Origin of the sequence: Micromonospora foliorum (assembly GCF_022229015.1) — a bacterium.
In the GTDB taxonomy this organism is placed as follows: Bacteria; Actinomycetota; Actinomycetes; order Mycobacteriales; family Micromonosporaceae; genus Micromonospora; species Micromonospora foliorum.
Genome location: NZ_JAKKFF010000015.1, coordinates 1 through 41,226, shown reverse-complemented (window position 1 = coordinate 41,226; position 41,226 = coordinate 1). Strand labels below are relative to the sequence as shown.

General features: G+C 69.4%; 43 protein-coding genes and 1 pseudogene. 32 read left to right on the top strand and 12 right to left on the bottom strand.

Translation table 11 applies throughout. From position 1 onward, the window contains the following. A pseudogene (locus tag PSH25_RS01590) lies at nt 1–666 on the top strand (peptidase); the annotation flags it as partial. A 63-nt stretch (nt 667–729) separates the two neighbouring features. Here the strand turns inward: PSH25_RS01590 and PSH25_RS01585 are convergent. Continuing rightward, on the bottom strand, nt 730–1,218 hold the full coding sequence (locus PSH25_RS01585) for a hypothetical protein (RefSeq protein WP_238657238.1): 489 nt from the start codon (nt 1,216–1,218) through the stop codon (nt 730–732). 282 nt (nt 1,219–1,500) lie between these two features. Here PSH25_RS01585 and PSH25_RS33850 point away from each other — a divergent pair, with 282 nt between their 5' ends. Beyond that, nucleotides 1,501–3,651 (top strand): tetratricopeptide repeat protein, encoded by a 2,151-nt coding sequence (locus PSH25_RS33850; protein ID WP_238657237.1) that lies wholly within the window; start codon nt 1,501–1,503, stop codon nt 3,649–3,651. A 58-nt stretch (nt 3,652–3,709) separates the two neighbouring features. Here the strand turns inward: PSH25_RS33850 and PSH25_RS01575 are convergent, their stop codons facing one another. Both PSH25_RS01575 and PSH25_RS01570 read right to left on the bottom strand, forming a co-directional pair. Further along, entirely contained in the window at nt 3,710–4,651 is a 942-nt protein-coding gene (locus PSH25_RS01575; protein ID WP_238657236.1) for a threonine/serine dehydratase, read from the bottom strand. A 16-nt stretch (nt 4,652–4,667) separates the two neighbouring features. Continuing rightward, nucleotides 4,668–5,441 carry a 2OG-Fe(II)-dependent halogenase WelO5 family protein gene (locus PSH25_RS01570; RefSeq protein WP_238657235.1) on the bottom strand — a complete coding sequence of 258 codons (774 nt, stop codon included), beginning with the start codon at nt 5,439–5,441 and terminating at the stop codon, nt 4,668–4,670. Nucleotides 5,442–5,663: 222 nt separating this feature from the next. Here PSH25_RS01570 and PSH25_RS01565 point away from each other — a divergent pair, with 222 nt between their 5' ends. Continuing rightward, a complete protein-coding gene (locus PSH25_RS01565; RefSeq protein WP_238657234.1) occupies nt 5,664–5,900 on the top strand; it encodes a hypothetical protein in 237 nt (78 codons plus the stop codon). 214 nt (nt 5,901–6,114) lie between these two features. Here the strand turns inward: PSH25_RS01565 and PSH25_RS01560 are convergent, their stop codons facing one another. Both PSH25_RS01560 and PSH25_RS01555 read right to left on the bottom strand, forming a co-directional pair. After that, nucleotides 6,115–7,053, bottom strand: coding sequence for a fructosamine kinase family protein (locus PSH25_RS01560; protein ID WP_238657233.1), 939 nt, complete (start codon nt 7,051–7,053; stop codon nt 6,115–6,117). A 34-nt stretch (nt 7,054–7,087) separates the two neighbouring features. After that, nucleotides 7,088–7,585: an NUDIX hydrolase gene (locus PSH25_RS01555; RefSeq protein ID WP_238657232.1), complete on the bottom strand. Its 498-nt coding sequence runs from the start codon at nt 7,583–7,585 to the stop codon at nt 7,088–7,090. A 111-nt stretch (nt 7,586–7,696) separates the two neighbouring features. Here PSH25_RS01555 and PSH25_RS01550 point away from each other — a divergent pair, with 111 nt between their 5' ends. From PSH25_RS01550 to PSH25_RS01460, 19 genes are all read left to right on the top strand, one after another. Further along, a complete protein-coding gene (locus PSH25_RS01550; protein ID WP_238657231.1) occupies nt 7,697–8,266 on the top strand; it encodes a DinB family protein in 570 nt (189 codons plus the stop codon). Nucleotides 8,267–9,187: 921 nt separating this feature from the next. After that, a complete protein-coding gene (locus PSH25_RS01545) occupies nt 9,188–9,775 on the top strand; it encodes an Ea47 family protein (RefSeq protein WP_238657230.1) in 588 nt (195 codons plus the stop codon). A gap of 610 nt (nt 9,776–10,385) precedes the next feature. Beyond that, on the top strand, nt 10,386–10,703 hold the full coding sequence (locus PSH25_RS01540; protein ID WP_238657229.1) for a putative quinol monooxygenase: 318 nt from the start codon (nt 10,386–10,388) through the stop codon (nt 10,701–10,703). Next, nucleotides 10,696–11,892: a helix-turn-helix domain-containing protein gene (locus PSH25_RS01535; protein WP_238657228.1), complete on the top strand. Its 1,197-nt coding sequence runs from the start codon at nt 10,696–10,698 to the stop codon at nt 11,890–11,892. Before PSH25_RS01540 ends, PSH25_RS01535 begins: the two co-directional genes overlap by 8 nt. Before the next feature lie 186 nt (nt 11,893–12,078). Then, nucleotides 12,079–12,411 carry a hypothetical protein gene (locus tag PSH25_RS01530; protein WP_130406273.1) on the top strand — a complete coding sequence of 111 codons (333 nt, stop codon included), beginning with the start codon at nt 12,079–12,081 and terminating at the stop codon, nt 12,409–12,411. 122 nt (nt 12,412–12,533) lie between these two features. Further along, complete coding sequence (locus tag PSH25_RS01525; protein WP_238657227.1) at nt 12,534–13,466, top strand: hypothetical protein; 933 nt, start codon at nt 12,534–12,536, stop codon at nt 13,464–13,466. Between the two features lie 14 nt (nt 13,467–13,480). Then, nucleotides 13,481–13,651: a hypothetical protein gene (locus PSH25_RS01520; protein ID WP_238657226.1), complete on the top strand. Its 171-nt coding sequence runs from the start codon at nt 13,481–13,483 to the stop codon at nt 13,649–13,651. 168 nt (nt 13,652–13,819) lie between these two features. Then, nucleotides 13,820–14,698 (top strand): FtsK/SpoIIIE domain-containing protein, encoded by an 879-nt coding sequence (locus PSH25_RS01515; RefSeq protein ID WP_238657225.1) that lies wholly within the window; start codon nt 13,820–13,822, stop codon nt 14,696–14,698. Then, entirely contained in the window at nt 14,695–14,880 is a 186-nt protein-coding gene (locus tag PSH25_RS01510; protein ID WP_238657224.1) for a hypothetical protein, read from the top strand. Before PSH25_RS01515 ends, PSH25_RS01510 begins: the two co-directional genes overlap by 4 nt. An 84-nt stretch (nt 14,881–14,964) precedes the next feature. After that, nucleotides 14,965–15,501 (top strand): DUF6197 family protein, encoded by a 537-nt coding sequence (locus PSH25_RS01505; protein ID WP_238657223.1) that lies wholly within the window; start codon nt 14,965–14,967, stop codon nt 15,499–15,501. Next, the gene (locus PSH25_RS01500; protein ID WP_238657222.1) at nt 15,498–15,920 is read left to right on the top strand and encodes a DUF6197 family protein; all 423 of its coding nucleotides are present in this window, start codon (nt 15,498–15,500) and stop codon (nt 15,918–15,920) included. Before PSH25_RS01505 ends, PSH25_RS01500 begins: the two co-directional genes overlap by 4 nt. A 776-nt stretch (nt 15,921–16,696) precedes the next feature. Then, nucleotides 16,697–17,044, top strand: coding sequence for an RRQRL motif-containing zinc-binding protein (locus PSH25_RS01495; protein WP_238657239.1), 348 nt, complete (start codon nt 16,697–16,699; stop codon nt 17,042–17,044). After that, complete coding sequence (locus tag PSH25_RS01490) at nt 17,041–17,463, top strand: DUF3307 domain-containing protein (RefSeq protein WP_238657221.1); 423 nt, start codon at nt 17,041–17,043, stop codon at nt 17,461–17,463. Before PSH25_RS01495 ends, PSH25_RS01490 begins: the two co-directional genes overlap by 4 nt. A 16-nt stretch (nt 17,464–17,479) precedes the next feature. Then, nucleotides 17,480–17,689 carry a hypothetical protein gene (locus PSH25_RS01485; RefSeq protein ID WP_238657220.1) on the top strand — a complete coding sequence of 70 codons (210 nt, stop codon included), beginning with the start codon at nt 17,480–17,482 and terminating at the stop codon, nt 17,687–17,689. Next, nucleotides 17,686–18,549: a hypothetical protein gene (locus PSH25_RS01480; protein WP_238657219.1), complete on the top strand. Its 864-nt coding sequence runs from the start codon at nt 17,686–17,688 to the stop codon at nt 18,547–18,549. The genes PSH25_RS01485 and PSH25_RS01480 overlap by 4 nt, the downstream gene beginning before the upstream one ends. Further along, a complete protein-coding gene (locus PSH25_RS01475; RefSeq protein ID WP_238657218.1) occupies nt 18,546–20,135 on the top strand; it encodes a replication initiator in 1,590 nt (529 codons plus the stop codon). Before PSH25_RS01480 ends, PSH25_RS01475 begins: the two co-directional genes overlap by 4 nt. 90 nt (nt 20,136–20,225) lie before the next feature. Continuing rightward, nucleotides 20,226–20,429 (top strand): hypothetical protein, encoded by a 204-nt coding sequence (locus PSH25_RS01470; RefSeq protein WP_238657217.1) that lies wholly within the window; start codon nt 20,226–20,228, stop codon nt 20,427–20,429. Then, nucleotides 20,426–20,620: a helix-turn-helix domain-containing protein gene (locus PSH25_RS01465; RefSeq protein WP_238657216.1), complete on the top strand. Its 195-nt coding sequence runs from the start codon at nt 20,426–20,428 to the stop codon at nt 20,618–20,620. The genes PSH25_RS01470 and PSH25_RS01465 overlap by 4 nt, the downstream gene beginning before the upstream one ends. A gap of 1 nt (nt 20,621) precedes the next feature. Continuing rightward, complete coding sequence (locus PSH25_RS01460) at nt 20,622–21,863, top strand: tyrosine-type recombinase/integrase (protein ID WP_238657215.1); 1,242 nt, start codon at nt 20,622–20,624, stop codon at nt 21,861–21,863. 57 nt (nt 21,864–21,920) lie between these two features. Here the strand turns inward: PSH25_RS01460 and PSH25_RS01455 are convergent, their stop codons facing one another. The 3 genes from PSH25_RS01455 to PSH25_RS01445 form a co-directional block, all read right to left on the bottom strand. After that, on the bottom strand, nt 21,921–22,175 hold the full coding sequence (locus PSH25_RS01455; RefSeq protein WP_007465523.1) for a Smr/MutS family protein: 255 nt from the start codon (nt 22,173–22,175) through the stop codon (nt 21,921–21,923). A gap of 121 nt (nt 22,176–22,296) precedes the next feature. Next, a complete protein-coding gene (locus tag PSH25_RS01450) occupies nt 22,297–22,665 on the bottom strand; it encodes a tetratricopeptide repeat protein (RefSeq protein WP_238657214.1) in 369 nt (122 codons plus the stop codon). A 119-nt stretch (nt 22,666–22,784) separates the two neighbouring features. Further along, nucleotides 22,785–23,555, bottom strand: coding sequence for an ROK family protein (locus PSH25_RS01445; protein WP_238657213.1), 771 nt, complete (start codon nt 23,553–23,555; stop codon nt 22,785–22,787). Nucleotides 23,556–23,617: 62 nt separating this feature from the next. Here PSH25_RS01445 and PSH25_RS01440 point away from each other — a divergent pair, with 62 nt between their 5' ends. From PSH25_RS01440 to PSH25_RS01430, 3 genes are all read left to right on the top strand, one after another. Continuing rightward, nucleotides 23,618–25,255 (top strand): ABC-F family ATP-binding cassette domain-containing protein, encoded by a 1,638-nt coding sequence (locus PSH25_RS01440; RefSeq protein WP_238657212.1) that lies wholly within the window; start codon nt 23,618–23,620, stop codon nt 25,253–25,255. 38 nt (nt 25,256–25,293) lie between these two features. After that, nucleotides 25,294–25,602, top strand: coding sequence for a hypothetical protein (locus tag PSH25_RS01435; RefSeq protein WP_112699090.1), 309 nt, complete (start codon nt 25,294–25,296; stop codon nt 25,600–25,602). A 262-nt stretch (nt 25,603–25,864) separates the two neighbouring features. Next, entirely contained in the window at nt 25,865–26,590 is a 726-nt protein-coding gene (locus PSH25_RS01430) for a methyltransferase domain-containing protein (RefSeq protein WP_238657211.1), read from the top strand. A gap of 15 nt (nt 26,591–26,605) precedes the next feature. Here PSH25_RS01430 and PSH25_RS01425 read toward each other — a convergent pair whose 3' ends face one another. Continuing rightward, entirely contained in the window at nt 26,606–27,613 is a 1,008-nt protein-coding gene (locus PSH25_RS01425; RefSeq protein ID WP_238657210.1) for a LacI family DNA-binding transcriptional regulator, read from the bottom strand. A 146-nt stretch (nt 27,614–27,759) separates the two neighbouring features. Here PSH25_RS01425 and arfA point away from each other — a divergent pair, with 146 nt between their 5' ends. From arfA to PSH25_RS01400, 5 genes are read left to right on the top strand one after another with little or no spacing between them, the layout of a single operon-like run. Beyond that, the gene (gene arfA, locus PSH25_RS01420; RefSeq protein WP_238657209.1) at nt 27,760–29,274 is read left to right on the top strand and encodes an arabinosylfuranosidase ArfA; all 1,515 of its coding nucleotides are present in this window, start codon (nt 27,760–27,762) and stop codon (nt 29,272–29,274) included. A gap of 60 nt (nt 29,275–29,334) precedes the next feature. After that, a complete protein-coding gene (locus PSH25_RS01415) occupies nt 29,335–30,663 on the top strand; it encodes an ABC transporter substrate-binding protein (RefSeq protein ID WP_238657208.1) in 1,329 nt (442 codons plus the stop codon). A gap of 6 nt (nt 30,664–30,669) precedes the next feature. Beyond that, nucleotides 30,670–31,635 (top strand): carbohydrate ABC transporter permease, encoded by a 966-nt coding sequence (locus PSH25_RS33845; protein ID WP_238657207.1) that lies wholly within the window; start codon nt 30,670–30,672, stop codon nt 31,633–31,635. A gap of 10 nt (nt 31,636–31,645) precedes the next feature. Continuing rightward, nucleotides 31,646–32,503 (top strand): carbohydrate ABC transporter permease, encoded by an 858-nt coding sequence (locus PSH25_RS01405; RefSeq protein ID WP_238657206.1) that lies wholly within the window; start codon nt 31,646–31,648, stop codon nt 32,501–32,503. Next, nucleotides 32,500–33,528, top strand: coding sequence for a glycoside hydrolase family 43 protein (locus PSH25_RS01400; protein ID WP_238657205.1), 1,029 nt, complete (start codon nt 32,500–32,502; stop codon nt 33,526–33,528). Before PSH25_RS01405 ends, PSH25_RS01400 begins: the two co-directional genes overlap by 4 nt. Before the next feature lie 50 nt (nt 33,529–33,578). Here PSH25_RS01400 and PSH25_RS01395 read toward each other — a convergent pair whose 3' ends face one another. Then, nucleotides 33,579–35,075: an amino acid permease gene (locus PSH25_RS01395; RefSeq protein ID WP_238657204.1), complete on the bottom strand. Its 1,497-nt coding sequence runs from the start codon at nt 35,073–35,075 to the stop codon at nt 33,579–33,581. Nucleotides 35,076–35,277: 202 nt separating this feature from the next. Between PSH25_RS01395 and PSH25_RS01390 the strand changes: the two genes are divergently transcribed. Continuing rightward, entirely contained in the window at nt 35,278–36,939 is a 1,662-nt protein-coding gene (locus PSH25_RS01390; protein ID WP_238657203.1) for a glycoside hydrolase family 10-like protein, read from the top strand. A 180-nt stretch (nt 36,940–37,119) separates the two neighbouring features. Next, on the top strand, nt 37,120–37,656 hold the full coding sequence (locus PSH25_RS01385; RefSeq protein ID WP_238657202.1) for a phospholipase: 537 nt from the start codon (nt 37,120–37,122) through the stop codon (nt 37,654–37,656). Nucleotides 37,657–37,804: 148 nt separating this feature from the next. Here the strand turns inward: PSH25_RS01385 and PSH25_RS01380 are convergent, their stop codons facing one another. Both PSH25_RS01380 and PSH25_RS01375 read right to left on the bottom strand, forming a co-directional pair. Next, on the bottom strand, nt 37,805–40,645 hold the full coding sequence (locus tag PSH25_RS01380) for an ATP-binding protein (RefSeq protein ID WP_238657201.1): 2,841 nt from the start codon (nt 40,643–40,645) through the stop codon (nt 37,805–37,807). A 152-nt stretch (nt 40,646–40,797) separates the two neighbouring features. Then, on the bottom strand, nt 40,798–41,013 hold the full coding sequence (locus tag PSH25_RS01375; protein WP_238657200.1) for an FmdB family zinc ribbon protein: 216 nt from the start codon (nt 41,011–41,013) through the stop codon (nt 40,798–40,800). Nucleotides 41,014–41,226 lie beyond the last annotated feature (213 nt).

Sequence of the window (41,226 nt, the reverse complement as noted above, 5' to 3'; positions counted from 1 at the left end):
CTGCCGGCCGGCGCCGCCGCCGTGGCGGCGGTGGTGCTCGCCGGGGTCGGGCTGGGTGTGGACCGCTTCGACGCCGCCCACCCCGCGCCCACCCACCTGATGTACGCCATGGACGCCGACACCGGCCAGGCCCGCTGGCTCAGCCACGAGACCGACCCCCAGTCGTGGACGGACGGCTACGTGGACGGGGTGACCGACGTCGGCGACGACTTCCCCGGGCTCGGCGACGGTGAGCTACGGGCCGGCCCGGCGCAGTCGGCGAACCTGCCGGCGCCGAAGCTGGAGGTGGTGGCCGACGCCACCTCCGGTGGCGAACGGACGCTGCGGCTGCGGCTCACCTCGCAGCGGGCGGCCCGGCTCGCCACCCTGCACGTCGACACGTCGACCGCCACCGTGTTGCGCGCCGAGGTGGCGGGGCGGTCGGTGCCGGTGGAGCCCCGCGCGGGCAGGTGGGGCTTCGGGCTGGTGCTCCACGCCCCGCCGACGGAGGGTGTCGAGGTCACGTTGACGCTGCGGCCGATCGCCGGTCAGGTGGCGCTGCGGGTGATGGACGCCAGCGACGGGTTGGACGCGCTGCCCGGCTTCCGCCCCCGGCCGCCGGCCGTCGGCGTCGTCGGGTCGCACAGCTCGGAGATGCTGGCGGTCGCCCGCACCTATCCCATCTGACCGACCGAAACGGTGGTCCGGCGGAGCGTCCTTCCCGCCGGACCACCGTTTCGGTGCTTCCGGTCAGCCCACCGGTTCGGGTTGGCCGGCACCGACCCGGTGCCAGCGATTGCCGTCGTGATCGGTGAAGGTGAGGTCCACCAGAACGGTGTCGGCCGGGCGTAGCCGGTGCTCCGCCGCGACGGTGACGAAGAGGTCGTGCACGTCGTGGCCGGGTATCCGACGGACCTGTTTCGCCGCGGCCAGCCCGACCGGCGGGGCGTCCGGATCGTCGGGCGGGACGAGCCGAGCCAGCACCACCACGTCCAGCACCGGGGCGTCACTCTCGTTGGCCACGGCGACCCGCAGCACCGAGGTGCCGCGGATCTCGGCCACCGCCGAGACCAACCGGGCCTGGGTGGCCCGGATTCGCAGATCGTCGTTGCGACGGGCGCGAATTTCCCGCCGCAATCCGAGATAGACGAAGAGCACGCTGGCGATGGAGCCGACCGCGCCGAACCAGTCCGGCACGGTTCCCCAGTCGACGACGTCCTGGATTGGCGACCAGTTCATAAGTCCATCGTGGATGTACCTGTCGAGTGCCACGCACACCGGATCGGCCGGAATCAGCCGCGAATTGGGAATTCCGGCACCGATTCCGGTCGCGCGGGCGGCCTAAACGGAGAGTGTGCAACCCAGTACGGGGGTGGATACGCTTGCGGTCGACATGGTGCGGGTGGCAATCCCTCCGACTGTCCACCAGATGGACAGGATCTTTCGTCGCCGGCCCATTGCGAAATTCGCCACCGAAGGGGGACCGCATTGACTGCGGACGTTCCACCCGAGGATGCCGGCGTGCCTCGGCCTGCCTACGACCGGCCGAGTCGGGTCTCCGTCGATCCACCGCTCGGGCGACTCGACAGCCCCCTGCACGGGCGCGACGACCTGATCGACAAGATCGTGCAGCCGGCGGAAAGTGCCGAGGGCCGACCCTCGGTGCACATCCTCTGTGGCATGGGCGGCTCCGGCAAGAGCCACGTCGCGCTGGAGATCGCCCGCCGGGCCCGGGCTGACGGCCGGACGGTCTGGTGGGTGCAGGCGGGGCGGCTCAACTCCGGGATGCGGGAGGTGGTCAGCCAACTCGGCGCGTCGGAGACCCAGGTCGACCAGGCCTGGACCGGGATGATCAGCGCCACCGACCTGGTCTGGCGCTACCTCAACCAGGCCGCGCAGCCCTGGCTGTTGATCTTCGACAGCGCGGACGAGCCCGCCAGCCTCGGCCCCACCGACGGAGTGCTCGCCGACGGCACCGGCTGGCTACGCAGCCCGGAGGCCGACGACGGCATGGTCATCGTGACCAGCAGGGATGGCAACCGGGCTACCTGGGGCACCTGGTCGATGCTGCACCAGGTGCGCCCGCTCGACGCCGACGCCGGCGCGCAGGTGCTGATCGACCGGGCCGGCGCCCAGGCCGGCGGCCTCGCCGACGCCCGGGAACTCGCCCGGGAGCTGGGCGGGCTGCCCCTCGCTTTGCGCGCCGCCGGCAACTACCTGCGGTCGGTCAACGCCAGCCCGGTCTGGCGCGGCTCGTCCACCATCACCACCTTCGCCGACTACCGGACGGCGGTGCAGCGTCGGTTCCGCTCGCCGCGCGACGCCGCCGACGTCGACCTCGACGAGTCCCTCGGCCTGGAGATCGTCCGCGAGGTCGACGACATCTCACTGGACCTGCTGGCCCGCCGCCAGCTCCAACAGAGCCGACCACTGCTCAACGTGCTGGCCTGCCTGAGCACCTCCCCGGTGCCCTACGAGGTGGTGCTCAAGCCGGCCATCCTGGCCGAGTCGCCACTCTTCAAGGGGCTCACCAGCCGGCAGCGGGTGAAGGTGCTGGAGGGCATCGGCAACCTGGCCCTTGTCGACTTCGACGTCCAGGAGGAGGTCACCGACCCGGCGTTCGCGCACGTGCTCTCGCTGCACCCACTGGTGCACGCGATGTTCCGCGACCGCGACGAGGTCCGTGAGCAGATCGCCGACTACCACGGGCTGGTCATGAAGCTGCTGCTCGCCGCCACCGAGGGGCAGAGCCCGGACGACTCGGCGGCCTGGACCAACTGGGACGTGCTGGTGCCGCACCTGGTCGAGGCCGTACGGGAATACCTCGTGCCGCAGAAACACAAGCACGACCCCGAGACGGTACGCCGCGCGCTGGAGCTGACCCGACTCACCGCCCGCTACCTCATCGCGGTCGGCCTACCGGGCTCGGCCTTCGACATCCTCGACCCGATCGTGCGCGGTTGTGCCGCGTACGACCACGACCTGGACCGACCGCAGGTGTTGGCGCTGCGCCACGAGCTGGGCCGCACCTGGTTGGAGCGCAACCAGCCGGAGATGGCCGACCGGGTGCTCCGCGAGGTGATCGCGGACCGCACCCGGGTGCTCGGCAGCGACGACGCCGACACCCTCGCCAGCCGGCACAAGCTCACCAAGGCGATCATGGCGCAGCGCCAGTGGCCGGAGGCCGAGTTGGAACTGCGGCAGATCGTCGCCGCCGAGGACCAGGTACGCGGCCCGGAACACTGGGACACCATGATCGTGCGGCACAGCCTGGCGCTGGCGGTGCTCGCCCAGCAACGGGCGCCCGAGGCCGAGGAGATGCTGCACGCCATCCTGGAGGTCCGCTACCGGTTGTGGCCGCTCAACCAACCGGAGACCTGGCAGGCGCGGCACACGCTGGCCCGCTGCATGCAGGCGCAGGGCCGGCACGCCGAGGCGGAGGCCGAGCTGCGGGCCACCCTGGCCACCGTGGAACCCCGGCACGCCGACCGCAGCGAGGTGCTCGCCATCCGGTTCACCCTGGGCCTGGTCCTACTGCTGGAGGAGCAGGTCGACGCGGCGATCGAGGTGTACGAGCAGTTGCTGGCCGACCGTCGGCGGCTCCTCGGCGACACCCACCTGGACACCCTCCAGGTGGAGCACGCGTTGCGCCGGCTGCGCGACGGCGACTGAACGCTCAGTGCGGCGCAGCCGGTGCGGCTGCTCAGTGCGGCGCAGCCGGTGCGGCTGCTCAGTGCGGCGCGACCGGGCCCAGGTCACTCGGGTCGGTGTTGCCGCCACAGATGATCACGGCCACCCGCTCCCCCGGCTGCGGCACGTACGCGCCGCCGACCAGCGCGGCCAGCGCGGCGGCACCACCCAACTCGGCCGCGACCCGCAGCTCCGACCAGAGCAAGCGGCGCGCCCGCACCAGGTCCTCGTCGCGGACCAGCACGGACATCACCTCGGTCCGGCGGGCGGTGTCGAAGGCGATCTCGCCGATCCGCCGGGCACCCAGCGAATCGGTGGCGATGCCACCCACCTCGATGTCGACCGGCCGACCCGCCTTGAGGGCCGAGTGCAGGGTGGGGATCTGCTCGGGCTCGACCGCGACGACGCGTACCGACCCACCGAACCAACTGGCGATACCGGACACCAGCCCGCCGCCACCGACCGCCACCAGCACGGTGTCGATCCCGTCCACCTGCCGTTCCAACTCCCGGCCAACGGTGCCCTGACCAGCCACCACCTCCGGTTGGTCGTACGCGTGCACGACCAGCGCGCCGGTCTCACCGGCCCGCTGGGTGCTCGCCGCCAACGCCTCGGCGTAGTGCTGGCCCACCTGGCGCACCTGAGCGCCCAACCCGGCCAGCCGCTGCACCTTCACCGGCGAGGCGGTGACCGGCACGAAGACCTCCGCCGGCACGCCCAGCGACCGGGCCGCGTACGCGACGGCGAGGCCGTGGTTGCCACCCGACGCGGCGATCACCCCGGCCGAGGGCAACGCCCCCTGGAGCATCCGGTTGAACGCGCCACGCGGCTTGAACGAGCCGGTGTGCTGGTGCAGCTCCAGCTTGAGGCTGAGCTGCCCGGGCACACCCAGATCGGCGCCGTCGACGGCGATGACCGGGGTTTCCCGGACCCGCCCCTCGACAAGGGCCGCGGCCGCCTCGACGTCGCTTCTGTCCACCATGGGGAAACGCCCTTCACTACGACCAGAGGGCCAGTCGACCATCGTCGGTGAGCCCGACGAAACATCCTATGGAGATACGTCGGCCATCCGACGCGGGACGCACCGTGTGGTACTGCCGCGGATCAAACAGAAAACCCTCCCCGAGCGTGGGGCGCAGCGTCAACGACTGCGAGTGGGCGGCCACCGCCTCCTGGAAGCCGTACCCGCCGGGAACCCGCAGCGGCTCGTCGTCCGGCTGCCAGCGCCGCCGCCACAGCACGGTCTCACCACCGGCCGGTGGCACCCGGATGTAGATGTTGAACGCCAACTGCGCCACCACCTCGCTGTCGAGCAGCCGACCCGCGTACTCCCGGACCGCGTCGTCGAAGTGCACCTGGAGCCCCGCGTTGATCTCACGGACGATGCCGACGTGCATCTCCCGGCCGTGCCGTCGCCCGGGCGCGACGTCCGGCCAGGCGCCTCGGAACGCGGCCAGGCAGAGGTCCCGGGGCGAGTCCGCCAGCCCCAGCGTCGACCAACTCTTCTCGGCCGCGCGGGCCGCGTCCCAGTAGTCCTCGCGGAGTGCACCGCCGGACCGGTGGTCGTTGATGGCCGGGCCGAACTTGGCGACGACGGGAAAGACCCGGCTCTCGTCGTAGCGGTCCATCGGCGCGTCGGCGAGGGCGGCCGTGATCGCCTGACACCGGGCCGCGGAGAGCAACCCCGGCACCCGGACGGCGGCCAACCGACCCGCGATGAGCCCGGCGACATCCGCACGGGTGATCGACTGTGATTCGACGGCGACGAACAAGGGATCGGTCCTGCTCGAATGCTGCACGGCGGTCCTCCCGTAACGAAGATCCCTCACCGGACTTGTCGCGCCCCCCCGACCCGCGCACCGTGCAATGTACAAACCGCAGGCAAGGCGAGGTATCCACAGTTCCGGGCGAGATGGCACGGCCACCGCTACCATCGGCGCAACCGGGGTACGCGACACCGAACCGTACGGCGGAAGCTTTCCACCGATCGGGGAATGGTGACGATTCTCGGCGTGACGCATGATGCGACTAGTTCGAACGCTGACAAGGAGTTCGAGATGGCAGGCGCCGGCCCGACGGATCTTGACTTGCACGCCGACCGCCTGGAAATGGCGCGTCGAATAGCCCGGGAAATGATCGAGTCCGACCATCAGGCTCTGGAGCTCGCCGTCCGGCAGCGCCCCCAGTGCTGGTCCCGACGCCCAGCCCGCGCCGACGCCCTCGCGGGCTGACGCTTCCCCGCGCAACAGCGGATACTCCGGCGATGACCCTTGCGCCGCCCCGCACCGACAAGGTCGACCCACGCCTCCTTGATCACTTGATGACGAGTAGTTGAAAACAGGCCCTGGAAGCTACTCACCATCAACTGATCACGGCGCCGCCGCTATTTCGGCGCGGTCCACCTAGATCCATCAGTCACCAGGGTCGTGCCGTCGCTGGGTTTGGCTACCGGTAGGTGGCGACGGCCTGCGCGATGCGGTCGAGGAACGGGCGTCCGAAGGCCGACGCGCCGTCGACGGTGATCACCGCGAGATAGCCGAAGAGGCGCCAGAGCTCCCGCCGATGCCGGAACCCCGGGTCGATCGGCGTGACCTCGGCGTAGGCGTCGAAGACCACCCTGGGGACCGGCGCGAAGTAGTCGATCAGGGCAAGGTCGATCTCGGGGTGCCCGAAGTACGGGGCCGCGTCGAGCAGGATCGCCTGGGTGGCGGTGGTCAGGAAGTTGTTCTGCTGAGCGTCGCCGTGCAGCAGCGTAGGCCGGGTTTCCGGCCCGCCGAGGGCGGGCAGTCGGGTGACGAGCCGTTCGACGCCGGCGGCCAGTTCCAGGGGAAGGTGACCGCTGTCGACCGCCGACTTCAGCCGTGGCAGCAGGCGACGCTCAGCGTAGAAGTCGACCCACCGGTTCGACGCCACCGGGCGGTTGTCCTGACGCAGCGGGCCGAAGAAGCCGTCGAACTGCTCGAGACCGAACCGCTCCTCGTGGACCTGGTGCAGGCTGGCCAGGGCATGTCCGATGGACCGCCACTGGTTCACCGAGCGCGCCTCGGCGGGGATCTCGGGGACCGCCTCCAACAGCAGCAGGGAACCAGCGCTCGAGTCGATCACCCCTGCCGCGACGGGCGCGGGCGTCACGACGGCGGCTCGCTGGCGGAGCAGGTTGAGGCCGTGCAGTTCGGCTCCGAACTGCACGTGTCCCTCAGCCGAGGCGTCAAGCTTCGCGAAGACCGAGAACGCGTCGCCGTGCAGGAGCCCGCACTGATGGGACGCGCGGTCGTTCAGGTCGGTGAAACCGGACGCCACCCACGCTCGGCCGAGATGAACCGACGCCGTCCGCTCGATCTCACGAACAACTGGTGCCTGCGCGAGCGGGTGAGTCGTCAGCACCACCGAGATCCTAGGGCGGTCGCCCCTCAGACGTTCACAGCCCAAGCGCGACGGGTTGGGTTGGTACTCCGTCGGCGATCAATGCGGCCAACGGCGTCGCGAGATCCCGTGGCGAGAACAGTTCCGGACCGCGGTGTTCACTGATCTCCGACAGCGACCACCAACGCCAGCCGATGACGTGCTCGGCGGCGAGTTCCTCATCGCTCATCGCACCGCGCGGCGTGAACGACGCGGTCCGAACGAGAAAGTAGTCGTTCAGGACGCCATCGTGGCCGGGTGCGAACCCGGCGGCGACTATCTCCTGGCGCCAGACCTGAGGCGGGTCGGCATCGAGAGCAAGACCGACCTCTTCGCGCAGCTCTCGCCGCAGGGCGGCCAGTGGTGTCTCGCCGTCTTCGACGCCACCCCCGGGAGTGATCCAGACGGCGATCGTGCCAGCCGGATCGGGAATGGCGAGTCGGAGCAGCAGAACCCGGTCGTCCTCATCGACGACGACCGCACGCGCCGAACGCCGCAGGTTGACCGTCGACATCAGGACACCCTACGGGTCAGACCGTGCGGGCCGACGGGACCGTGGTGCACCTCCGCACGCTAACCGCTCCCGCCGATCAATGCGGTCCTCCGCTGTAGGTAACGTGCGGAAATGACAAGGAGCGAGCGAATCGCGGACCAACTGGAGCGGCACTGGCACAAGAACCTGCGGCCGCGGCTGCACGGCCTTGTCGACGAGGAGTACTTCTGGGAGCCGGTGCGCGGCTGCTGGAGCATCCGCCCACGTGGCACGTCGGCCGCACCGATGTCGGCAGGTTCGGGGAAATGGACGATGGACTCCGCGTCCCCTGACCCGATGCCGGCGCCGGTGACCACGATCGCCTGGCGGCTGGCGCACATCATCGTCTCCTGCCTGGGCTATCGGGTCGGATGGCACTTCGGCGGCCAGGACGTCGACTCCCAGACGTTCGCCTACGCGGGGACCGCTGACGAGGCGCTGAACCAGCTCGATGAGATGTACGGGAGATGGAACGCGGGGGTCCGCGAGCTCTCGGACGCCGACCTGGAGAATCCGCCCACGGCGGGTCCCGAGCGGTTTCCCATGGAGGGCATCGTCCTGCACGTCAACAGGGAGCTGATCCATCACGGCGCCGAGATCTCCCTGCTGCGCGACCTCTACCGCTGGCAGTACGCAGGTCAATCGCGTGCGGGAACAGTTTAGGCACAGTCCGGCTCGTCACCGGGCCACCGGCGGTCGGGCGCTAGCCCTGGGACACTTCGGGCACCGGTTCCGGGAGCGGGCCATTCTGGACCTCACCGAGGCACCGGCTGGCGAAGGCGATCCAACCGCGCGTCGGGGGTGGTTGCGTCCTAGCCGGCTCTTCGATGGTAGTGCTCCTGCGCTGCCTTGGCGCACTTGTCTGCTGCCGGACGACCCAAAGCATGCGCGCCGGTATCTGAGTCAGGTGCAGATAGATCCCGCGTACCGGCAAGTGGGTGAGGGCGGTCAGGGCAACTGCAACTGCAACCTGGAGTACATCTACATCGGCCCCAGCCACACGGACCCAGCACGGGTCTTTTCAGGCCCTGCGCTCACCCTTCAACCCGCGGATGGATCCATCGCAGTCTGGGACCGACTCCTTGAGGGTGAGGGAGCCAGCAAGGCGAGCGGTAACTGCCGGGTGGTGGTGTACCGGTACCAGCGTGACCGCGAACCGTTTGACAACTGGAAGCTGTCCACCGACGAGCGAGCTCTCGTGGCATCCGGCCGTCTAGCGGTTCTCTCTCTGTACGCATCGTGCGAACGAGACGCCGGAGACCGACGGTAGGGCTTCCGCAGGTCAGGGGCAGCGCGGGAGGTCGGGAAGCCGGGGCTCTTATTTCCAGCGGTATTGATCTCGGTGGCTGGCAGAGGCGATCAAAGCGGGCTTCACGCCTTCCGACCTGGGACGCAGACAGTCAACGTTGGTCAACCTCTGTCGCTACCGGTTCACCTTCGACGGCCTGGCAACGGCATGATCTTGGTGCCGGAGTCTGTGCCACCTGGCGGCCTGGTCCCCGGGCGCTGCTGCCGGCCAAGCAGCCAGCGTGGCTTCACTCCCCCGTGTCTGTCGATGTGCTCGAAAATAGGTAAGCTCCCTCCGTGCCCAAGAGTGATCGAACAGTTACGGAGATCCTGGCGGCAGCCCGCCAGACAATGGAGTTCGCCCGCCTGGGCCAAGAAGACTTTCTTGCTGGTGGTCAGAGGCGACTTGCTGGACTGCATACTGCAATCACCAATGCCCGGTCGGTAACATTTGTACTGCAGGGCCTTTTGAACAAGTTGCCTGATGCCGCGAGCTGGTACGCGGAGAGCCAAGCGACCCTCAAAGATGACCCGATCTGCAAGTGGTTCGTTGAGCTTCGCAACAAGATAGAGAAGCAAGGAAGCTTAGGTCAACCTTCCCGTACAGTTGATTTTCTCCATGTAGGTCCAGCCTTCTACGCTGCTCAGCCGCCAGGGACTGTAAGCACTTTCATCGGCGACGAACTCGGCCGATCCGGTCACGTAGTGCGCTTGGCGGACGGGTCGGAAACCAGAATTTATGTTCAGCTACCGCCAGAGATGGCACAGGTCAGCATTTATCTTGATGGAGCACCGAATGATCTGCCGATTGAAGATTTGCTCGGTTACTACCTGACGCGCATTGAAGGGGTATTGGTGGACGCAGAGCGCCGCTTTGGCGCTTAGTCGGGACATCACTACGACACACCCGACTTTTGCTCCCGCTCGCGCCCCAGCCATCCCGTCGGCCTTCGTCCGCACATTGTGGAGTGGGTGGTGCCTGCCTGGCCAAGGTGGAGCACCCCACCGTCTGAACGACCTTGGCCAGGCAGGCACCACCTGCTCGGCTCGCCCGGACGAAGGGTGTCGGGATGGCGTCAACCATCCCAGAGCGCCGGAGGACCCCGCCGGAGGCACGCCCTGGTCGCCGTCCTCAACATCGAAGCCCCGGACTGCCACTCACCATGGCGGCCCGGGGCTTCTTCGTATGTCGCGCCGCCGGCGGGGCTGCAACCGTTCGGGGTGCGCCCGTGCGCTTGCGCTAAGGGCGCGGGGTCCCCGATCGGCGACCCCGTTGGGTCGGCCCCTGGTCGGCGGCGCGAGCGGCCTGCGAAGCGGGCCGCCTTGATCCCGTACAGAAAGTTCTCACACAGGTGCTACTCGCCTCAGAGCGCTCAACTGACCACCGGCTACCCCGCCGGACAGATCCGTAATAGAATACGGGTGGCCGAACAAGAGTACGGCTAGAGTTGCGTACGCAAGCCGTAACTCTCGGTTGAGCAGGAAAGGTGGCTGCATGTTCGCATTGGTAGTGCGCTTCAATCTGAAAGACGAAGAGAGCGCGAAGGCGTTTGACGCGCTTGTCGCAGAGACAGGGACTGAAATCCGTGCCCGCGAACCAGGAACGCTGATTTACGCGACGCACTCCGTCGAGGGGGAACCTCTTGCCCGAGTCTTCTACGAGTGCTACGCAGACCGAGAAGCATTCGAGGCGCACGAAGTGCAACCTCACGTGATCCGCTTCCACAAGGAGCGCGAACCGTACACGCAGGACGCGCGGGTTGAGTTTCTAACGGTCGGACCTAGCAAGGGTCTCGGTTCACTGAATGCCTGACAGCAACGAGCAAGGTCGACTTATAGCTACCCGGCGGCAAAAGCGTGGACTCTCTCAGCGTGAGTTTGCCGAGATTATCGGCCGGTCTGAGGCTTGGCTTTCCCAGGTCGAGCGCGGGGTGCGTTCGATTGACCGGGTTTCCATCTTGGAGCGGATTGCGGGTGCCCTCGGGATCCCGATGGCTGAACTGGCCCCGGGCACTGCGGATCCGGAGAGCGCTGAGGTTCCCTCGGCGGCTGCCGCCCTACGCTCGGTGCTAAGTACCAGCTACCTCATGGCCGCGATCCTAGGCAAGGACCGAGAGCTTCCCTTGCCGCAGACAGCCGAGCGAGCCGATCTGTGCTGGACATACGCGCATGCCGCCCGTTACGAGGACCTGGCCGAGTTGCTGCGGGGCCTACTGCCGGATCTGGAGAGAGCAACACGATCCGCCAAAGGCGAGGTGCGGAAGACGTACCTCACCGAGCTAGCGTCGGTATATCACGCCCTTTCAGCTGCACTGTCGAAGCTTGGTCAGCATGAGGCGGCCTGGGTCGCAATCGATCGGGCGTTGCTCGTTGCGGAGCAGGTCGGAGACCCGCTGTTGGTCGCCGCTGGAACGTTCCGCCTTGCGCTGGTGTTTCAGGGCGGGCGGCAATTTGAGCAGGTCATAAGCGCTGCATCGTCGTCTGCGGCAGCGCTTGAGTCCGAGGTATCGGCGGACAAGCCGGCGGCTGTGTCGCTGTTCGGCGCGCTGAATCTGCAACTGGCTGTGGCCTCTGCGCGAATGGGAGATGACCAGAGGGCTCACGAGTATCTTGGAGTAGCGCGAGAGGCAGCTCAGCTCCTGGGGGTCGACCGCAACGATTACGAGACCGAGTTTGGCCCCACGAATGTCCAGCTACACGAGGTCGCGGTGGCAGTCGAACTCGGCGACGCCGGTTCTGCGCTCCGGACGGCGGAGCGGATCGACTCGTCCGGCCTGTCGTCGGAGCGGCAGGCTCGGCTCCTCATGTACGTGGCACGCGCCTGGACTCAGCGTCGCAGGGTCTCTGAGGCGGTCGATGCACTTGAGCAAGCCGAGGCACTGACCCCGGAGCAGGTTAAGGGACACCCGGTGGTCGAAACGATGGTTTCCGACCTTGTACGGATGGAACCCACCCCCTCCGACCGACTGGCAGCCTTGGCTCGCCGCGTAGGAGTGGCCTAGCTACCGTCACACGTTCCGAGCTGGACCGAAGGGCGTCCCACAGCGGGGCGCCCTTCTTCGTACCAAGATTCTAATCGATGACCCATACTGAAATACTAGACACGTACTTTTGTACGGGCTACGCTGATCCCATCGAACACGGGCGATCGCTCAAGGTGAGCGAGCCCTAGTTGAAGGGAGTCAGTCATGGGACGTCTGCTGCTGGACACCTCGCGGGTGTCGTACGAGGTCGCGGTGAACCCGGTTCCGAAGCTGGACCAGACGGGTCAGCAGAAGTTCGACCGGGAGACGAAGCAGCCGATGTGGGCGGTGCAGCTCTACGCCTTGTCGGAGGGAAGCGCGGAGGTCATCAACGTGACGGTGGTCAGCCCGGTGATGCCGGCGGTGGCTGTTCGTCAGCCGGTGGTGCCGATGGACCTGGAGGCGCTGCCCTGGGTCAACGACCGGGACGGGAAGGTCCGCTCGGGTGTCGCGTTTCGGGCGTCGGCGCTGACCGCGATGGAGACCGCAGCCGTCTAGCGGCCGGTGTTCCTGTTCGGCTCCACAAGAGGTGAAGAGGTGGACACGGGGTCGCCGTTGATTGGCGTCGTCTGCGACCCCGCGTCCTGTCCAACAAGGTCCCTAGGTAGGGAGGACTTGTCGTGTCCAAGTCTAGCCAGAGGTCCCCGTTCGGCTGGTCGAACCGTGGGGGCAACAACGTCACTGTCATCGAAGCGCCGGTTGCCCGCTCGTACCGTCGTCGGGCCACCATCGCGTTCTGGGTCACCCTCGGTGTGGTCGGCCTCCTGGCCGCCACGGTGGCCTCTGAGTACATGCACCCGATCCTGGGTGGGCTGCTCGGCGTCGTCCTCGGCGCTGTCCTCGGCGCGGTGCTGTTCGCGCTGATCGTGGCGTGGCCGGTCCTGCGCGTCTTCTGGCACTGGCTGCCAGAGATCCTGCTCGGCCTGGCCTGCGTCTATGGCTGGACCACGCTGATGCAGTCGACCCCGCTGTGGGGCTCGCTGCTCATCGTCGCCCTGGTCGTCGGCGTCCCCGCCGCGATCGCACCTGTGCGCCGTCGGGTCATGGCCTGGGCCTGGTGCCTGATCGTGCGGCACCGGCTGCGGTTGTGCTTCGCGGCGTTCATCGCCACCAACCGGCACGGCTCACTCCCGCTGATCCTGCTCGCCAAGCCGACCCCGGCCGGTGAACGGGTCTGGGTGTGGCTGCGCCCGGGGCTGTCTCTGCGGGATCTGGAGCAGGACGGGCAGGTGCAGAAGCTCGCTGTGGCGTGCTGGGCCAACGAGGTCCGCGTCATGCGAGCGGGCCGTAAGTACGCCGCGTTCATCCGGCTGGACATCACCCGTCGCGAACCCTTGGCGCACACCGTTGTGTCGCCGCTGCCGGACTACGTCCCCACGGACATCCCGGCCAACGCTCCCACTTCACCGGGCATGCCGCCTGTCGGCCTGGACCTGCCCGACGTGCCCGATCAGCCGGCCACCGCATCGGCTGATGCGCCCCGCCAGCGCAAGCCGCGCAACCCCACCACCACTGCGAGCCCGAACGGGTTCGATCCCTCCGACTACGCGTGAAAGGACCGACCGTCATGGGTCTGGTTATCGGCCGCTCCGGCGGCGTCACCTCCGGAAACTCCCGCCTCTGGTGCCCTGCCTGCGGCAACGAGCAGAACTGGCGCGACATCACCGACGACGGCCGCCGACTCACCGCGACCTGCGGAGACTGCGGCAACACCGTCTGCATCACTCACCGACGCTGACCAACCTGCCGATCGGGCCACCCGCACCCGGGTGACGCCATAAGCCCCCGAACGGACGACATCTAGGGACGGCGCGGGGAACGGCCCCTCACGGGCCACACCACCCGCGCCCTTCCCTCCCCCACCCGCTTTGACACGTAGGTGTCAACCGACCCCGGGAGCCCTGCCATGGACCTCACGGACACCATCGAACTGCCCCCGCAGCCAGACGCGCCGCAGACGGTGCCGGTCGGCGCGGGCCTGTCCATCTTCGACCCGGTCTTTCTCGGCATCGACGAGTTCGGCCACCCGGCCTACCTGCCGATGATCTACCGCAACATCCTCATCGGTGGCGAGCCCGGCGCGGGCAAGTCCAGCCTGTTGAACACCATCGTCGGGCACGCGGCCCTGTGCCCGGACGTCAGGCTGTGCCTGCTCGACGGCAAGCAGGTCGAACTCGGGTTGTGGAAGGACGCCGCCGACGTGTTCGTCGGCCCCGACATCGAACACGCCATCCGCACCCTGCGCCGCGTCCAGGTGGTGATGGACAACCGGTATGCGTTCCTGCTGTCGCACCGTCGCCGGAAGATCGGCCCGAACGACCTGTTCGGTCAGATCCTCGTGGCCTGCGACGAGATCGCCTACTTCTCCGCCACCGCCGGGGACAAGAAGGACCAGGACCTGTTCGCCGCGCTGCTGCGCGACATCGTCGCCCGGGGCCGCGCTGTCGGCATCATCGTCGCCGCCGCGACTCAGCGCCCGTCGTCGGACATCATCCCGCCGTCGCTGCGGGACCTGTTCGCGTGGCGGTTCGCTGGCCGGTGCACCAACGACGTTTCCTCGGACATCGTGCTCGGGCACGGCTGGTACGCCCGCGGCTTCTCCTCCAACAGCATCGACCCGAACAACCAGGGCGAGGGCTACCTCATCGCCGAAGGCGGCATCCCCAACCGCGTGAAGGCCGCCTACATGACCGACGCCGACATCATCCGCGTCGCCGACTACGCCACCTGGACCCGCCGCCGCAGCGGCCTCGCCGCCCCCGCCGACCTGCCAGCAGCGGCATGAGCACCACGACCGCTACCCCAACCCGCGTCCTGGACCTCGTGCTCGTCGGGACCGGCGAGGACATCGCCGCCCTGACCGCCATCGCCCAACACGCGGGCGCCCTGGTCTTCCGCTCCGCACCCGCTCTTGTCAGCGACGGCAGGCAACGGGTGACTCTCCGGCTCCACCTGCACCACCGATAGAAGCGGCCGACAGACCGGCCAAGGCCCTGGAAAAGCTGCCCGGTCTGCCGACCCAACCACCGCCCACGAAAGGACGTGGCCGCCATGAACCCTACCCAAAAGCAGCCCACCATCCCTGGCGCGCTGGCCGACCTGACCCCGGCCGACACCCTGCGCTGCGCCGCCCGCTACCTCGAACTCCGAGGCTGGACCCAGGGCGACCCCTACGAGCTGGCCGAGAACACGGCGTTCCCGCCGGCCTGCACCCTCGGTGCCATCGCCATGGCCGTCCACGGCCGTTCCGCCGCGATCGAGGACCGGTACTTCGGTGACAGTGCCGCCGTCAACCTCTGGGACACCACCGCCACCTGCCTGGCCGACTTCCTCCGCCAGGGCGGGCACTCGACCGAGCCCCACTTCGACAGCCCGGTGTCGGACTCCTACACCGTGATCGTCGCGGACTGGAACGACGACGCCTCCCAAACCCTGCTCGATGTCCTGGACATCCTGCGCGCCTGCGCCGATGACTACGACTGGACCCACGCCACCGAGGACCAGCTCGAAACCTACGCCGAACACGAGTACAGCCAGGAGCGGCTGCCGACCCGCGCCGGGTTCCTCATCTGGCGGGCCGCCCGATGAGCACCGTCTCCGCTCTGCCGACCGGCAACGTTCACGCCGTCCTCGACCGCGCCGCCCTCTACCTGGGCCGCTACGGCTGGACCCCCACCGGCCTCTACGACGCCCACGACGCCTGCCCCGCTAAGTGCGCCTGTCACCGCACCGGCACCTACCCGGCGTCGATCCTCGGCGCGATCCGGGCCGCCGTGTTCGGCCGCCCCCGCTGGTACCTGACCGGCATCACCGACGCCGACCAGCGCACCTACAGCGCCGCCGTCGAGTGGCTCAACACCTACCTCATCGCCGTCGGTCACGCCGGCCTTCACGCCCCGGTCTTCGACTGGGAAACCCTGCCCGGCCGCAAACCGGCCGACGTCATCGAGGCGCTGTGCGCCGCCGCTATCGCCTACCGCCGACACACCATCCGGAGGGCCGCATGAGCACCGCCGCCCACACCCCCGACCTGACACGTACGTGTCAAGACTCCGTCTCCACCGCCGCACTCGTCGGCGCGCTGGAAGCCGCCTGGTCGGCCATCCGCGCCCAGCACTCCGAAGTTCCGGCCGCTGTTCTCGTGGTCGGCTCCGGCTCTCCCACCAAAGCGAACCAGGGCATGAAGTGGGGCCACTTCGCCGCCCTGCGCTGGCAAGCCGGCGACACCCAGCTCCCCGAAATCCTCATCTCCGGTGAAGGACTCTCCCGCGAACCGGAAGCCGTGTTCACCACGCTCCTGCACGAAGCAACCCACGCCCTCGCCGACGTACGAGGCATCCAAGACACCTCCCGACAGGGCCGCTGGCACAACAAGAAGTTCGCCACCCTCGCCGCCGAACTCGGCCTGTCCACCACCAAGGACGACAAGCTCGGCTACTCGCCCTGCACCCTGACCGACCTCACCCGCGCCCGCTACAAGGCCACCATCGCCGGCCTGACTGAGGCGCTGCGGTTCTACCGCCACCCGGAACCGACCGGGGAAGGCAAGACCCGCACGAACAACAACAACGGCGTCTCGTGCGAGTGCGAGTGCCCCCGCAAGCTGCGCATCTCCAAGGCCGCCTTCGAGGAAGGCCCGATCGTCTGCGCCCTGTGCTCGGCGGCGTTCCTGCCCGAGGACATCGACCGCGACACCTACGAACACCCCACCTTCGCCACCGGCAGCGCTCCTGCCGGCGACGACCACGACCAGGACCAGGCCGACGACGACTCGGAGGACCCGATGGTGTTCTACGACCCGACCGGCGAGCGCTACGGCCTGCCGACCTACCCCTTCAAATTCGCCCCCGACGGGCTGCTGACCCGTCGACAACTGCGTACCCGCAACCTGCGCCCCGGCGGCCAAGACCCCGCCGCGCAAATCATGTGGCGTCGCGGAAAGCGCGTCGCCTACCTGTTCCGCCTCGACCTGGCGATGCCCAAGCGCACCGCCACCCCCGCCCAACTGGCGGCCATCGACAAGGCGCTCACCGCGCGGCGTACCTGCCCCGAATGCCAGCAGGTCAAGCCCTACTACATCCCCCGCCGTACCGGCTCCTGCCTCGACTGCACCCCGGAGGTAACCCGATGAACCCCGCACTCGTCTTCGCGGTCATCACCGCCGTCCTGATCCCGGCGCACCAACTCGCCGACCACATCGTGCAAACCGACGCCGACGCGTCCCACAAAGCCGAGCCCGGCTGGACCGGCTGGCGTCACCTCCTGATCCACGTGAGCACCTACCACCTCACGATCGCGGCCATGCTCGCCGTCACCGTCGCCCTGCTCGACCTGCCGGTGTCCGCCCTCGGACTCACCGCCGGCCTGGCCTTCTCGGCCATCACCCACGCGCTCCTGGACCGCCGCTGGACGGTCCGCCTGATCCTGCACGCCACCGGCTCCGCCGCCTTCGCTGACCGACAGACCCCGGTCTGCGGCATGTACCTCGCCGACCAATCCCTTCACTACGCCTGCCTCTGGGTCTCCGCCCTCCTCATTGCCTGCCTCTGACCGGAAGGACACCGTCATGCACCGCTACATGATCTCGTTCACCTACACGGCCCCTCAGGGCATCGGCTTCATGTCCGTCGAATGGCCCTGCAAGCGGCACATCCGCTCCATGGCCGACATCATCAAAATCACGAACGACCTGCGTAGCAACGGCTACATCGAGGCAGTCGTCCTCAGCTTCTCCCTCTTCGCTGACCCAGCCCCCGCCAGCAAGGCGGCGTCATGACGACGCCTACGCCCAAGTCCCCGTTCATCGCACGTCTCCAGGACGGCGTCCTGGTCCTCATCGTGCTGCTCGTCGGTGCCATGGCTGGTGCCGCCTCGTTCAACCACGTCCACGACTGGACCATCAGCAACAGCCCGACCGGAACCGCCGACTGGTTCGGCTGGGCCAACGCGGTCATCACCGAACTCATCCCGATCGCCGCAATGATCGTCATCATCCGCCGCCGCAAGACCAGCGGCCCGATCGGCTATCCGATGTTCCTGCTCATCGCCGCCGTCGGACTGTCCCTGACCGCACAGTTGGCCGTCGCCAAGCCGACCGTCTTCGGCTGGATGGTCTCCGCGCTGCCCGCGCTGGCCTTCTTCGCCCTGTCCAAGCTCGTCTTCACCGCAACCCGGCCCACCAACCATGTCTCGGCACCCGTGCCGGCCACCTCCGCCCCGGCGTCGTCACCCGACATCACCGCCGACGCGAAGGTCAGCCCGGCAGCCGCGACCACCCCGGCCACCGCACCCATCGAAGAGATCACAACCGACGAGCCCGCGATTCCGGCGAAGAAGAACACCCCCGCGATCGCAGCACCGCAGACCACTCCGACCGAGGACATCCCGGCCCCGGCGACCGCGCCGGCTGCACTCGCCAATCCAGCGGTCAAGCCCGCCCCGGCAATGCTGTCCAACGCCCGCATCGTCGCCACGGCCCACGAGAAGGCTCACGGTGAACCCATCACGCCGGGCCAACTCGCTGTGCGACTGCGCGTCCCCACCCAAACGGCCGCCGACATCCTGACGGCCCTCACCACCCAACCGACCATCAACGACAAGCACCACAACGGCACCGCTGTTGGAGCCACTGCGTGACCTCCTCGACGCTGCCTCTCGCGCCCGAAACCACCACGGTTTCGGGCACGGGAGCCTCCGCTGTAGCAGGAAACGACTACTGGCCCTGGGCCACACCCACCCGCACCACCGGCAACCTGACCGCTGACGGGTGGGTACGCGGGCACGACCCCCGCACCGTCGTCTCCGGTCGCGCTCGCGCCCAGGACCCGGACTACCCGGAATGGCTCGGCCACGTCCGCGCGGCCTCGGCGTGCAAGCACCCGATCCGGCTGGCCGGGCAGATCCACGTCAACGACGCCGACGGCAACCGGATGGCGACCGTCGACACCGAGGACATGCCCGACGGGGCGATCTACACGCCCTGCGGCAACCGCCGCGCCAACGTCTGCCCGTCCTGCGCCGAGTTGTACCGCCGCGACACCTACCACCTGATCAAAGCCGGGCTCCAGGGCGACCGGTGGGGACTACCCCCGCTCAACGAGCACATCGCCATCTTCCTGACCGCCACCGCCCCATCGTTCGGACCGGTGCACCACCGGGTCGTGAAGGTCCACGCGGCGGACTGCCGCAAGAAGGACGGCTGCACCTGCCGGCCCTCGGCGTGCCACCCCTTCGGCCGGACCTGCCCCCACGGGGCCGAGCTGCGCTGCGGGCAACGCCACAAGGCCGCAGACACCCACCTCGGGCAGCCGTTGTGCCTGGACTGCTACGACCATGCCGGCCAGGTCGTGTGGAACCACGAAGCACCCGAATTGTGGCGCCGCACCATCCAACAAGCCGACCGGGAGCTACGCCGCCTCGGCCGCACCCACGGCGTCGACCTGCGTCGCCGCTACATCAAGGTCTACGAATTCCAGGTACGCGGCGTCATCCACTACCACGCCCTGATCCGCCTCGACGGCTACAACCCCGACTGCCCTGAGGCGATCGTCCCCCCGCCGGCCGCCATCACCCGGGACATGTTCGAGCAAGCCGTCCGGGCCGCATTCGTCAAGACGGCCTACACCTCCGTGCCGCATCCGGCCAACGGCGGGCAGGGCTGGCACATCGCGTGGGGTGGCAAAGGGCTGGACCTCAAGCATGTCAACGCCCCCGGCACTGACGTCAGCCTCGCCCAGATCACCGGGTACATCGCCAAGTACGTCACCAAAAGCACCGAGGTAACCGGCCTGAGCCTGCGCCGCGTCGACGACCTCTCCGTCGAAATCCACGGCGACCCGGGCACCCACCTCGGGCGGCTCATCCGCGCCTGCTGGGACCTCGGGGAGCACCCCGACTACGCCCGACTGCGGCGCTGGGCGCACCAGTTCGGGTACGGCGGACACATTGCCACCAAGAGCCGCGCCTTCTCCGTCACCCTCGGCTTCCTGCGCCTCCAGCGCACCATCTGGCGGCGCACCGAGGGCCACCCGCACACCTGGGACGACGAGCAAACCGAGCGGGTCATCTACGAACTCGGCTATCAGGCAACCGGCTGGATCACCACCGGAGACGCCCTGCTCGCCAACACCGCCGCCATGGCCCGCGCACAACACCTGGCCGGCATCGACGCCCTGGCCGACGAACTCGCCGCCGCTCGCGCGGTCCAACCCCTGGCCGCTTGACACGTACGTGTCAACGCCCGTGAAGCCGTTCCTTGACAACTCCACAGCGCAAGCAACACCCCACCCACTCGACACCGGAAGGAGCACGCCGTGCCCACACGTCCCCGCCCCCTGGTCGCTGTCCGACTCATCGGCCCGACCGCCACCGTCACCGCCCACGCAGCCACCATCGCGGCCCAACTCACCGCCCACTACGGCCGCGAGCGGGTCACCTGCCGCACCAGCACCCGACCCGCCGGCTACAGCGGCGAAAGCCGCACCTACATCACCATCACCCGGAAGGAGCCACGATGACCGCACCGCCTACACCCGAACCGCTCTGGGAGATCGAAGATGTCTCCGCTTACCTGCGGGTGCCAGTGCAGACGCTCTATCAGTGGCGCAAACGCAAGTACGGCCCACCCGCCGCCCGGGTTGGCCGCCATCTGCGCTACGACCCGGCGTCGGTGCGCGCCTGGTTCACCGACCAGTCCAAGGTGGCCTGACATGGCTCACATCGTTGACCGCTGGTATAAGACGGTTGTCGGACCGGATGGGAAGTCCCGGCAGGAACCAAAGCCAGAGTGCGGGCAGGGAATGCGCTACCGCGTTCGGTACCTCGCCCCTGACGGCAAAGAGAAATCGCAGTCATTCCCCGACAAGAAGAAGCGCGACGCGCAGGCTTTCCTCGCCAACGTCCAGGCCGACATCCTCAAGGGCACCTACGTCGACCCCGACGCCGGCCGAACGACCTTCAAGCAGTACGCCGACGAATGGCTCGCTGCCGCGACCACCGACGTGCTCACCCGCGACCGCATCGAATACGAACTCCGCCTGCACGTGTACCCAGTCATCGGGCACAAGCCGATCGCGTCCATCCAGCCGACGACGATCCGGGAGTGGGCACGGAAGATCCAAGAGAAAGGGCTGTCGGTCGGTTACCGCCGGGTCCTCTTCACCGACGTGTCGATGATTCTCAACGCGGCGGTGGACGACAAGAAGATCGTCAGCAACCCGTTCGCGGTCAAGAGCATTCGCAGGCCGAAACCCGCTCCGACCAAGGTGGTGCCATGGCCGGTCACCCGGTTGACTGCGTTTCGAAAGAACGTGCGTCCCCGGTACCGGATCGCGGTGGACCTGGGCGCGGGATGCGGTCTACGGCAAGGGGAGATATTCGCGGTCAGCCCCGGGGACCTCGACCCGACCCGTCCGGTCCTGCAAATCACTCGGCAGATCAAGTTGGTTCGGGGTTCGCTGATCTTCGCCCCGCCGAAGGGTGGCAAGTCCCGCGAGGTCCCGTTGCCCGACTCGGTGGCCGCCAGGCTCAAGCAACATGCGCAAGATTGCCCGCCGGTCCCGGTGACCCTGCCGTGGGAGACGCTGACCGGCGAGCCGCGAACCGTCGAGCTGTACCTGACGACACCCGCCGGTCTGGCGCTGTCCCGCTCGATGTTCAACTCAGGTGTCTGGAAGCCCGCGATCCGTGCGACCGGGATTCCCGACGACCGACACAACGGGATGCACGTCCTGCGCCACACCTACGCCTCGGTCCTCCTGGATGCTGGGGAGAGCATCAAGGCTCTGTCGGCCTACCTGGGCCACGCGGACCCGGGCTTCACCCTCCGGACCTACACCCACCTACTGCCGGCCAGCGAGGATCGCACCCGCCGGGCCATCGACAAGGCACTCAGTGAGGACCAGGCCGGCAGCGATGCTCCGCAAGCCCTTGACGGCCTGGACACGGCATGATCATGGCTAATCGGCCCTGCCAGCAGCCGGATACGCAGGTCAGAGGCTGTGTCGTTCTTACTTCCAGCGGAAGTGGACGAAGAGGCGGCCGAAGTTTTTCGAGTCCTTCTCCACCCGATGGTAGAGCTGCTTGACGTCCTTCTGGTCGAGGAACCGCAGCACCCGCTTCTTGAGCTGGCCGGACCCCTTGCCGGGGATGATCTCGACGAGGGTGGCCTTCTTCGCCACCGCCTCGTCCATGATCCCGCGCAACGCCCGGTCGATGTCCTGGCCCTTGTTGAAGATCTCGTGCAGGTCCAGCTTGAGCTTCATGCCGCAGCCCCCGGCCGGTCAGGTCCCATGTCCGCCATCCTAGGCACGCCCGCCGGCCCGCCAACCGGGCGACGGAAGGGGCGGCCCCGAAGGACCGCCCCTGTCACGTCACGCCGCACGGTCAGCGCCTGCCGCCGAGGCGGGTTTCCACCCGCTCCAGCGCGGTCCGGTAGTCGTCGTTGGCCGCGTACATCGCGGCGGCGATCCGCAGGTGCCGCAGCGCGTCGGTGTGTCGGTTCAGCCGCTCCAGCGTCCGGCCGAGCACGTGGTGCGCGTAGTGGTCGCTCGGGTCCCGTTCGACCAGCTCGCGCAGGTGCTCCTCGGCCCGGTTGAGCTGGGCCGACTGGAAGTACGCCCGGGCCAGCAGCTGCCGGACCGCCGCGTTGCTGGGTTCGGCGTCGATGATCGGCTCCAGCAGTCGGGCTGCCCCGCTGGGGTCACCGGTTTCGAAGAACATGGTCGCCCGCCGGTAGTCCGCCAGAAGATCCATCTGCCACCTCCTCGGGTCGCACCGTCACCTGTTCCGACGCTGGCACAACACCGGGCGTTTGGCGACTGTTCCCGGGGTCGAGATCGGGTCAGTTCGGGCCGCCGACGGGCGCCGAAGGGTCAGGTGCGGGCGCCCCGGCGTCCGGCGGACAGTTCCCAGGCGCGGACACCGCCGACAATTCCGGCCGTGTTCGGCACCACCACCACGTCGTCGCCCATCCGGGTCAGCTGCTCGGGCCGGATCAGTCGGGAGTTGCCCCCGCCCAGGTAGAGCCGGTCCCAGCGGAACACCGGGCGGAGCCCGTCCACCACCTGCCGGATCCGTCGGGACCAGAAGGCGTCGCCGAGCCGCCGTCGTTCCGGCTCGCCGACGTACGTGTCGTAGGTGGTGCCCCAGCGCACCGGAGCGTGCGACAGCTCCAGGTGCGGTGCGAGCACCCCGCCGTCGAAGAGCGCGCTGCCCAGCCCCGTCCCCAGGGTCAGCACCAGCTCGCAGCCGGTGCCGGCGACCACTCCGGCGCCGTGCACCTCGGCGTCGTTGAGCACCAGCGCCGGCACCCCGAACGCGTCGGCCAGCGCGCCCCGCGCGTCCCAGCCGGACCACTCGGCGAGCAGGTCCGGGTCGACCCGGGTGCGGGGGCCGTTGCGGGTCACGTAGTGCGGCGTGCTCACGACCACTCCGTGCCGGATCATCCCGGGTACGCCGACCGTGAGCCGGTCCGCCGTTGGCAGGCGCCCGCCCAGATCCAGCAGGGTCCGGACAAACAGCGCAGGCGGCAACGGGTACGGGGTGGGCACCCGCAACGGCCGGGCCCGCATCGTTCCCGCCTCGTCGAGCACGGACGCCTTGATGCCCCCGCCGCCACAGTCGATCGCCAGTGTGGTCACCACGTCGTTGAGTCTGCCCGCTGCCGGCCGGTCGTATGCGGGGGGCCGGATAGGCTGCCGTCCTGATGAGCGCCACGATGATCGTCAAGGACCTGGCCGCCGGGCACGGCGACCGCCCGCTGTTCGCCGGATTGGACCTGGTGGTCGCCCCCGGCGACGTGGTCGGGCTGGTCGGGCCGAACGGGGCCGGCAAATCGACGCTGCTGCGTACCCTCGCCGGGTTGTTGCCGGTCGAGGCCGGCAGCGTGCGGCTCAGCCCGCCCACCGCGAGCGTCGGCCACCTGCCGCAGGAGCCGGAACGGCGACCGGGCGAGACGGTACGCGACTTCCTGGCCCGCCGGACCGGGGTGACCGCCGCGCAGGCGGCGTTGGACGCGGCGACCGAGGCGCTGACCGCCGGGGCGGCGGGCGCCGACGACGCGTACGGCGACGCGCTGGAGCGCTGGCTCGCCCTGGGCGGCGCGGACCTGGACGAACGCGCCGAGCAGGTGAGCGCCGACCTGGGGCTCGCGGTCGACCTGGACCACCCGACGACCGGGCTCTCCGGCGGCCAGGCGGCCCGGGCCGGGCTCGCGTCGCTGCTGCTCAGCCGGTACGACGTGTTCCTGCTCGACGAGCCGACCAACGACCTGGACCTGGCCGGGTTGGAGCGGCTGGAGGAGTTCGTCACCGGGCTGCGCGCCGGCACGGTGCTGGTCAGCCACGACCGGGAGTTCCTCACCCGCACGGTGACCCGGGTGCTGGAGCTGGACCTGGCGCAGCAGCAGGTCAACCACTACGGCGGCGGCTACGCGGCCTACCTGGAGGAGCGCGAGGTGGCGCGGCGGCACGCCCGCGCGGACTTCGAGGAGTACGCCGACACCAAGGCCGGGCTGGAGGCTCGGGCCCGCACCCAGCGTGGCTGGATGGAGAAGGGGGTGCGGAACGCCCGCCGCAAGGCCACCGACAACGACAAGATCGGCCGCAAGTTCCGGAGCGAGTCGAGCGAGAAGCAGGCCGCCAAGGCCAAGCAGACCGAACGGCTGATCGAACGGCTCGACGTGGTCGAGGAGCCCCGCAAGGAGTGGGAGCTGCGGATGGAGATCGCCGCCGCGCCCCGCGCCGGCGCCGTCGTGGCCACGCTGCGCGGAGCGGTGGTACGCCGGGGTGGCTTCACCCTCGGCCCGGTCGACCTCCAGATCGACTGGGCGGACCGGGTCGCGGTGACCGGTGCGAACGGTTCGGGCAAGTCCACCCTGTTGGCCGCGCTGCTGGGCCGGCTGCCGCTGGACGCCGGCACCGCCTCGCTCGGGCCCGGCGTGGTGGTCGGCGAGGTGGACCAGGCCCGCGGGCTGTTCCTCGGCGACGTGCCGCTGATCGACGCGTTCGAGGCGGCCGTACCCCACCTGTCGCCGGCGGACGCGCGGACCCTGCTGGCCAAGTTCGGCCTGCGGGCGGCGCACGTGCCCCGACCGGCGGCCACCCTCTCCCCCGGTGAGCGGACCCGGGCCGCGCTGGCCCTGCTCCAGGGCCGTGGGGTCAACCTGCTGGTGCTGGACGAGCCCACCAACCACCTGGACCTGCCCGCCATCGAGCAGCTCGAGTCGGCGCTGGCCAGCTACCCCGGAACGCTGCTGCTGGTCACTCACGACCGGCGGATGCTGGCCGCTATCGAGACCAACCGGCGGCTCCGCGTCGACGGCGGGCGGATCGCCGAGGATTGATCCGTGCCCGTGGGCCGGCGCGGGGTGAGAATGACGGCATGCTCAAGTGGGAGTACGCCCTGCTGGTCCGCCGCCGCCAGGCCGCGACCAACGACCTCGGCTGGGAGGTCGTCTTCGTCTGGTACGGCCCGGACGGCTCGATGGTCGACGTGACGCCGTACGGCGACACCGCGCTGGCCCACCTGAACCGGGCCGGTGACCAGGGCTGGGAGTTGGTCGCGATGAGCGAGGACCCGTCCCTGCCCGGCAACCACGAACTGCACCGCTACCACCTCAAGCGGCCGAAGCCCGCCGACCCGCCGCCTCGCCAGCGGATGCGCGGGGGCCGCCGCACCCTCTCCGGCTGACCGGGGGCGCCGAGCCGACTGCGGTGGCATGGGCCGAGTTGGTCGTTCGCCGCTCGGCCCCGTGCCCGGGCGGAGCCGATGTCTCCGTTGAGCGTGATGCCGCAGAGTCATTTTGATGTCTGTGTGGCATCAAGATGACTGCGGTCCTGCCCCGCATCCTGCGACATCCCCATCGGTGGGCCGCACACGAGTCGGCAACGAGGCGGACGAGTGGGGCATACCGGGCGCGATTGCGGGTATCGCGCGGCGGGAGGTGGCCCGAATGGTCGCTTTGGCACAGACTCCGCCCTCGGCCGACCGGCTGCGGGCGATCGACGAATTCCTCGGTCAGGCATGGGCGGACCAGGTCCGCCACGACGATCGTTTGCGGGACCTGGCGGTCGAGGTGCGGTTCGACCGGGGGGTGGCCCATCTGAGCGGCGACGTGGCCGAGCCCGCTCAGCTACGGCTGGTGCGGGACCTGGTGGGGCGGCTGGCCGGTGTCTACGGCGTCTGGTGCCGCGTCGGCATCGGCGGGCGGGCGCCGGTGATCGTGGACCTTGGTTGTGGGCCGACCAAGCAGTGGTCGAGCAACCTGGGGCTGGACATCTACCCCGCCCCCGGCGTGGACGCCGTCGCTGACCTGTCCGGCTCACTGCCGCTCGCCGACAACTCGGTGGACGTCCTCTTCGCGGTGCACATCCTGGAGCACCTGATCGACTTCCTGCCGCTTGTCGACGAGTGTCACCGGGTCCTCCGCCCCGGTGGGGTGCTGCACGTGATGAGCCCCTGGTGGGGGCACGTGAACGCGGTGGCCGACCCGACCCACGTCCGGCTGATGGACGTGCAGACGTTCAAGGGGATCTGCCAGGGCCGTCCACCGGGCCGCCCGCGGTGGTATCCCCTGCACGCCGGCTGCGACGGCGCCTCGATCTTCGCCGACCTGACTCCACTCCAACCGGACGTCGATACCGCCCCAAAATCCCACCTGGCCCGCTTCTTCGACTGACCGGCCCGGTACTGGTTACGGGGTCTGGGTGGATTCGCGGAGTTCCAGGCGGTACGGGGCAGAAAGCTCCTTCGCCGGGGCGGCGCGGTCGCCGTCCAGGCGGTTGGCCAGGAGTTCGACGGCAAGTTGGGCGATGCGCGCCTTGTCCGGGGCGACGGTGCTGAGGGTGGGGATGGAGAACCGGCCGTCCTCGATGTCGTCGAAGCCGACCACCGCCACGTCCTCGGGCACCCGCAGACCGGCCTCGTGCAGGACACGCAGGGCACCCAGGGCAAGCGTGTCGTTGAAGCAGAAGACGGCGTCGGGGCGTACGCCGGAGGTGAGCAGGCCCTGCATGGCGGCCGCGCCGTCGGCGCGGTGCCAGGCCGACGCGGGCGCCACCAGGGTTTCGTCGTAGTCGAGCCCGGCGGCGCGCAGCGCGTCGGCGTATCCGGCCAGACGCAGCCGGGCGCTGGCTCCCTCGTCGGTGCGCTGGGAGCCGATGGCCGCGATCCGGCGGTGGCCGAGCTGGATCAGGTGATCGGTGATCTCCCGGGCGGCGGTCACGTTGTCGATCACCACGCGATCGGCGGGGCCGTGTTCGACCCGCTCGCCGAGCAGCACCATGGGCGTGCCGTCCAGGCCGGCCAGGTCCTCCGCGGTGAGCGCCAACGGGCTGAAGATGAGCCCGTCGATCAGGTGATCGGTGATGCCGGAGGCCACCACCCGTTCCTGCTCCCGCCGACCGCCGGTCTGGTCGATCAGCACCGTCCAGCCGTAGGCGGCGGCGGCGGTGACCACGTAGCGGGCCAGTTCTGCGAAGTACGGGATGTCCAGTTCCGGGACGGCCAAGGCGATCACGCCGGTGCGGCCCTTGCGCAGGTGGCGGGCCGAGAGGTTGGGCCGGTAGTTGAGTTCGGCGATCGCCTTTTCGACTCGGGCGCGGGTGTCCGGCCGAACGTGCACGTAACCGTTGACGACGTTGGAGACGGTCTTCACCGACACCCCGGCCCGTTCGGCCACGTCCTTGAGCCTTTGTCGCACTCCGAAACCTCCCCGATGTAACACTCCGCACCCTACCGCCTCAGCAACCCTTTACAACGTTGCCTACAACGTTGTAGAACGATGGACACCGGGTGAACGGTGAGCGCGCTCACCCGGGCATCGGCACGAGGAAAGGTGACACCCCCTTGCGGACCGCGCAGCTGACGATCGACCCGGCCTTCTCCATCGGCCCGGCCGACCGACGCCTCTTCGGCTCATTCGTCGAGCACATGGGGCGGTGTGTCTACGGCGGCATCTACGAGCCCGGCCACCCCACCGCCGACTCCCGCGGCCTGCGCCGCGACGTGCTGGACCTCACCCGTGAGCTGGGCGTCTCGGTCGTCCGCTACCCGGGCGGCAACTTCGTCTCCGGCTACCGCTGGGAGGACGGGGTCGGCCCGGTCGGTGACCGGCCGCGCCGGCTCGACCTGGCCTGGAAGACGATCGAGACCAACGCGTTCGGGCTGGACGAGTTCATGACGTGGGCCGCCGAGGCCGGCGTCGAACCGATGATGGCGGTCAACCTCGGCACGCGGGGCGTCCAGGAGGCACTGGACCTGCTGGAGTACGCCAACCACCCGGGCGGCACCGAGTTCTCCGACCTGCGGCGCAAGCACGGCGCCGAGGACCCGTACGGCGTGCGGCTGTGGTGCCTGGGCAACGAGATGGACGGCCCGTGGCAGGTCGGCCACAAGACCGCCGACGAGTACGGCCGCCTCGCCGCGGAGGCCGCCCGCGCCATGAAGATGATCGACCCGTCGATCAGCCTGATCGCCTGCGGCAGCTCCAACCGGCGGATGCCCACCTTCGCCTCCTGGGAGGCGACGGTGCTGGAGCACACCTACGAGCACGTCGACTACATCTCGGCGCACACCTACTACGACCCGTCCGACGGCGACCAGGCCAGCATCCTGGCGTCGGCCGTCGACATGGACAATTTCATCACCGAGGTCGTCGCGACCGCCGACCACGTGGCCGCCAAGCAGCGGCACAAGCGCAAGCTGAAGATCTCCTTCGACGAGTGGAATGTCTGGTACGAGTCACGCCTCCAGGCCGACCTGGACCGGCGCGGCTGGGTCGAGGCTCCGGCGCTGATCGAGGACGACTTCACCGCCGTCGACGCGGTGGTCGTCGGGGACCTGCTGATCACCCTGCTGCGCCACGCGGACCGGGTCGGTGTGGCAGCCCAGGCGCAACTGGCCAACGTGATCGCGCCGATCCGCACCCGCAACGGTGGCCCCGCCTGGCGGCAGAGCATCTTCCACCCGTTCGCACTGACCGCGCGGTACGCCCGAGGCACCGTGCTGCGCACCGACCCGGTGTCGCCGCGCTACGACACGAAGAAGTACGGGGACGTGCCGGTGCTCGACACCGTCGCCCTGCACGACGAGGAGACCGGCGAGTTGACCGTTTTCGCGGTCAACCGCGACCAGACGGACCTCGCATTGGACATCGATTTGCGCGGTCTGCCAGGACTGTCCGGTTATTCCTTCCAGAGCATCGCTGCCGGGTCTGACCCGTCCGCGACGAACACCGAGGCCGAGCCCGACCGGGTGACGCCGCGGGATCTGCCCACCCCCACCCCTGACGGCGGCCGGTGCACCGTACGCCTGCCCGCCGTGTCCTGGAGCGTGCTCCGCTTCGGCCCGATCAGCGCCTGATGTCGCACCGGTCTTGAGCAGGCACAATTCATCCCGTCCCCCTTCAAGGAGAGATAAAGCATGATCCAGAACGACATGAGCCGGCGTCGCCTGCTCGGCCTCGGTCTCGGACTCGGCGCTGCGGCTTCGCTGACCCTCGCGGGCTGCGGCGGCGATGACAGCGCCTCCGGGCCGGCCGCCGGCAACGGGGGCAAGGAGTACACCGGCCCCAAGGTGGACCTGAAGCTGTGGAACGGCTTCACCGGCGGTGACGGCGAGATCTTCAAGACGCTGGTCAACCAGTTCAACACCGAGCACAAGAACATCGCCGTGTCGGTGGCCACGTACCAGTGGGAGGACTACTACAACAAGCTCCCCGGCGCGGCCTCCAGCGGCAACGGCCCGGACATCGCGGTCATGCACATGGACCAGCTCGCCACCTTCGCCGCCCGCGGTGTGATCACCGAGCTGGACGACGTGGCCAAGAATCTGGAGCTCGCCGAGGGCGACTTCGCCCCCACGGTGTGGAAGGGCGGGCTCTACAACAACAAGCGGTACGGCATCCCGCTGGACATGCACCCGCTGGGCTTCTACTACAACAAGACCGTCATGCAGAAGGCCGGCCTGGACCCGAACAAGCCGCCGACGACCAAGGACGATTACGTCGCCGCGCTGACCGAGCTGAAGAAGGCTGGCATCCAGGGCTTCTGGGTCAGCCCGTTCCAGTTCACCGGCGGCATGACTTTCTACTCGCTGCTCAACCAGTGGGGCGCCACCCTGTTCGACGCGGACGTGGCCAAGGCCACCTTCAACTCGGACCCGGCGGTCGAGGCGTGCACCTGGTTGGTCGACATGATCAAGCAGGGCTTCTCGCCGGCCAACGTCGGTCAGGACGCCGACTACCTGTCGTTCAAGAGCGGCAAGAACGCCTTCACCTGGAACGGCATCTGGCAGATCAACGACCTGAAGAAGAGCCCCGAGGTGCAGTGGGGCGTCGCTCCGCTCCCGCAGATCGGCAGCAAGCCGGCCGCGTGGGCCAACTCGCACAACTTCACCATCGTCAAGCAGCGGGCCAACGACGCCAACAAGGTCTCCGGCGCCAAGGTCTTCATCAACTGGCTCAGCGAGCACTCGCTGGACTGGGCGAAGGGCGGCCAGGTGCCGGCCCGTAAGGCCGTCCGCGAGGGCGCCGAGTTCAAGGCGCTGCCGGAGATCTCGTCGCTCGCCCCCGAGCTGGAGTACGCGGCGTTCCCGCCGGCGGCCCCGGGTCTCGGCGAGGTCATGACCACCTTCTACAACTCCTTCAACGAGGCCGCGCTGGGCAAGAAGTCGCCCAAGCAGGCGCTGGACGACGGTGTGGCCAAGGCCAACAAGCAGCTCGAGGACAACCGCAAGAAGTACGGGAGCTGATACCCCGTGGCGGACGTGATCGAGGTCGGGGCGGCGCGCGGTGACGCGCCGCCCCCGGCGGCCAACGCAGCCCGCCGGGCCGCCTCGGCGGGTCGGACCAGACGGGCGACGCCGTATCTGTTCCTCGCCCCCTACCTGGTCCTGTTCGGGGTGTTCGGCCTGCTGCCGATCATCCTCGGCCTCTGGCTGAGCGTGCACCAGTGGGACTTCCAGCTGCCCAATCGGCCGTTCGTCGGGTTCGACAACTACAAGCAGCTCTTCTCCAGCGACTCCGCCGTCTACGGCGACTGGTGGCAGAGCATCCGGGCCACCGCGATCTTCACGGTGCTGTCGGTGCCGCTGCTTGTGGTCGTACCGCTGGGGTTGGCACTGCTACTCAACCGCTCCTTCCCGGGCCGGACGTTCTTCCGGGCGATCTACTTCGCGCCGTACGTGCTGGGTGTCGCGGTGATCGGCCTGCTCTGGCGGTTCCTGCTCGACGCCAACCTGGGCCTGGTCAACCGGCTCCTCGGCGCGGTCGGGTTGCCGTCGGACACCCCCTGGGTGACGAACATGCCGTGGGCGTGGATCTCGCTGGTCGGGGTGACCGTCTGGTGGACGTCCGGCTTCAACGCGGTGATCTACCTGGCCGGTCTCCAGGACATCTCGCCGGAGCTGTACGAGGCGGCCCGGATGGACGGCGCGAACGCGTGGCAGCGGTTCCGCAACGTCACCCTGCCCGGGCTGCGGCCGGTGCTGCTCTTCGTGATCACGACGACCGTGCTCGCCTCGGCGAACATGTTCGGTCAGTCGTTCCTGATCACCCAGGGGACGCCCGGCACGGAGACCCGCACGGTGGTGTGGTTCATCGTCGAGGAGGGCCTGCGGAACAACAACGCCGGTCGTGCCGCCGCGATGAGCATCGTGTTCGCCCTGCTGCTGGCGGTCGTGAGCATCGCCAACTTCCGCCTCTTCCGCTACAAGGAAGACTGAGGGGACCGCCATGACGACGCCCACGCCGACCACCGACGGCTCCACACCGGGGCTGCGCCGGGTCGGGCTCTACGCCACCCTGGTCGCCCTGGCCCTGATCTTCCTGGTCCCGCTGGTGTGGATGGTCATCACCTCGCTGAAGACCTACACCGCCGCCCAGCAGATCCCACCGAGCTGGCTGCCGAACCCGCTCGCCGGTTACGGCTACGAGCAGATCCTCAACAACTCGGCGAACCCGGTGCTGCGTTGGTTCCTCAACAGCATGCTGGCCGCCACGCTGCACTCGGCGTTGGTGCTGGTGACCGCCTCGTTGGCCGCGTACTCCCTGGCCCGGCTGCGGTTCCGCGGTCGCGGGGTGACCTTCGCCCTGATCGTCGGGACGCTGTTCATCCCGCCGACCTCGCTGATCATCCCGAACTTCCTGATCGTCGACCAGCTCAACTGGATCGACACCCTCGCCGTGGTGGTGGTGCCCGGCGCGGCCAGCGCGTTCGGGGTGTTCTTCCTGCGGCAGTTCTTCCTCTCGCTCCCGAACGAGTTGGAGGAGGCGGCCACGCTCGACGGCGCCAACCAGTGGCAGATCTTCTACAAGGTGGTGCTGCCGCTGTCCAGGCCGGCGCTGGCCACCCTGGCCGTGCTGTCGTTCCTCACCAACTGGAACGACTTCCTCTGGCCGATCTTCGTGCTGTTCAGCCCGGATCAGCTCACCCTGCCGCCGGGCCTGGGCCTGCTCCAGGGCTCATACGTCACCGACTACCCGGTGATCATGGCGGGCGCGGTGCTGGCCAGCCTGCCGGTGCTGATCCTCTTCGTGCTGGCCCAGCGGCACATCATCCAGGGTGTCTCCCGCAGCGGTCTGAAGGGATGACGCGTACGACCGCCCGGCGACGTGGCGCGGCGGCGATCGTTCTCGCCGCCGCGTTGCTCGTTGCGGGCTGCTCGGACGACACCGAACCCACCCCCACCACGAGCAGCGGGAGCGACCCCAGCATGTTCACCAACCCTGTCGTGAAGACGGACGCCCCGGACCCGCAGGCGATCCAGGTGGGCGACACCTGGTACCTGTTCCACACCAACTCCGGCGGCCGCAACGTCCCGGTGCTCACCTCGACCGACCTGGTCGACTGGGCCGAGGCCGGGGACGCCCTGCCGGCGCTGCCGGACTGGGCGGACGCTGGTAAGACCTGGGCGCCGGAGGCGATCCAGCTCGCGCCGGACCGCTTCCTGCTCTACTACACCGTCGCCGGCCGGGAGTCGGGGCGGCAGTGCGTCGGGCGGGCGGTGGCCAGCGCACCGGAGGGGCCGTACCGGGACGAGGCGGCCGGCCCGCTGATCTGCCATGCAGACCTTGGTGGGGCGATCGACGCCAGCCCGTACCGGGACACCGACGGCAGCCTGTGGCTGCTGTGGAAGAACGACGGCAACGCGATCGGGGTGGACACCTGGCTCTGGTCGCAGCGCCTCGCCGACGACGGCCTGACCCTCGTCGGCGAGCCGACAAAGCTGCTGAAGCAGACCGAACCGTGGGAGGGCACCCTGATCGAGGGGCCGTTCTTCCACCGTCAGGACGGCCGGCTGCTGCTCTTCTTCGCCGCCAACGCGTACGACCGGGCGGAGTACGCCGAGGGCTACGCGGTCTGCGAGAGCCCGACCGGCCCGTGTGTGAAGGCCGCCGAGAACCCGATCCTGAAGGGCAACGAGGCCGCCTCCGGCCCCGGCCACGCGTCGATGGTGGTCAAGGACGGCCGGACCTGGCTGCTGTACCACGCCTGGCCGCCCGGCCAGGAGGGCAGCACCGACCCGGGTCGGCAGGTGTGGCTCGATGAGGTGACCTGGGTCGACGGCAAGCCGGTCGTCAAGGGCCCGACGGCCACGCCGCAGCCCCGCCCCTGAGCTGATCGTGCGGAAGGGCCCCGGAAACAGGGCCCTTCCGCAGGTGTCGGTCAGGCGGTCGGCTCGCGGGGCGACGGGGCGACGGCGGGCTCGTGCTGGGCCAGCCGGTTGCGGCGGTGGCCGTAGCCGAAGTAGATCAACGCGCCGAGCAGCATCCAGGCCAGGAACCGCAGCCAGGTCTCCACCGACAGGTTGAGCATCAGGTAGAAGCAGGCCAGCGCCGAGACGATCGGCAGCACCGGTGAGAACGGCACCCGGAACGGCCGCTCCAGGTCCGGCCGCTTGCGGCGCAGGATCGGCACCGCCACCGACACGAGGACGAACGCGCAGAGCGCGCCGATGCTGACCAGGTCGGCCAGCGCGGACAGCGGCAGGAAGCCGGCCAGCAGCGCGACCGCCACCGTCATGATCGCCGAGATCCGGTACGGGGTGCCCCAGCGCGGGTGCACCTTCGCGATCGAGGGCGGGATCAACCCGTCCCGGGCGATGGCGAAGCCGATCCGGCCCATTGCCACCAGGTCGACCAGGATGACGCTGGTCAGGCCCGCGACCGCGGCGATGGAGACCAGTATGGCCGCCCAGCCCGCGCCGACCGACTCGAAGGCCGACGCGATCGGGGCGCCCCGGTCGATCTCGGTGTACGGCACCATCCCGACCACCACCAGCGAGACGCCGATGTAGAGCACGGTGGAGATCAGCAGCGTGCCGAGCAGACCCAGGGTGAGGTCCCGCTTGGGCTTCCTCGTCTCCTCGCCCAGGTTGGCCACGGCCTCGAAGCCGGTGTACGCGAAGAAGACCACGGCGGCGGCGCTGAGCACCCCGACGAAGCCGAAGACCGACGGCTCCAGCCCGAAGAGCGCCTGCGTGACCGGTTGCTTGATGCCGTCGTCGCCGCCACCGGCGGGCTCGGCCGGCGGGATGAACGGGGTGAGGTTGGCGGCCTTGACGAAGAACAGCCCGGCGACCACCACGAAGACGCAGATGGCCACCTTGACCAGCACCAGCAGGTTGGTGATCCGGGCGGACTCCCGAATGCCGACGATCGCCACGATGCCGAGGATCAGCACGATGGCGATGGCACCCACGTTGACCGTGCTGCCCTCCTCGCCGAACCACCGGGTCGGCAGGTCGAGCAGTTCGGCGAGGTAGCCGGACCAGCCTCGGGCCACCACGGCGGCGCCGAGGGCGAACTCCAGCAGCAGGTCCCAGCCGATGATCCAGGCGACGATCTCGCCCATCGTGGCGTACGCGTAGGTGTAGGCGCTGCCGGCGGTCGGCACGCTGGAGGCCAGCTCGGCGTAGCAGAGGGCGGCGAGCAGGGCCACCACGCCGGCGATGGCGAACGAGATCACCACGCCCGGCCCGGCGCTGTCCCGGGCCTCGATCCCGGTGAGCGTGAAGATGCCGGTGCCGATCACGATGCCGATCCCGAAGCCGGTGAGGTCGATCGCGCCGAGCCGTCTCTTCAGCCCCAGTTGGCCGTCGCTGCCGTCCGCCTCACCCTGGGCTATCACGTCCTTGATTGGTTTTGTGCGCAGCACGGACACCCGGTCACCCCTCCCACCGTGCGACCACCTCCGCGGCGGCCGGTGACCGCCGTTGCTACCCAGCGGCGCGATTGGTCAACCACGAACTCTTGCGGCGATGGCCAGACTGTGAAAATTTCCTACCAGCAACGCGGACATCAGCGGCGAATCTTGCCGCCCACCGCGCGAACCATCCGGGAGCCCCAACGAAGGGACAGACCGCATGAAAGCCACCCGACTCGGAGTCGCCGGGCTGGTCGCAGCCCTGCTCGGCACGTTCGTCACCGCCACCCCCGCGAGCGCCGCACCCAGCGCGGCCGACACCACCAGCACCGCTACCTGCGCCACCGACCCGGCCACCCCGAAGCGGCAGTTCCGGGCCATGTGGATCTCGTCAGTGGTCAACATCGACTGGCCCAGCAGGGCGTCCCAGACCAACCCGGACCGGATCGCGGCCCAGCAGGCCGAGTACCGCGCGCTACTCGACCTGGCCGGGCGACTGCACCACAACGCCGTCGTGGTGCAGGTCCGGCCCACCGCCGACGCGCTCTGGCCCTCGCCGTACGAACCCTGGTCGGAATACCTGACCGGAGTACGCGGCCAGGACCCGGGCTGGGACCCACTGGCCTTCCTGGTCGACGAGTCGCACAAGCGGAACCTGGAGTTCCACGCCTGGTTCAACCCGTACCGCGTCTCCATGCCGGCCCCCGGCGGCGCCGGCGCCGACCTCGCCCAACTCGCCCCCGGCCACCCGGCCCAGCAGCACCCCGACTGGACCTTCGCCTACCCACCGGCCGGCGTGGCCGGCAGCCGGCTCTACTACAACCCCGGGATCCCCGAGGTCCGCGAGTTCGTCCAGACCGCCATGATGGACGCGGTCAAGCGGTACGACATCGACGGCGTCCACTTCGACGACTACTTCTACCCCTACCCCAGCGGCACGTACCAGGTGCCGGACGACGCGACCTTCGCGGCCCACAACCGGGGCTTCACCGACCGGGCCGACTGGCGACGGGACAACATCAACCTGCTGATCCAGGAGATGAACGGCAAGATCAAGGCGGCGAAGCCGTGGGTGAAGTTCGGCGTCAGCCCGTTCGGCATCTGGCGCAACAAGACCGCAGACCCGCTCGGCTCGGACACCACCGGCAGCCAGTCGTACGACATCATCTCCGCCGACACCCGCAAGTGGATCAAGCAGGAGTGGATCGACTACGTGGTGCCGCAGCTCTACTGGTACATCGGCCAGTACCCGGCCGCCGACTACGCGCGCCTCGTGCCGTGGTGGGCCGAGACGGTGCGCGGCACCCGCGTGCAGCTCTACATCGGCCAGGCCGACTACAAGAGCGGCGACCCGGCGTACGGGCCGTACTGGCAGAACCCGCGTGAGCTGTCCGACCACCTGACGCTCAACCGGTCGTACCCGGAGGTGCAGGGCAACGTGCACTTCTCCGCGGTGCAGGTCCGGGCCAACCGACTCGGCGCCACCGACATCTACGCGGGCGAGCACTACTCCCGCCCGGCGCTGGTGCCGGCCATGCCCCACCTGCCGGCCCGGCCGCTGCTCTTCCCGGTGGTCAGCCAGGCGACCCGGCAGGCCGACGGGGTCCGGCTCACCTGGCGGCAGCCCGCCGACGGCGTCGGCCCGCTCGGCACCGCCACCTCGTACGCGATCTACCGCTTCGACGGCACCACGCTGCCCGGCCGGTGCGCCACCGCCGACGCCGCGCACCTGGTCGACACCGTCCGGGCCACGCCCGGCGGCACCCAGTCCTGGGTGGACACCTCGGCCGAGCCCGGTCGGCGCTACACCTACCAGCTGACCGCGCTGGACCGGTCGGCAAACGAGAGCCCCGCGAGCCCCCCGGCTTTCGTCCTGCGCTGACCCACTTATCTGGATGCCCCGGACGCCTCGTGCGTCCGGGGCATTCGTCTGTTTCAACGTATGTCACCAATAGTTGGCGACGCGCATACCGCCTAGTTGATCAGCTGATCGACACTCATCGACATCCGGTAACCCGCCGGTAACTTCCGTCCCACCCGCTCACCCCCGCGGAGGTAACCCGTGCCCCGACGTCTCGCCACCCTGCTCGCCTCGGGCGCGTTAGCGCTGCTCGCCACCCTCGCCATCGCCTCTCCCGCCGCCGCCGTCACCCCCGCCCAAAAGCTCTCCGTGCTGTCCAGCTGGACCCAGACCAGCGCGTCCAGCTACAGCTCGTGGAACAGCGCCCGGGTCAACCGCGCCCCCTGGGCCGAGTACAACTTCAACTGGTCCACCGACTACTGCTCGTCCAGCCCGGACAACCCGCTCGGCTTCACCTTCAACCTGGGCTGCTACCGGCACGACTTCGGCTACCGCAACTACAAGGCGGTCGGCCAGTTCTCCGCCAACAAGTCCCGCCTCGACAGCGCCTTTTACGAGGACCTGAAGCGCGTCTGCGCCACGTACAACTCGGTCGTCCGACCGGCCTGCTACAGCCTGGCCTGGACCTACTACCAGGCGGTCAGCATCTTCGGTTCGGTAGCGGCCGTCCAGCAGGCCGACATCGACCGCGCCGCCCGAATGAAGGCCCAAGCCGAAGCCCAAGCCACAACCCACTAACCCACCCCACCCCACCCCACCCCCACCCACCCTCCCCACCGCTCCCGCCCGCGTTGATCAAGAAGTTTCGGTCATCGGGAACGCGTTTCCTGACGGAAACCTCTTGATCAACAAGGGTGGGTGGGGGTGGGTGGGGTGGGGTGGGGGGTTAGGCGCGTTCGGTTCGGGTGGCGGGGTGGCGGTCGGGGTCGGCGGGACGGCGGGGGGTTGGCTGGGACAGGCCGGTGCTGAAGCGGGTCGAATCCGCCGCCAGGTCCGGGTGTTCCACGTCGAGTGCCAGCGCCGCGGCCTCGTCCAGCCCCAACTCGGCACCCTCGCCGTACGCGTCGTCGAAGGCCGCGTCGCCCAGCACCGTGCGCAACTCCGCCTGCTGTTCGGCCCAGTAACCGCCGAAGATGCCCGGGGTGGCACGCATGCTCGCCCGGGTGGCCTGCGCCGCCCCGAACAGGCGGGCGGCGGTCAACCGCTGCCCACCGATCGCGCAGCGCACCGCGACCGCGTTCAAGGTGTCGCACGCCCGGCCGTGGTAGCCGTGCCCCATCCGGGAGCGCAGCGCCACCAGCAGATGCTCGTGGGCGGCGATCACGTCGCCCCGGGCCAGCGCGACCATGCCGAGCAGCATGTCCACCGAACGGCGGCCCCGCTCCACCGGCCGGGCCGCCTCCACCGGACGCACCGCGCCCAGCAACTCCGCCGCCTCCTCCAGGGCGCCCCGCCGCCAGAGCAACTCGGCCAGGCTGAACACCGCGAACAGCGCCTCGCCGACCACGTCCTGCCCGTGCGCCCAGTCGATGACCTCCCGGCACACCCGCTCGGCCTCGACGAACTGCCCCATGTCCACCAGCGGCGCGGCCCTGCCGGCGAGCACCCGGGCCAACAGCCCGGCGTCGCCGGCCTGCCGGGCCGCCGCCTCCGCCCGCTGGGAGTAGCGCAGCTCCTCGGCGAACTCGCCGTCCGCGCTGGCATGCAGCGAATGCATGTGGTACGCCGCCGCCAGCTCCGCCTCCGGGATCCGCTCCCCCGTCTCGGCGATCCGCCCGTACAGCCGGAACAGCCACAGCCGCCCCTCGCGAGCCAGGCCCCGCTCCAGCCACCACTGGTCCAGCCCGCCCGCCAGACCGAGACCGGCGCGGGCGCTGCCGCCGGTGGCGCACCAGCGCAGCGCGGCGCGCAGCTCCCCGGCCAGTGGATCGAGGGCGTACAACGACAGCGTCACCGGCCGACCGTCCTGACCCAGGTGGGCCCGGTCCAACGCGTGCGCCGACCAGGCCACGTGCCGGTCCCGAGCGGCCTGCTCCTCACCCGCCTCGGCCAACCGCCGCGCCGCGTACGCCCGGATCGGGTCGAGCATCCGGTAGGTGCTGCCGGCGGCACGCGGCTCGGCCAACACCATCGACTTGTCCACCAGGACCGAGAGCGGGTCCAGCGGATCGTCACCCAACAGCCACTCCACCGTGGCCAGATCCACCGGGCCGGCGAAGACCGCCAGCCACCGCAGCAGGCGGGCGGCCCGGGGCCCCAGCGTCCGGTACGACCAGGTGACGGTGGCCTGCATGGTCATGTGCCGTTCGGTGGCCGAGCGCTGCACCGCCCGGCTCGCCGGGGTGGGCGGCGACGCACCGGCCGCCGCCGCGACCAGGTCCACGGTGTCCTGCTGGTTGCCGGACCAGCCCCGCTCCACCGGTGGCGGATCCGGGTCCTCCCGGCCGGCGTCCAGGGTGCCGAGGACATCGTCCAGCCGCTCGGCGAGCTGGCCGACGGAGAGCACCCGCAGCCGGGCGGCGGCCAACTCGATGGCGAGCGGCAGGCCGTCCAGCCGTTGCACGACCCGGCGCAGGTCGGCGGACTCGGCCGGGTCCGGCTGCCGACCACCCCGCGCCGCAGCCGTACGGTCCAGCAGCAGCGCCACCGCGTCGCTCTCCGCACCGTCTGCGCGCGGGTCGACCGAGAGCGGCGGAATCCGCCACACCACCTCGCCGGGCAGGCTGAACGACTCACGACTGGTGGCCAGCACCCGTACGCCGCCACCGCCGGACAGCAGACGCGCGATCACCTCCGCGCAGGCGGCCGGTTGGGTGTCGCAGGTGTCCAGTACGACAAGCATCCGGCGGCCGGCCGCGTACTCGACGAGGGTGTCCAGCATCGGCCGGCCAGGCTCGGGTCGCAGGCCGAGCACGGCGGCGATGGCGAACGCCACCAGCCCCGGGTCGGTCACCGAGGCGATGTCGACGAACCAGACCCCGTCCGGGTACGCCTCGACGACTCCGCTGGCCAACTCCACCGCGAGCCGGGTCTTGCCCGCGCCGCCCGCGCCCAGCACCGTGACCAGGCGGTGTTGTCGCACCAGCAGGCCCAACTCGATGCGCTCGGTCTGCCTGCCGACGAACGAGGTCACCTGCGTGGGCAGGTTGTGCGCCACCGCGTCGGCGGTGCGGGGCCGGGGGAACTGCCGCTCCAGACCCGGTGCGACCAGTTGGAACAGTCGTTCCCGGTCGTCGAAGCCGCGCAGGCGGTGCAGGCCCAGGTCGAGCAGGGTCGCACCCGGCGGCATCGGCTCGGCCCGACGTGCGGTGGACGCCGTGCAGAGCACCTGCCCGCCGTGCGCGGCGGCGGCCACCCGGGCGGCCCGGTGCACCTCGGGGCTGGCGTACTCACCGTCGCGTGGCTCGGCGTAGCCGGTGTGCAGGCCCATCCGCACGCGGGGCGCGGCTTCGGAGGTGGGCCAGTCGTGGCTGGACAGTGCCCGCTGGGCGGTCAGGCACGCGGTCATCGCCGCGGTCGCTTCCTCGAAGGCCAGGAAGAACGAGTCGCCCTCGGTCAGCAGTTCCGCGCCGCCCGTGCTGGCCAGCGTGCGACGCAGCAGCCGTCGATGCTCGGCGAGCACCGGGCGGTAGTCCGGGCCGAGCAGCTGGGCCAGCCGGGTCGAGCCCTCGATATCGGTGAACACGAAGGTCACCCAACCGGTCGGGAGCTGGATCCGTGGCGACATGCGAGGAACCTCCGCCCGTGACGTCGGGTTCATGCTGCCTGAGTCCGGACGATCACACATCGTGAGAACGGTTGGGCAAGTGCCGCCTCAACGTGCCACTCGGACCCGCTCCCGGCAAGGCCAGCCCACCAGGCGGCGGCGAATTGGCCCGATCAGCAGCCGCAGGCACCGCCGCAGCAGCCACCACCGGCGGGCGACGGGCCGCCACCGGCGGCACCACTTCGGCCGGTGACGGCGACCGCGGAAAGAAGCTTGACCGTGTCGGCGTGTCCCTGTGGGCAGCTGGCCGGCTCACCGGCCGCCGCCATCGAACGGTTGACCTCGAAGGTGTCGCCGCAGGCGCGGCAGCGGAACTCGTACCGGGGCATGCCACCCAGGGTACGTGGATCTGACGCTTGGCGGAGCATGGGTGATACTCGACAGGTGGTGGACGGCGAGGACGACACGCGTGTGCAACCGTTACGACCGGCCGCGCCGCTGGACGGGCCGCTCGAAGGCTCGGGGGCCGCGCCCGACCCGGTGCGCAAGGTGCCCCGCCCCCGCCGCCCCTGGCTGAGCGGGCGTCCGGCGGATGCGCCGAC

Excerpts from the sequence above, each read along its gene's own strand:
- PSH25_RS01480 (WP_238657219.1), top strand. The coding sequence starts at position 17,686 with ATGACGACGCCTACGCCCAAGTCCCCGTTCATCGCACGTCTCCAGGAC.
- PSH25_RS01485 (WP_238657220.1), top strand. The coding sequence starts at position 17,480 with ATGCACCGCTACATGATCTCGTTCACCTACACGGCCCCTCAGGGCATC.
- PSH25_RS01390 (WP_238657203.1), top strand. The coding sequence starts at position 35,278 with ATGAAAGCCACCCGACTCGGAGTCGCCGGGCTGGTCGCAGCCCTGCTC.
- PSH25_RS01505 (WP_238657223.1), top strand. The coding sequence starts at position 14,965 with ATGAACCCTACCCAAAAGCAGCCCACCATCCCTGGCGCGCTGGCCGAC.
- PSH25_RS01490 (WP_238657221.1), top strand. The coding sequence starts at position 17,041 with ATGAACCCCGCACTCGTCTTCGCGGTCATCACCGCCGTCCTGATCCCG.
- PSH25_RS01495 (WP_238657239.1), top strand. The coding sequence starts at position 16,697 with ATGGTGTTCTACGACCCGACCGGCGAGCGCTACGGCCTGCCGACCTAC.
- PSH25_RS01375 (WP_238657200.1), bottom strand. The coding sequence starts at position 41,013 with ATGCCCCGGTACGAGTTCCGCTGCCGCGCCTGCGGCGACACCTTCGAG.
- PSH25_RS01455 (WP_007465523.1), bottom strand. The coding sequence starts at position 22,175 with ATGAAGCTCAAGCTGGACCTGCACGAGATCTTCAACAAGGGCCAGGAC.
- PSH25_RS01400 (WP_238657205.1), top strand. The coding sequence starts at position 32,500 with ATGACGCGTACGACCGCCCGGCGACGTGGCGCGGCGGCGATCGTTCTC.
- PSH25_RS01585 (WP_238657238.1), bottom strand. The coding sequence starts at position 1,218 with ATGAACTGGTCGCCAATCCAGGACGTCGTCGACTGGGGAACCGTGCCG.
- PSH25_RS01460 (WP_238657215.1), top strand. The coding sequence starts at position 20,622 with ATGGCTCACATCGTTGACCGCTGGTATAAGACGGTTGTCGGACCGGAT.
- PSH25_RS01540 (WP_238657229.1), top strand. The coding sequence starts at position 10,386 with ATGTTCGCATTGGTAGTGCGCTTCAATCTGAAAGACGAAGAGAGCGCG.
- PSH25_RS01535 (WP_238657228.1), top strand. The coding sequence starts at position 10,696 with ATGCCTGACAGCAACGAGCAAGGTCGACTTATAGCTACCCGGCGGCAA.
- PSH25_RS01510 (WP_238657224.1), top strand. The coding sequence starts at position 14,695 with ATGAGCACCACGACCGCTACCCCAACCCGCGTCCTGGACCTCGTGCTC.
- PSH25_RS01450 (WP_238657214.1), bottom strand. The coding sequence starts at position 22,665 with ATGGATCTTCTGGCGGACTACCGGCGGGCGACCATGTTCTTCGAAACC.
- PSH25_RS01500 (WP_238657222.1), top strand. The coding sequence starts at position 15,498 with ATGAGCACCGTCTCCGCTCTGCCGACCGGCAACGTTCACGCCGTCCTC.
- PSH25_RS01530 (WP_130406273.1), top strand. The coding sequence starts at position 12,079 with ATGGGACGTCTGCTGCTGGACACCTCGCGGGTGTCGTACGAGGTCGCG.
- PSH25_RS01575 (WP_238657236.1), bottom strand. The coding sequence starts at position 4,651 with ATGGTGGACAGAAGCGACGTCGAGGCGGCCGCGGCCCTTGTCGAGGGG.
- PSH25_RS01565 (WP_238657234.1), top strand. The coding sequence starts at position 5,664 with ATGGTGACGATTCTCGGCGTGACGCATGATGCGACTAGTTCGAACGCT.
- PSH25_RS01440 (WP_238657212.1), top strand. The coding sequence starts at position 23,618 with ATGAGCGCCACGATGATCGTCAAGGACCTGGCCGCCGGGCACGGCGAC.
- PSH25_RS01515 (WP_238657225.1), top strand. The coding sequence starts at position 13,820 with ATGGACCTCACGGACACCATCGAACTGCCCCCGCAGCCAGACGCGCCG.
- PSH25_RS01520 (WP_238657226.1), top strand. The coding sequence starts at position 13,481 with ATGGGTCTGGTTATCGGCCGCTCCGGCGGCGTCACCTCCGGAAACTCC.
- PSH25_RS01555 (WP_238657232.1), bottom strand. The coding sequence starts at position 7,585 with ATGTCGACGGTCAACCTGCGGCGTTCGGCGCGTGCGGTCGTCGTCGAT.
- PSH25_RS01380 (WP_238657201.1), bottom strand. The coding sequence starts at position 40,645 with ATGTCGCCACGGATCCAGCTCCCGACCGGTTGGGTGACCTTCGTGTTC.
- PSH25_RS01405 (WP_238657206.1), top strand. The coding sequence starts at position 31,646 with ATGACGACGCCCACGCCGACCACCGACGGCTCCACACCGGGGCTGCGC.
- PSH25_RS01435 (WP_112699090.1), top strand. The coding sequence starts at position 25,294 with ATGCTCAAGTGGGAGTACGCCCTGCTGGTCCGCCGCCGCCAGGCCGCG.
- PSH25_RS01465 (WP_238657216.1), top strand. The coding sequence starts at position 20,426 with ATGACCGCACCGCCTACACCCGAACCGCTCTGGGAGATCGAAGATGTC.
- PSH25_RS01550 (WP_238657231.1), top strand. The coding sequence starts at position 7,697 with ATGACAAGGAGCGAGCGAATCGCGGACCAACTGGAGCGGCACTGGCAC.
- PSH25_RS01430 (WP_238657211.1), top strand. The coding sequence starts at position 25,865 with ATGGTCGCTTTGGCACAGACTCCGCCCTCGGCCGACCGGCTGCGGGCG.
- PSH25_RS01415 (WP_238657208.1), top strand. The coding sequence starts at position 29,335 with ATGATCCAGAACGACATGAGCCGGCGTCGCCTGCTCGGCCTCGGTCTC.